Source organism: Telluria sp. AC161, assembly GCF_979258535.1.
In genome coordinates, this window is sequence record NZ_OZ409861.1 from 2,224,021 (window position 1) to 2,281,691 (window position 57,671).

Sequence of the window (57,671 nt, forward strand, 5' to 3'; positions counted from 1 at the left end):
CCCGGATCGACGAAGAACGTGAAGGCCACTTCGCGCTTTTCGCGGTTCAGTTCAGGGTTGGCCGTGACGTTGGCGAACGCGTAGCCGAAGGTGCCGAGGCGATCGGAGATCAGCTTGTTGGTGCCCTCTTGCAGGTCGCCCACGTAGGTCTTGCCCGGCTGGAGCAGGATCAGCTGCTTGAGCTCTTCTTCGCGGCCGAACATTTCGCCTTCGAGCTTGACGCTCGAGACGGTGTACTGCTCGCCTTCGGTGATGTTGAGCGTCAGGTAGATGTCGCGTTTATCGGGCGTGATCGACACTTGCGTCGATTCGACGTTGGCTTCGAGGTAGCCGTGATTCAGGTACCACGACTTGATCTTTTCCAGGTCGCCGGTCAGCTTCTGCTTGGAGTACTGGTCGGCCTTCGAGTACCAGGTGAACCAGCCCGACGGGCGCAGTTCGAGCAACTGGCGCAGCTCTTTGTCGCTGAACGCCTTGTTGCCGATGATGTTGATGCCCTTGATCTTGGCGACATCGCCTTCGTCCACGTTGAACATGATCGTCACGCGGTTGCGTTCGATCGGGGTCACCGTGGTGGTGATCTTGACGCCGTACAGGCCATGCGACAGGTACTGGCGCTTGAGTTCCTGCTCGGCGCGGTCGACTGACGCCTTGTCGAAGATCTTGGTCTGGGCCACGCCGATTTCGGACAGCGCCTTGACCAGCATGTCTTTTTCGAATTCCTTGGTACCCGTGAAGTCGACCGACGAAATCGCCGGACGCTCTTCGACCAGCACGACCAGCACGCCGTTTTCTTCTTCGAGGCGGATGTCCTTGAAGAAGCCGGTTGCGTACAACGCCTTGATCGCGCTCGAGGCCTTGACGTCGTCGAAGGTTTCGCCCACGCGCACCGGCAGGTAGCTGAACACGGTGCCTGCCTCGGTACGCTGGATGCCCTCGACCCGGATGTCCTTGACGACGAACGGGTTGACGGCCATGGCATTATTTGCGTACAGCGTGGCGCACAGCGCCACGACGGCGGAGCCGATCAGGCTGCGGCGAATGAACGGCAAGGCGAAACGATCTTGTTGTGATTTCATTGGCTGGATCAAAGGGTCACTCATTTGGACAACGATTGCTTGGTGATTTGACTGGGCTCCCGGGGAGCGAACCGCGGGCGGCTAGAGTAAGCGTCCCAGGTCGTTGAAGACGGCGAGCGCCATCAGCATGAACAGCAGGCCGACCCCGGCGCGCTGTGCGAACTCGACGACGCGCACAGAAACAGGACGCCCGGTCAAAACTTCCAGCGAATAATACAGTAAATGGCCACCATCCAGAACGGGAATTGGTAACAAATTCATGACGCCTAAGCTGATACTAATAAAGGCAATAAACTGTAAATAGCTGACGAGCCCAATGCGGGCGGTCTGTCCGGCGTAATCGGCGATCGTGATGGGACCGGTCACATTTTTCAATGACGCTTCGCCGGTAATCATCTTGCCGATCATTTTCAGCGTCATCGTGGACGTTTCCCAGGTGCGCTCGGCACCGCGCGCGATGGCGTCGAACGGGCCGGAGGATACAGTCACCATCTCGGGCGCCTGCGCCACCATCGCCTTGATCACGCCGCGGCCGTTGGCGTCCGCCTCGGGCGTGAGCGACAGCGTGACGGGCGCGCCGCCGCGCTGGACCTCGACCTGCAGCGCGCGGCCCGGCGCGGCGCGCACCGCCTCAATGAAGGCGATGCCATCCACCACCGGCGCACCGTTCAGGCGCTGCACGAGGTCACCGGCCTGCAGACCAGCGCGCTGCCCTGCCCCGTCGGCGATCACCTTGTCGATGCGCGGCTGCGGGCGCCATAAGTCCAGGCCCAGCGTGGCCATCACGTCGCTGTCGACATCGAGCTTGCCGATGACGGACGCGGGCAGCACCACGGTGTATGTGCTGCCACTCGTGCCGCTGCCCGTGCTGCGCAGATCCAGGCGCGCGTCGGTCTTGTCGACCGCCGCGTGCATGATCTGCCAGCGCAATTCGGACCACGAGCGCACGGCGCTGCCATTGACGGCAACCACGGTCTCGCCGCCGCGCACGCCGGCGCGGTAGGCGTCCGTCGTTTCGGCCACGGCGCGCAGGCGCGCCGACGGCTCGTCCACGCCATGCATGAAGAGTGCGGCCATCAGGACGATCGCCAGCGCGAAGTTCGACAGCGGGCCGGCGGCGACGATGGCAATGCGCTTCCAGACATTCTGGCGCGTGAATTCACGCGACAGCTCGCTCTTGTCGATCGGGCCGGCGTCGGGATCGCGGCTGTCGAGGAACTTGACGTAGCCGCCCAGCGGCAGCAGCGACACCGCCCACTCGGTCTGGTCGCGCCCGAAGCGGCGCGACCAGACGACGCGCCCCATGCCGATCGAAAAACGCAGCACCTTCACGCCGCAGGCACGCGCCACCAGGTAGTGACCCAGCTCGTGGATCACGATCAGGGGGCCAAGCGCCAGCGCGAACGCCAGCACGGTGTAAAGCAGGGTCATTGGGCGGTATCCGTCAATCAGTGCAGGCTGGCGACCGCATGCGCCGCGGCCTCGCGGGCACGCGCATCCTGGGCCAGCACGGCCTCGATCGACGGCGCCGGGCCGTGCTCGACGGCGTCGAGTGCATGGCGGATGACGCGGTCGATATCGCGAAAACCAATGCGGCGTTCGAGGAACGCGTCCACCGCTACTTCATTGGCAGCGTTGAGCAGTGCCGGGGCCGTGCCGCCGGCGCGCAGCGCGTCGAAGGCCAAAGCCAGGCACGGGAAGCGCGTGAAATCGGGCGGGAAGAACTGCAGCGCCGCCATCTGCGTCAGGTCGAGCTGGGACACGCCCGATGCGATCCGGTCCGGGTATGCCAGCGCGTGCGCGATCGGGGTGCGCATGTCCGGGTTGCCCAGTTGCGCCAGCACCGAACCGTCGACGTACGACACCATCGAGTGGATCACGCTTTGCGGGTGGATCACGACCTCGATCTGGTCGGCCGGCGCGCCGAACAGCCAGTGGGCTTCGATCACTTCGAGGCCCTTGTTCATCATGGTCGCCGAATCCACCGAGATCTTGCGGCCCATGACCCAGTTCGGGTGCTTGCAGGCTTCGTCCGGGGTCACGTCGCCGAGCGTCTCGACGGCGCGGTTCAGGAACGGCCCGCCCGATGCGGTGAGCAGAATCTTGGCCACGCCGGCCGCTGCCGGCACGCGGCCGAAAGCAGCAGGCAGCGACTGGAAGATGGCATTGTGTTCGCTGTCGATCGGCAGCAGCGTGGCGTTGTGCTCGCGCACGGCGTCCATGAACAGCTGGCCGGACATGACCAGCGCTTCCTTGTTCGCCAGCAGAACCTTCTTGCCGGCGCGGGCCGCAGCCAGCGTTGGAGCCAGGCCGGCGGCGCCGACGATGGCGGCCATCACGGTGTCGGTGTCGGCGCTTGACGCGATATCGCACAGCGCCTGCTCGCCGTATTCGACACTGGTGGGCAGGTCAGCGATCAGCACCGCCAGCCGTGCGGCTGCGTCGGCGCTACCGACCACAGCGCGCGCGGGGCGGCAGCTGCGGCAGGCAGCGGCCAGTTCTTCGACGCGGGTATGGGCGCTCAGCGCGTACACCTGGTATTGCTCCGGATGGCGCGCCAGCACGTCGAGGGTCGAGGCGCCGATCGAGCCGGTGGCGCCCAGGATGGTAATGCGTTGCATGTGAACTTCCTTCTAGAGCCAGGTGGCGATCAGCGCCGCCAGTGGCAGGACCGGCACGAGTGCGTCGATCCGGTCCAGCACGCCGCCGTGGCCCGGCAGCAGGTTGCTGCTGTCCTTGGCGCCGGCGCGGCGTTTGAGCTGGGATTCGAACAGGTCGCCAACGACGCTGGCAACCACGATGAGGGCAATCACGGCGAACATGCCGAGCCAGCCCAGGCCCGCCTGCACGCGCACGGCGAACGTGCCGGCGAAGGCTTCGCCGCCGAACAGGACGGTGCAGGCGGCCAGCACCAGCGTGACGAGTCCGCCACCGATGGCGCCCTCCCACGATTTGCCCGGCGAGATGCTCGGCGCCAGCTTGCGCTTGCCAAAGGTCTTGCCGCACACATAGGCAAAGATGTCGGCGGCCCAGACGATCGCCAGCACCGACAGCAGCAGCACGGCCGAATAATTAAACAGGTACACGATGGCCACGAAACAGGCCACCAGCGAGATCGCGTACAGCAAGCTCAGCAAGGTATTGGGCGTGCTCGACAGCGGCGGCAGGCCGAACTTGAGCGTGGGGGCAAAGCGCAGCGCCCACAGCAGCACGCCGATGCCGAACCAGAAGGTTGGATTGCCCTGCTCGCGCACGAAGAACGCATAGGCAAAGGCCAGCGTCCAGGCGCCTGCAATCAAAATCGCGCTACGGGCGCCGGGATTGAACAAGCGAAAACATTCCCAGATCGCGGCGCCGAAAAAGACGCAGGCCACCACCGCAAACGCCGTGTAATTGTTGGAGTACAGAACCGGCAGCAGGACTGCCAGCAGGACGAGTGCGGTGAGAATCCGGGTCTTGAGCATTTAGTTGGTCTTCTTCGCTACTTGGGCGCCGGTCTGGCCAAAGCGCCGTTCGCGCTCCTGGTAGGAGCCAATCGCCTCGTCCAGCGCCTTTGGCGTGAAGTCAGGCCAGAAGGTGTCGGTAAAGTGCAGCTCGGCATATGCCAGCTGCCACAACAGGAAATTCGAAATGCGTTCTTCGCCGCCGGTGCGGATGAACAGGTCGGGCTCAGGCGCATACGCCATCGCCAGGTGCGGCGCCAGCATCTCCTCACTGAACTCGGTGACGCCGGGGTTGGCTTTCACCATCTTGCCGGTTGCCTGCATGATATCCCAGCGCCCGCCATAGTTCGCGCACACGGTGACCGTCAGGCGCGTGTTGCCGGCCGTGCGGCGCTCGGCATTGGCGATCATGTCTTGCAGCTTGGCATCGAAGCGGCTCAGGTCACCCACCACTTTCAGGCGGATATTATTGGCGTGCATCTTGGCGACTTCGCGCTCGAGCGCCGTCACGAACAGGCGCATCAGCAGCGAGACTTCGTCGGCCGGCCGGCGCCAGTTCTCGGACGAGAACGCGAACAGCGTCAGGTACTCGACGCCGCGCTCGACGCAGGCTTCGACCACACCGCGCACGGCTTCGACGCCCTTGACGTGGCCGGCCACGCGCGGCAGCAAGCGTTTGGTTGCCCAGCGGCCATTACCGTCCATGATGATGGCGATATGACGTGGCACGGCGGACGTGACGGGGACGGCGGTGGTCGAGCTTTTGAACATCATATTTCCATAAAACTGCGCCATGAAACTGCGCCATAAAACTTCGCCAGAGAACTAGGCTGCAGAATTGCACCTGGCATTGCGCAATTGGCCAATCATAAGGCACGCGGACCGGCCGCGGCAAGTTGCCGGGGCCGGTCCGCAGGAAAGCCCGGAGGCTTGCCGATGAAATGCCTGCTTACACCGTCAGGATTTCTTTTTCTTTCTCGCTCAGCAGCTTGTCGATGTCGGCCACGGCCTTGTCGGTCAGCTTCTGGATTTCGTCGGACGAACGGCGCTCGTCGTCTTCCGATGCGGTCTTGTCTTTGACCATTTTCTTCAGCGCTTCGTTGGCGTCGCGACGGATATTGCGCACCGCAATTTTCGCGTCTTCACCTTCGGACTTGGTCAGCTTGACCATTTCCTTGCGGCGCTCTTCGGTCAGCGGCGGGGTCGGCACACGGATCATTTCGCCCTGCGACGACGGGTTCAGACCCAGGTCGGCATCGCGGATGGCTTTTTCGATGGCTGCCAGCATCTTCTTTTCGAATGGCTGGACGCCAATCGTGCGGGCATCGACCAGCGTCAGGTTGGCGACCATCGGCAGCGCCGTTGGCGAACCGTAGTAGTCGACCGTGACGTGATCCAGAATGCCGGTGTGGGCGCGGCCGGTACGGACCTTGGCCAGATCGGCGCGCAGGGTTTCGATGGACTTGACCATGCGGTCTTGTGCGTTTTTCTTGACGTCAGCTAAGGACATGCTGCTCTCCTGTTGTTCAGTTAATTTAGACGTGGACCAGTGTACCTTCGTCTTCACCCATGATCACGCGCGTGAGCGCGCCGGGCTTGACGATGGAAAACACCTTGATCGGCAGTTTCTGGTCGCGGCACAGTGCGAACGCGGTGGCGTCCATCACTTGCAGGTGTTTCGAGATCGCTTCGTCGAACGTGATGCTCTCGTAGCGGGTCGCGCTTGGATCCTTGTTAGGATCGGCGCTGTAGACGCCGTCGACCTTGGTGGCTTTCAGGACGATCTCGGCCGAGATTTCGGCGCCGCGCAGGGCGGCAGCCGTGTCGGTCGTGAAGAACGGGTTGCCGGTACCGGCGGCAAACACGACGACCTTGCCTTCTTCCAGATATTGCAGCGCTTTCGGGCGCACGTACGGCTCGACGACCTGCTCGATGGCGATGGCCGACATGACGCGGGCGGTGATACCGACGTGACGCATCGCGTCCGCCAGTGCCAGCGCATTCATGACGGTGGCCAGCATGCCCATGTAGTCGGCGGTCGCGCGGTCCATGCCCTGGGCGCCGGGGGCGACACCGCGGAAGATGTTGCCACCGCCAATGACGACCGCGATCTGCACGCCCAGCTTGGCCACTTCGGCCACGTCGGCCACCATGCGTTCGATGGTGGCGCGGTTGATGCCGAACTGATCGTCGCCCATCAGTGCTTCGCCAGACAGTTTCAGAAGGACACGTTGGTAAGCTGGTTTTGTCATGATGAAGCGGCTCCTTTAAGATGGTTCTGTGGTTCGAATTCGGGGCTGACCGGCGCCTCGTGGGCGGGTCTCATCCGTGCCGGGACGGATGGGATTGTAAAGCGGGTACGGCTTGGGGCGCGCTACGCATGGCGTTTGGCTGCGTAGGGTGGACGGCTTTGCCGTCCACGCGGTGATCGTTGGCCGTGCACTCATCCGGAATGATAACGGAGACGCAATATTCATCCTGCAAAACTTACGTTCGGATACCAAACCAAACCCGCTCCGACCGCCGCCCCATCATCGTGCTGCCAACCACCACCGCGCGGACGGCGTAGCCACCTGCGCGGCCCGATCCACCCTACAAAAACGGGCCTCACGGCCCGTTTGTTTGATTACTGCTTGTTGGCAGCCATCTGTGCTGCGACTTCAGCTGCGAAGTCGTCGACCTTCTTCTCGATGCCCTCGCCCACCACGTACATGGTGAAGCCCTTGACGGTGGTGTTTGCCGCCTTGATCATCTGTTCGATCGACTGCTTGTCGTTCTTGACGAACGCCTGGTTCAGCAGCGAGACTTCTTTCAGGTACTTCTGCACCGAACCGTCGACGCGCTTGGCGACGATGTCAGCCGATTGTGGCTGCTTGCCTTCGGCGACGGCCTTGTCGGCATCTTCCTTGGCTTTCAGTTCAGCGACCGAACGCTCTTTTTCGATCATTTCTGCTGGAACTTGCTCCGACGACAGAGCGACTGGCTTCATGGCAGCGATGTGCATGGCCAGGTCCTTGCCGACTTGCTCGTCCGCACCTTCGAAATCGACGATCACGCCGATACGGGTGCCGTGCAGGTACGACGCCAGCTTGCCAGTGGTTTCGAAACGCTGGAAACGACGCACGGTCATGTTCTCGCCGATCTTGCCGATCAGGGCAGTACGGACGTCGTCGAAAGTACCGCCTTCGTGCGGCAGGGCTGCCAGTGCAGCGACGTCAGCCGGGTTGTTTTCGGCGACCAGGCGTGCTGCCAGGTTGACCATGGCCAGGAAATCGTCGTTCTTCGCGACGAAGTCGGTTTCGCTGTTGACTTCGACGAGCGCGCCGACGTTGCCCGAAATATAGGTAGCCACGACGCCTTCGGCAGTCACGCGTGCCGATGCCTTCGATGCCTTGCCGCCCAGCTTGACGCGCAGGATTTCTTCAGCACGACCCATGTCGCCGTCGGCTTCGGTCAGTGCTTTTTTGCATTCCATCATTGGTGCATCGGTCTTGGCGCGCAGTTCGCCAACCATTGCTGCAGTAATAGCTGCCATAGTGTGTTCTCCTAAATGTGTATCCAGGGGCGCAGTCCGCTCAAATTGTGCGTCCTGCAAGTATTTAGCTTAAAAAAAGGGGGGCTCGACAGTCCGGCGCCCCCTTCTATGTGGCAGCAGGCACATGGCCTGCTATCACTTATGCCTGCTCGGAAACTTCGACGAAGTCGTCGCCGCCGGCTGCCTTGACCATGTCAGCCACTTCGTTGGTCGCGCTGGCGCGGCCTTCGATGATCGCATCGGCAACGCCGCGTGCGTACAGGCTGATGGCTTTCGACGAGTCGTCGTTACCCGGGATGATGTGGGTGACGCCTTCTGGCGAGTGGTTGGTATCGACGATGCCGATGACCGGGATGCCCAGCTTGCCGGCTTCGGTGATCGTACCTTTGTGGTAGCCGACGTCAACGACGAAGATCGCGTCTGGCACGCCGCCCAGATCCTTGATACCGCCGATCGACTTTTGCAGCTTGATCATTTCGCGCGAGAACATCAGCGCTTCTTTCTTCGACATCTTCTCGACCGAGCCGTCTTCGACCAGGACTTCCATTTCCTTCAGGCGCTTGATCGACGTCTTGATGGTCTTGAAGTTGGTCAGCATGCCGCCGAGCCAGCGCTGGTCGACGTATGGGACGCCGGCGCGTTGCGCTTCAGCTGCGATGATGTCGCGAGCCTGACGCTTGGTGCCGACCATCAGGATCGTGCCGCGGTTGGCGGAGATCTGCTTGATGGTTTTCATCGCATCCTGATACATCGCCATGGTTTTTTCCAGGTTGATGATGTGGATCTTGTTGCGATGACCGAAGATGAACGGTGCCATCTTTGGATTCCAGAAACGGGTCTGGTGGCCGAAGTGAATACCGGCTTCCAGCATTTCGCGCATAGTAACGGACATGTAATTCTCCAGGGTTGGGTCTTGAATGTGGCCAGTCACCAAGCAGGCACCCTTTTAGGGCCACATTCGCGATTTCTATCAATTAAAAAACTTTATTTTTACAACGTTGCACGATGCGAATCCGAGCAACCCGAGATTCTAGCGGAATTGTCAGCATTATTCAAGCGTGCAATCGCAGCCCGGCCAGGCAGGCGCCTCCCGCTGCCTTACAGCAGCGGCGCGACATCCCTTATAATGGCGGCCATACTGCCCCGACCATTGCCACCCCGGTCGCCGGGCGCTCACCCGATATCACGCAGGATACGACTCTCCTATGGCCACCATCATCAAGACCCTCGAAGAAATCGACGGCATGCGCGTCGCTTGCCGCCTCGGCTCGGAAGTGCTGGACTATATCACTCCGTTCGTCAAGCCCGGCGTCACCACCGGCGAGCTCGACCGCCTGGCGTACGAATACATGGTCAACGTGCAAGGCACGATCCCGGCCACGCTCAACTACGCCCCGCCCGGCTACCCGCCATTCCCGGGCTCGATCTGCGCCTCGCTCAACGACGTCATCTGCCACGGCATCCCGGGCGACCGCGTGCTCAAGAGCGGCGATGCGCTGAACATCGACATCACGCCGATCACCAAGGAAGGCTTCCACGGCGACAACAGCCGCATGTACCTGGTCGGCGAACCGTCGATCATGGCGCGCCGCCTGTCCGAAGTCACCTTCGAGTGCATGTGGCTGGGCATCGCCGCCGTCAAGCCGGGCAAGCACCTGGGCGACATCGGTTACGCGATCCAGCAGCACGCCGAAAAGAACGGCTACAGCGTCGTGCGCGAATTCTGCGGCCATGGCGTGGGGCGCTCGTTCCATGAAGAGCCGCAAGTGCTGCACTACGGCCGCCCGGGCACGCTCGAAGTCCTGCAACCCGGCATGATCTTCACGATCGAGCCGATGATCAATGCCGGCAAGCGCGACATCAAGGAAATGCCGGACGGCTGGACCATCAAGACGAAAGACCGCAGCCTGTCGGCGCAGTGGGAACACACGGTGCTGGTTACCGAGACCGGCGTCGAAGTCTTGACGCTGTCGGCCGGCAGCCCGCCGCCACCGGCGATCGCCCTGCCGCTGCTCGGGCCGGATTTCGCCGCGTTTGCCCCTGCCGCTGCGGCGGCATAAGGAGCCGGCCATGGGTCACGCCGAACGCCTGGACACTGTCCGCACCACGCTGCGCCAGCGCCTCAAGAATGAGCGCCAGCTCGTGTTCCAGGCGTTCCACGAAGACGGCATGCCCGAAAAACTGCTGCGCAACCTGCGCCAGGTCGTCGATGCGGTGCTGATCGACGCCTGGCAGGCGGCCGGCCTGCCTGCCGGCACCGCGCTGGTAGGCGTGGGCGGCTACGGGCGCGGCGAGCTGTTTCCGTACTCCGACGTCGACCTCCTGATCCTGCTCGCCGCCCCGCCGGACGCGATCACGCAGGCGCGCCTCGAAGGCCTGGTCCAGCTGCTGTGGGACCTGGGTCTGGAGATCGGCCACAGCATCCGCACGGTCGACGAATGCCTGATCGAATCCGCGGCCGACATCACGGTGCAAACGAGCCTGCTCGAAGCGCGCCTGGTCACCGGCAACGAGCCGCTGTTCGACACGCTGCAGCAGCGCTACCGCGAGGCGCTCGACCCGCAGGCGTTCTTCCGGGCCAAGACGGCCGAGATGCGCCTGCGTCACGCCAAGCACGAATACACGGCGTTCGCGCTCGAACCGAACGTCAAGGAAAGCCCTGGCGCGCTGCGCGACCTGCAGGTGATCATGTGGGTGGCCAAGGCCGCCGGCCTGGCCGACAGCTGGGGCCAGCTCGCCACGCGCGAGCTGATCACGCGCATGGAAGCGCGCCAGCTGATGGAAAAGGAAAGCGCCTTCAAGGACATCCGCATCCGCCTGCACCTGCATACCAAGCGCCGCGAAGACCGGCTGGTGTTCGACGTGCAGACGGCGATTGCCAACACGCTTGGCCTGGTCGAGACTGACGATGGCCCGAACGTGCGCCGCCCGAGCGAATTGCTGATGCAGCGCTACTACTGGGCCGCCAAGACCGTCACGCAGCTCAACACGATCCTGCTGCAGAATATCGAGGCCCAGCTATTCCCACAGCCGGCCGTCGCCTTCCCGATCAGCGCCCACTTTTTACAGATGGGGAACCTGATCGACATCGCGCAGGACGACACGTTCCAGCAGACGCCCACGGCGATCCTCGAACTGTTCGTCGTGATGACCGAGCGCCACGACATCAAGGGCATGACGGCGCGCGCCACCCGCGCACTGTGGCATGCCCGCACCCAGATCGACGACGCGTATCGCGCCGATCCGGTCAACAAGGCGCTGTTCCTGCGCGTGCTGCAGGCGCCGCGCGGCATGGTGCATGCGCTGCGCCGCATGAACGAATTCGGCATCCTGGGCCGCTACCTGCCGGCGTTTCGCAAGATCGTCGGGCAGATGCAGCACGACCTGTTCCACGCTTACACGGTCGACCAGCACATCATGATGGTGGTACGTAACCTGCGCCGCTTCACGATGCCTGAACACGCGCACGAATACCCGTTCTGCAGCCAGCTGATTGCCGACTTCCGCGACCGCTGGGTGCTGTACGTGGCCGCGCTGTTCCACGATATCGCCAAGGGGCGCGGGGGCGACCACTCCAAACTCGGCATGGACGACGCGCGCCAGTTCTGCAGCAGCCATGGCATGACCGAGGCCGATACCGAACTGGTGGTATTCCTCGTCGAGCAGCACCTGACGATGTCGCAGGTCGCGCAAAAGCAGGACCTGTCCGATCCCGACGTCATCGCGGCGTTTGCCGTGGTCGTCAAGGACGAACGGCACCTGACGGCGCTGTATCTGCTGACCGTGGCCGACATCCGAGGCACCAGCCCGAAGGTCTGGAACGCGTGGAAGGCCAAGCTGCTGGAAGACCTGTACAAGACGACGCTGCGCGTGCTGGGGGGCGAGCCGCATTCGGCCGACCGCGAGCTGCGCGCACGCCAGAAAGAGGCGCTGGCCACGCTGCGCCTGTTCGGCCTGCCAATCGATGCGCACGAAGCGTTGTGGAAGCAGCTGGACGTCGCGTACTTCTTGCGCCACGACGCCTCCGACATCGCCTGGCAGACGCGCGCCCTGCACGACAAGGTCGACAGCGACAAGCCCGTAGTGCGGGTACGCCTGGCGCCGATCGGCGAAGGCCTGCAGGTGGCCGTGTACATCAAGGATCAACCCGACCTGTTCGCGCGCATCTGCAGCTACTTCGACCGCAAGGATTTCTCGATCCTCGACGCCAAGATCCACACCACGCGCCACGGCTACGCGCTCGACAGCTTCATGGTGGCCGACGAACACTTCGCCGGCAGCTACCGCGACATCATCAACCTGATCGAGCACGAACTGAGCGCGCTGCTGGTGTCGCAGGAACCGCTGCCGCCGCCGTGCCGCGGACGCCTGTCGCGCATGTCGCGCACGTTCCCGATCACGCCAACGGTCGAAGTGCGGCCCGACGAACGGGGCCAGTTCCACGTGCTGTCGATCGCCGCCAACGATCGTATGGGCCTGCTGTATGCGGTATCGAGCGTGCTGACGCGCTACCGCATCAACCTGCACACCGCCAAGATCATGACACTGGGCGAGCGCGTCGAAGACGTATTCCTCGTCGACGGCCCTGCCCTGAACAACCCGCGCATCCAGGTCCAGCTCGAAACGGACCTGCTTGACGCGCTCAAGATCTGATTTACTCCTCCACCGAAAAGCTTTGACCATGACCGAACCGCTCCGCCTCTCCAAACGAATGTCCGAACTGGGCCTGTGCTCGCGCCGCGAGGCCGATGAATGGATCGCGCGCGGCTGGGTGCGGGTGGATGGCCAGGTGGTGTCGGAGCTAGGCAGCAAGGTGCTGCCGACGCAGCGCATCACGGTCGAGCGCCAGGCCGCTGCCGAGCAGTCCAAGCGCGTCACGGTGCTGATCCACAAACCGGTCGGCTACGTCAGCGGCCAGGCAGAAGACGGCTACACGCCGGCCGTGGCGCTGATCCGGCCCGAGAACCGCTGGGCCGACGACCCTTCGACAGAGCAGTTCCACCCGACCCAGCTGCGCAGCCTCGTGCCGTGCGGGCGCCTGGACATCGACTCAGTGGGCTTGCTGGTGCTGTCGCAGGACGGCCGCATCGCCAAGCAGCTCATTGGCGAGACGACGTCCATCGAAAAGGAATATCTGGTGCGCGTGGAGTACACGAAGCCGGGCACGCTGCCGGACAGTGAACTCAAGAAGCTCAAGCACGGCCTGTGGATGGATGGCAAACCGCTGCTGCCGGCCAAGGTGCGCTGGCAGAACGAAGACCAGCTGAGCTTCACGCTGAAGGAAGGCCGCAAACGCCAGATCCGGCGCATGTGCGACATGGTGGGCCTGAAGGTACTGGGCCTGAAGCGCGTGCGGATCGGCCGCGTCAAGCTGGGCGACCTGCCAGTTGGGCAGTGGCGGTATCTGACGCCGGAAGAAGGGTTTTAAGCCTTCAGACGCAATGTTGGCCGATCTTACGCAATCAGATCACAGCCGGGGTCAGGTCTGACATTCGGACACGAACTCAGCTTTAGTCACGTCCAATCACAGCCGGGGTCAGGTCTGACATTCGGACACGAACTCAGCCTTAGTCACGTCCGATAGTGGCATGACCAGCATTAGCATTGCAATGTGAAGCTACTTCCGACTAACCCGGCTCCCCGGCTGCCGAGGTCGTGTCCGAATGTCAGACCTGACCCCGGCTTTTTTTTGCTGCAGGCAGGTTATGGTAGCGGCGCATCCTCGGCCACCAGTCCCTCGGTGCGCAGCGCTTCCCAGAACGCCTTCGGAATCGCCATTTCCATCAACACCGCATTGCGCCGCAGGTGCTCCGGGCTGCTCGCGCCGGGAATGGTCGCGGCCACCACCGGGTGCGCCAGGCCGAACTGCAGCGCGGCGGCAGCCAGGTCGACGCCGTGGTCGACCGCTACTTTGCGCAAGCGGTCGCGCTGCGCCAGCTTGTCCGCATCGGCCGGGCCGTAATCGTAATTCGGCCCGCCCGCCAGGAAGCCGGAGTTGAACGGTCCGCCGATGACAACCTTCGCGCCGCGCTCGGCGCACAGTGGGAACAGCTCGGCCAGCGGCGTCGTTTCCATCAGCGTGTAGCGCCCGGCCAGCAGGAAGATATCGGGATCGGCGTCGCGCAGCGCGCGCAAGCATGGTTCGACCGTGTTGACGCCCAGGCCCCAGGCCTTGATGACGCCCTCTTCGCGCAGCTTCGTCAAACCTTCGAAGGCGCCGCCCGGACCGGACGCGATCCGGTAGTAGTGGTCGAACTGGTCGCCGAACATGTCGGGCGACAGGTCGTGCACGTAGACGATGTCGATGGACGCCAGGGCCATGCGCTGCAGGCTGTCTTCCACCGAGCGGCGCGCGCCGTCGGCCGTGTAGTCGATGACTCGCTTGAATGGCAAGGCGCCGACGAACGGCGCGGCGATTTCGCCCGGGCTGGATGGGGCCAGCAGGCGCCCGACCTTGGTGGAGAGCGTGTAGTCGGCGCGCGGGCGGCGGCGCAATGCGTGCCCGAAGCGGTGTTCGGACAGGCCGGCGCCGTAGTGCGGCGCAGTGTCGAAGTAGCGGATGCCGGCGTCCCATGCGGCGTCGGCGGTCGCCTGGGCTGCTTCGTCGCTGGTGGCGTGGTACATGTCGCCAAAGCCCGTGCCGCCCAGGCCCAGGCGGGTGATCGGTTGATATCGTTGCGTCATGGTGTGTCCTTTGTGCGTGAATCAGACACAAATTCTGCCTGACGCACTCGGACGCCGTCGCACAGCAGGCTAGCGCCGGCGCCGTTCGATCTGCACCAGCGCCGCGCCCAGCACCTCGAGGTCGACCGGTTTGGCGAACAGGTCGTGAAAGCCCGCGGCGCGTGCTTCGGCGCGGTCTTTCTCCTGCGCATAGCCGGTGACGGCGATCAGGATCGCATGGTCGGTCCCGGGCCTGGCGCGCAGCGCCCGCGCCAGCTCGAACCCATTCATCTCGGGCAGGCCGATATCGAGCAGGCACACGTCCGGCTCGAACGCCGGCAACGCTTCCAGCGCGGCGCGCGCCGAGTGGGCAACCGACACCGTGTGGCCCAGCGTCTCGAGCAGCAGCGCCAGCGTCACGGCGGCGTCTTCGTTGTCATCCACCACGCCGATGCGCAGCGCGGCCGGATTGCCCTGCGGCGCATCGGTCCCGATAGCCGGCGCGGCGGCGGCCGCGCGCGCCGACAGCGGCAGCGTGACCCGGAACGTGCTGCCGCAACCCGGGCCGTCGCTGGCGGCAGTCACTTCGCCGCCATGCAGCTTGAGCAGGCTGCGCACGAGCGCCAGGCCGATGCCCAGGCCACCCTGGCTGCGATCCAGCCCGCGCGTGCCCTGCGAGAACAGGTCGAATGCGCTGGCGATCAGTTCGGGCGACATGCCGATGCCGTCGTCGCGGATCGTCACATCGATCGACGCGCCGCGCGTGGCCAGGCGCACCTCGATGCGCCCGCCCTCAAGGGTGTACTTGGCCGCGTTACTGAGCAAATTGGTCATGACCTGTACCAGGCGCTTGCGGTCGCCAACGACCAGCGCTGGCGCCGGCATCGCCTCCAGCACCAGCCGGTGGCCGTGCTTCTCGATCAGCGGCCGCACCTGTTCGACCGCGTCGGCCAGGACATCCTTCAGGTCGAGTTCAACGAATTCGAGTTCCACCTTGCCGCGCGTGACGCGCGATACGTCGAGCAGGTCGTCGATCAGGGACGTCATGTGGCCCGCCTGGCGCGCGATGATGTCGGCAGCGCGCTGCACCATGCTTGGCTGCAGCTCGAAATTCGACAGCATCGTGGCCGCCGAGACGATCGGCGCCAGCGGGTTGCGCAGTTCGTGCGCAAGCATCGCCAGGAATTCGTCCTTGCGCTGGTCAGCGCGACGCAGCGCTTCGTTCAGCGCTTCCTGGTCCGTCAGCGCCCGACGGAGTTCGATCTGGCTCATGACCTGGTGCGCCATCGTCGTGAGCATGAACTGCTGCTGCTCGGTCAACCCTTCCGGCCGCGGTTTCTTGTCGAGCACGCACAGGGTGCCGAGCGGTACGCCGTCGCGCGTGCGCAGCACGGCGCCGGCGTAAAAGCGCAGGCCGCCATCGGCCGTGACGAGCGGATTGCAGCTGAAGCGGGGATCGTCCTGGGTGTCGGGCACGATCATCTGCTCTTGCTCCAGCAGCGCGTGGCGGCAGATCGAGTTATCGAGCGGCATTTCGCGCGTGCCCAGGCCGATCTCCGACTTGAACCACTGGCGTCCGCGCGCGATCAGGTTGACGGCAGCAATCGGCGCGTCGAGCAGCTGGCTGACCAGGCGCACCACGTCATCGAACGAGCGTTCCGGCGGCGTATCGAGGATGCCGAAGGAATCGAGGACGGCAAGGCGTGCATCTTCATCGAAGTTGGCAGAATTGGACGTCATCGCGGGAAAGCTTCAAGTGGCACGGTAAAAGGAAGCCGGCATCGGCATAGTGGAAAAGCATGATCGACAGGCACAGACGTGCCTGCCGGCCAGCCATTATAAGTACCAAACCGCTGTCCTGCATGTGCATGGCGTCCACGAAACTGTGCATGCCCGCCGTGGCGGGGCGCTAGTTGCGGTTGCGATCGGCGAGAAACTGGATGGCGCGGGGATGCTGCGGGTTGGCGAAGAAGTCGCCGGGCGCGCCCTTCTCGAGGATTTTACCTTCGGCCATGAACCAGATGCGGTCGGCCACGTCGCGCGCAAACCCCATCTCGTGGGTCACGCAGACCATCGTCATGCCTTGTTTTGCCAGCGAGCGCATCACCTGCAGCACCTCGCCCACCATCTCCGGATCGAGCGCGCTGGTGGGCTCGTCGAACAGCATGATCGACGGCCGCATGGCCAGCGCGCGGGCAATCGCCACGCGCTGCTGCTGGCCGCCCGACAGCGCGTCCGGATAGGCATCGGCCTTGTGGGCCAGACCCACCTGGTCGAGCAGCGCCATCGCCTGTTCCCTGGCTTCGGCCTTGCTGGCGCGCCCCAGCTGCACCGGCGCCAGCATGCAGTTCTCGAGCGCCGTCAGGTGCGGGAACAGGTTGAATTGCTGGAACACGAAGCCGATGCCGGCGCGCAGCGCGTTCACGTCGAAGCCTTTGGCGTGGATGTCGCGCCCGTCGATGGCGATACGGCCACCGTCGATGTCTTCAAGCCGGTTGAGCGTGCGGATCAGCGTCGACTTGCCCGAGCCCGATGGCCCGCACACGACCAGGACTTCGTTTTTTTCCACGCGCTCGGTGATCCCCACCAGCGCGTGGTAGTCACCGTAATACTTGTTGACGTTATCGAGAACGATCATCGTTCGCTTCTTTCAGAAATTCAGTGCGCCCCGACGGGCCGCCGCTGCAGGCGCCGTTCGAGCAGGAAGGCCAGGCGCGACAGGCCGAAGCACAGCAAAAAATAGGTCAGCGCCAGGATCAGGTACACCTCCACCGATCGGGTGAACACGAGTGTGTTGATCTGGGTGGCGATGAACGAGACTTCCGACAGGCCGATGATGTAGCCAAGCGAGGTCGCCTTGATCGTCGAGACCAGCTGGTTGACGATCGACGGCAGGCCGTGACGCAAGGTCTGCGGCAGCACGACATGGCGCAACGACTGGCCGTAGCCCAGGCCCAGCGAACGGGCGCTTTCGAGCTGCCCTTTCGGCAGCGCGCGGATGCCTGCCGCCACGATCTCGGCCAGGTACACGCTATCGAACACTACCAGCACGATCAGCATCGTCGCGGCCTGCGAGGTCTTCACGCCGGTCACCGCTGGCAGGAAGAAGTACACCCAGAACAGCACCAGCAGCAGCGGCACGGCGCGCACGAGCTGCACGAACGCGCCCACGGGCAGGCTGATGGCACGGCGGTGGCTGACGCGCGCGATGCCGAGCAGCAGGCCAAGCGGCATGGCCAGCACCAGCGCGGCGCCGGACAGCAGGATGGTCAGCACCAGACCGCCCAGCGGGCCGTCCGGGTATTGGCCGACCAGGAAGTACAGCCAGTAGGTATCGATCAGTTCCAGCATCGGGACGCTTTCATGGTCAGGCCGCCGTGCGCACCGGATAGCGGCGCTGGAACAGGTAGGCCGCCGCCGAAATGAGCAGCGAGACGGTCAGGTAAGCCAGCGTGGCGAAGGTGAACGCCTCGAGGCTGCGAAAGCTCGCCGTCTCGACGCGCGCGGCCTGGTACATCATCTCGGCTGCGCCGATCACGGTGGCCACGCTGGTGTCCTTCCACAGATTGACCGTTTGCGACAGCAGCGGCGGCACCGAAGCGCGCAGTGCCTGCGGCAGCAGCACGAGGCGCACCGCCGCGGCGCGCCCCAGGCCCAGCGAACGGGCTGCTTCGAGCTGGGTCGCGGGGACCGCGCGGATACCGCTGCGGATATCCTCGGCCATGTGCACGCCGCTGTAGAGCGTGAGCGCGATGACGGCGCACACCACTTCGGGATTGTTCGCGTACAGGATCTCGCGCAGTCCCTCGGGCAGCAGCTCGGGGAAGGCAAAATACCAGAACAGCAGGTGCGCCAGCAGCGGCACATTGCGGATCGATTCGACGAGTGTGGTGCCGACCGCGCGCAGCAGCCTGGTCGTCGAGGTGCGCATCACCGCCACCAGCGCGCCGAACGGCAGCGCGAAGGCGAAGCTGATCACGGTCAGCTGGATCGACAGGATGAAGCCCTGCACCAGCCAGTCGTGGTACTCACCGGATTGCAGGATGGTCGGATCGAACAGCGCCAAGGTCAGATCTTGTCAGTGCTGATCTTGAAGGTGCGCTTGGCGATATTGGCACGCGTGCCGGGGCCATACCACTTGACGAACAGGTCTTCGGCCGCGCCATTGGCTTCGAGCTCGCGCAGCGCCTGGTCGACGACCGTCTTGAGACCCGCCTCGCCCTTGCGCAGGCCAAGGGCAATCGGCTCGACGCCGATGGATTGCGGCAGGATCACGAAGTCCTTTGCAGCCGGACCCAGTTTGCCGTAGTCGGCCAGCAGCGACGACTCATCATTGACGTAGGCCGCGCCTTTGCCTTGGCGCAGTGCCTGGAACGCTTGCTGGGTATTTTCGAAGGTGACGATACTGGCCGTCGGCACGGCCTTTTTCATATTGGTTTCCTGGGTGCCGCCGCGAACGGTGACGACCTTCTTGCCCGCCAGTTGCGGCAGCGCCGTGATGCCACTGCTCTTGCGCACCATGACCTTGGAACCGGTGACGAAGTGCGTCAGCGCGAAATCGACCTGCGCTTCGCGCTCCTTGTTGTGCGTGAGCGTGGCGGCCAGGATGTCGACGTGGCCCTGCTGCAGCTCGGGGATGCGGGCCGACACGGCCAGCTGCTTGAACACCGGCTTGACGCCGATTTTCTTGGCCACGGCGGTGGCGACGTCGATCTCGTAGCCCACCAGCTGGCGCGTCTTCGGATCGATGAAGCTGTTCGGCTCGTCGGTGCCGAGCACCCCGAACACGATCTGGCCTTTTTTCTTGATGTCGGCCAGCTGGTCGGCGTGCGCCATACCCATGGTGAGCGAACTACCCAGCGCAACGGCGCACAGGATGAGGGAACGGCGGTTGATCATGCAAAATCTCCAGCAACAATATTCGATGATCGTAGTATAGAACAAACACTTATATGAGAAAACGAACAATTCGCCATAAGATAATACTGTTTTGCGTATATGTACCGACGCGCGTCCAATAAGGCGTGCGACTGATTTCACGCAATATTGTCATAATGACCCGTCACAAATGCGGAACACCCCATGCTGCTCGCCACCTACAACGTCAACAGTATCAACAGCAGGCTGGACGCCCTCTTGCACTATCTCGAGGAGCGCAAGCCGGACGTCGTGTGTCTGCAAGAACTCAAGGCGCCGCAGGAGAAATTTCCGATCGCGGCGATCGAAGCGGCCGGCTACCACGCGCTGTGGCAGGGGCAGAAAAGCTGGAATGGCGTCGCGATCGTCACGCGCGAACCGGCCCAGGAAGTGCAGCGCGGCTTGCCGGGCGACGACGCCGACGAGCAAAGCCGCTACCTCGAGGTGGCCTACCAGGGCATCCTGATCGCCTGCCTGTACCTGCCAAACGGGAATCCGGCACCTGGCCCCAAATACGATTACAAGCTGGCCTGGATGGAGCGCCTGCGCCTGCGCGGCCTGGAGCTGCTCGCGGCCGGCGTGCCGGCCGTGCTGGCCGGCGACTTCAATGTGATCCCGACCGAGCGCGATGTCTACAAGCCCGAACGCTGGGTCGACGACGCGCTGTTCCGGGACGAGACCCGCGCTGCCTTCGGGCGCCTGATGGAACAGGGCTGGCTCGATTCGCTGCGCGCGCTGCATCCGGACGAGACGATCTATACGTTCTGGGATTACTTCCGCAACGCGTTCGGCCGCGACGCTGGCCTGCGCATCGACCATCTGCTGCTCAGCCCTGCGCTGGCGCCGGCGCTCAAGGCGGCCGGCGTGGACAAATTCATGCGCGGGCGCGAGAAACCCAGCGACCACACGCCGACCTGGATTGAGCTCGACCTGACCAAAATTCCGAACAAATCCGCCTGACCCAATTCACGACGGCGCCCCCATCCATGCGCCGCGACCACCACCATAAGGAATCCTCATGAAAAAACTGCTCATTCTCGCCGCCGCCCTCGCCCTGCCGATCGGCGCGCAAGCTGTCTCGATGCCCGGCTTCTGCGCCAAGGGCATCGGCTCGGCCGAAGCCAAGGTCTGCGGCCATCCCGGCTCCGCCGAATCGGAAGGCCTGATCTACGCGATGTACCGCGCAGCGCTGGAAAAAATCGATGCCGGCGCCGGCAAGACCCTGCAGGAACAGCACACCAAGTGGTGGGACGGCGTCAAGCAGTGCGCCGATGCCAAGGACATGACCACCTGCATCAACAATGCCTATGGCACCCGCGCCATGCAGCTGCAGACGGCCTACAAGGTCACCAAGGCCAAGGGCCCGGTGAAGTACACCTGCAGCGACAAGAGCAAGATCACCGCGTTCTTCCTCGAAACCACGCCAGCGTCGATGGTCGCAGCGCGCAACAAGGAGCACGTGCTGCTGCGCGGCGAGCCAAGCGACAACGGCGTCGCCTACGGCAACCGCGGCGAACAGTTCAAGGAACAAAATGGCAAGGTCACCATCAAGTGGGGCGAGAACGCCAAGGAACTGAGCTGCAAGAAGGCGTAATGTCTGCTTGACCCCGCGCTGCGGGATGCTTGACGAAGGGCGAACATGCGCTATGCTGTTCGCCCTTTCTTCATCTTGCCGCCACCATGCTTTCGCCCGAACAGCTCTTCGGTTTTCTTGCCGCCGCCATCCTGATCACGCTCTCTCCCGGGCCCGACAATCTGATGGTGCTCAGCACCGGCATCGCCAAGGGGCGCCTGCGCGGCATGGCCTTCGGGCTTGGCTGCGCCTTCGGTTGCCTGAGTCACACGCTGCTGGCCGTCATCGGCGTGAGTGCGCTGATCGCGGCGTCGCCGACGGCGTTCACGGCGCTCAAGGTCGCCGGTGGTCTGTACCTGATCTGGATGGGCTGGGGCGCGATTCGCAGCCGTGGCGGTGCGCGCGTCTCTGCCGAAGGATTGTCGAACGAACCGGCACGGCGCCTGTTCGCCAAAGGCCTGGTGGCGGCGGCGATCAATCCGAAGGTGGTGCTGTTCTTCCTGTCGTTCCTGCCGCAATTCGTCGTTGCGGCGCGCGGCGACGCCAATCTGCAGATCGGCGTGCTGGGACTGGTCTTCACGCTGCAGGCGGCCGTGATCTTCGGCCTGCTCGGCTACTTTTCGGGCACGATCGGCGGGTGGCTCAATCGCACCCCCTCGGCCGGCATGTGGCTCGACCGGATCGCGGGGGCGGTGTTCATCGGACTGGGGCTGCGTTTGATCGTGGCCCGGTAGTCACAGCATCGTTATGCCGACGGCTCGTGGATCGGGCAGCGGTTGAACTCCGAGCGGAATTCGCGCGACGTGGCCATCACCTGGCGCCGCGCGCGGTTGACTGACCCGAGCGGGCGGTGCTCGACGAGGCAGTTCCACTGGTCGTAGGCGATTTCGTCTTCCAGCTTTTCCAGCGACGCGTCCCAGCTCGTTTGCGGGGCCAGGCGCACGCGCGCCACGGCGATGAACGGGCTCAGTTCCTGTGGCCATTCGACCGAGGCATCCTCGATCGGCATCTTCTCGACATCGACGTTCAACTGCACGCGCAGTTCCCACTCGCCGCCCTGCGATGCGAAGTGCGAGCCAATCGCGTGACGCTGCGCGTCGTCCTCGGTCTTGATCGATGCGCCATCGAGCGCCAGCAGTTCAGGCGCCACGGGCGCCAGCGACAGCTTGGCCATGTACTGGCCGTACAGGTACGGCGTCTGGCTGAAGTAGGTTTCGCCCAGCGGATGGTGCTGCGGCTCGCCGCCCAGCGCCTTGAGCATGCCGCTCTCGCCACCGACCGCTTCCAGCGCGTTTTCGGCGGTGCGCAGCACGGCCGAGATGATCTTTTTGCCGGTCTCGGACGCGTTGGTCGTCGCTGCCAGCATCTTCACGCTCTTGAGGAAACCCTGCGGATCGGGCGCCGAGAACACCGGCCCATTCACCATCAGGAAGTCCTGCGAGTTGCCGCTCTTGGCCGAGTCGAAGCGCTCGCCCGGCACGTTCAGCACTTTCATCGCCACCGCGCGGTGGGTCGAAACGCCATCTGGCAGCTGCTCGGCCGGTGGCGATGACCATCGCAGCAGCACGTCATAGGTGCCGGCCTTGCCGAACAGGCCCTGGGCCAGTTGCGGCGGCAGGTTGTCCAGCACGGTCAGCTTGCCGCGCACCAGGGCGTGGCCCTTGGCGTGGACGGCGCGGCTGGCGTGGCCTTCGGCATCCGCCACCTTCTTGGCCATATTGGCAAACACGGTTTGCAGCGCGTGGATGGTCTCGGATTCGTCGAGGCCGACGTGTTCGAACTCGCTGCGAAATACAAGGGGATTGGCTGGTGCGGTGGTCGTCATGGGGGGCTCCTGAAATGAAGCCTCCAATGTAGCGAACTTCGCCCATGCGCGATGTTCGCCAGAGCACCGTCCCGACCACGCGCCGTTACAACGTGACGATCACCTGCGCCGCCTGGGCGGCTTTGGCCGCGACAGGCACTTCCAGCAGGTGCTGCTGGGCGTTGAACACGAAGCGCACAGCGCGTCCGTCGACGGTCACCGCCCGCGGTTTAGCCGCCACGTTGTGCACCTTCAGCGAAAAGCCCCGTGGGACGGCGGTCATCGCCTTACCGGTTTCAGTGGCAAAGCCGATCTCGAGCTGCGCCTTGCCATCTGCTTCGCCCAGGCGGCTGGCAAAGCGCACGATCTCGTACTTGCCCGCGGCGAAGGCGCCGGCCGTCTCGCCATCGTCGTCATACAGCTTGCCGCTGGAGGACTTGACCGACGCATCGTGGTAGTAGTGCAGATCGATCTGACGGCCCGTGTAGTCGCGCGTGGTCTGGACCACCTTCGCCATCGGCACGAACGCGCCGGCACGCACATAGACGGGGATATTGGCGTCGACCGGGCGCACGGTTTCCAGGATGCCGCCCTTGTGCGCCTGGCCCGTATGGAAGTCGAACCACACGCTGCCCGTGGTCGGGAAGTACACCTCGGCGCGCGTGGCGCCCGGCTTGACGATCGGCGTGACGAGGAAATCCGGGCCCCACAGATAGGTCGACGAGCGCTCGATCGGCTGGGCCGGATCGGTCTCGACGAACATCAGGGGGCGCATCAACGGCATGCCGGTCTGCTGGTTGTCGAAGGCGATCGTGTAGTTATACGGCAGCATCGCGTAGCGCAGCCATACCGCTTCGCGCGCCAGCACCTTGGTGCGTTCCGAGCGCAGCACCGGTTCGGACGCCACCGCCTCTTGCGCATGCGGGCGGAAGATCGGCTGGAACACGCCGTACTGCAGCCAGCGCACGTACAGTTCGTCGTCGAGCACCGCACCGGCAAAGCCGCCCAGGTCCGAGTGCATGTAGGCCAGGCCCTGCATGCCCATCTGCAGCGAGATTTCCATCTGCGACTGCAGGCCGCCCCAGCTGCGGCTGACGTCACCCGACCACGGGATCATGCCGAAGCGCTGCGAGCCCGAGTAACCGGCGCGCATCAGGATGAACGGGCGCTCGGCCGGGAATTCACGCCCGTAGCCTTCCGCGATCAGGCGCGCCCAGTCGTGACCGTAGATATTGTGGACCTGGTCCGCCGTGCCCGTGCCGTGCACCAGGTTCGACGGATGCAGTTCCGGCTCGCCCAGGTCGCCCCACCAGCCCGTGACGCCGCCCTTTTTCAGGTCGCGGTAGATGTTCCACCACCAGTCGCGCCCTTCCTTTTTGTACAGGTCGATCAGGCCCGTGTTACCGAAGTAGAAGTCATACGTGGCCGGCTTGCCGGCGCTGTCCAGCGCCAGCACGTTCTTGTCGACCGCTTCCTGCCAGCGCTTGGACGTGGTCAGCACGAACGGTTCGGTGATGACGACCGTCTTGACGCCCCTGGCCTTGAAGTCGGCCATCATTTTTTCGGCGTGCGGGAACGTGTCGCGGTCCCAGTCCATATTGCCCATCGTGCCCTGCACCGTCTTGCCGAACCAGTACAGGTCGAGCACGACGGCGTCGAGCGGAATCTTCTCTTGCGCGAACTTGTCGACGATGGCGCGTGTCTCGGCCTCGGTCTTGTAGCCGAAGCGGCTGGCGAAGTTACCGAAGGCCCAGCGCGGTGGCAGTGGCTGGCGGCCCGTCAGGTCGGTGTAGCCGGTCATGACGGCGTCCCAGGTCTCGCCCGCGACGACCTGGTACGTTTTGCGCCCGCCGATGACTTCATAGCGCAGCGTGCCATCCTTGCGGCTGTCGAAATCGAGCCAGCCGACCTGCGGATTGTCGAAGTGGATCGCGTATTTTTTTGACGACAGCGCCACCGGAATCGTGAAGTTGAGCAGCTCGGAGCGTTCGGCGTAGCCATAGTCGGCCTTGTTGTACAGGCGCAGGCGGTTGCCGCGCCGGTTCATGCCGAGCGCACGCGCCCCGCCGCCGTACAGCGCCTCGCCGTCGTCAAGCCCGAATTCGATGGTGTCCATGCCGTCGACGCGGCCAAAGCCACGTTTCTCGGCCACCAGCGGCTTGCCCTTGTACGTATATGCGATGCGAAAAGGCTTGCGCTCGATCGTGACTGCGATGCCGTCAGTGGCGTAGGTGATGCGCGCGCCGTCGTCCTTGAAGGTCGCCGGGGCCTGGACCGGGGCCAGGATCACCGCATGCGAGGCCGGGTCCAGCTGTTCGCCGTTCGGGATGAAGGTGGTCTCGACGATCGCGCTCGAATACGGCTTGATCAGGTAGCGCCCGTCGGCCGTCGCGATCTCGAGCGTGTTGCCGTTCTGCGTGACGCTCTTGAACTGGCGCTCGGCGTTCTGCGCGAACGCGAACGTGCTGGTGGCCAGTGGGAGTGCGGTGATGCACAGGGCAAGGCGGGCGATCGTGGCTGTTGTCATGGCGTGGTTGTCGTTATGTCAGGTTGTGCGGCTGCAGCCGAAGCATGACAGAATTCGGCCGCCACCAACAGCCTCCCCCTACATGAAACCTGAAGACCATTCGCCCCTTAGCGGATGCCGAGCGTCAGCAGCATCAGGCGGCCCTGGCCATCGGCGCGCTCGTTGGTCACGACGATGATGCGGCCCTGCGGATCCTGGCTCAGCGCCGACACCGACGGCGTCGAGAATTCGTCGTCAGACTTCTTGTCGAAGCCCGGCACCAGCGCCGAGATGTCCTTCCACGAGTTGCCGCTGTCGTCCGACCAGGCGAGATACGGCCGGCCATGCAGTTTGTCGAAGCCGCCGATGACCAGCGTGCCCGGCTTGTCGCGCAGCGGCAGGAAGGCGCCGATGTACGGATAGCTTTTGGCACTGGTCAGCGGCTCGTGCAGTACGAACCGGAAGCTGCGGCCATTGTCCAGGCTGCGCAGCAGGCCGCCTTCGACACCGACGTAGACGATCTCGGTGCCCGGCACCGGTTCGATGAACTGGACATTGCGGTTTTCCAGCTCGGGCAAGGTCAATGGCAGCTTGGCGTCGCCCGCCAGCGCGCCGCCGTCTGCGGAGAGGCGATACGCTTCGACGAAGGCCATGTCGAGCGGGCACTCGCCGCCGACCAGCACACGCTCGCCCAGCACGTGGAACTTGGTCGCGTAGCACATCTGCGAATCCTTCGAGCCCCGGATCACTTGCCAGGTCGCGCCGCCATCGCTTGAGGTGAGCAGGTTGTTGCCGCCGCCCGCGTTGCTGTAGAGGCGGTTGCCGGCCAGTTTCAGGTCCTGCATCGACAGCGTCTCGCAGAAGTCGTCGTTGCAGGTGCGCAGATCCTGGTCGCGCGGCGCGAAGCTGGTGGCGGTTGGACCCAACGAGCAGGTCGAGTGCTCATTGCTGGTGGCGGGCGTATCGGCCCACGGCTGCATCAGCCACACGTCCTGCCCCACCAGCTTGATCTTCGGCGAACGCCCGATGAAGTCGCCGACCGGCGCCATCGCGCACCCGCCCAGATCCACCGGGCGCCAGGTCGAGGCGGCAGTCAGAGGCAGCGCCGTGCGCAGGACAGCCGAGCCTTCGGTCGCGCTGTTGGCCAGCGACAGGTAGGCGCTGTCGCCCCGGAACACGACGGTGTCCATCGCGCGCGCGGTGGACGACAGCAGGTCGAGCTTTGTGGCGACCGGCGTGACGGCCACCGGTGGCGGGACCGGCACTGCGGCGTTATCGGAGCCGCCGCAGGCGGTGACGAGGGCGCCGAGCAGCACTGCGCAGGCGATGCGAACGGCCATGGGGCTGGTGTGGTCAGTCATGCGAGTCTCCGGCTCTTGTAGATATTGTCAGTGCGCGATTCTAGGCAATCACCGGCGCTCGCTTGCGGGTTTATTGTCCGTCGACTGTCGTGAAACTGTAAGCACGGCGCAGTGCGCCGGACGATGCGTCTTTCATCCAAATGGCATAGAATCGTCGGATTTTGCGCGCCGGCCTGGCCGGGGCGCAGTCGCAGAGGATTTGTATGGACACGACACTCGGGCGCCCGGTCAGCCAGACCCGCTCATTCGCCACGATCGCGCTGATCGAGCTGTGGGAGCGCTTCGGCTACTACGGCATGCAGGCGCTGATCGTCTACTTCATGGTGCAGCGCCTGGGGTTTGACGACACCCGCGCCACGCTGGTGTGGGGCGCGGCCGCCGCCCTGATCTACGTCGCGCCGGCGATCGGCGGCTGGATCGGCGATAAGGTGCTCGGCACGCGCCGCTCGATGGTGATCGGCGCCATCATTCTGTCGCTCGGCTACGCGCTGATGGGCATCCCGACGACCAATACCTGGCTGACGTTTTCGGCGCTGGGCGTAATCGTCGTCGGCAATGGCCTGTTCAAGCCCAATACCGCCAACCTGGTGCGCAAGATTTACGAAGGCAACGACTCGAAGATCGACAGCGCCTTCACCATCTACTACATGGCCGTCAACGTCGGCTCCACGGTCTCGATGCTGGCCACGCCGGCCATCAAGGACTACGTCAACGCCAACTACGCCGGGGAACTGGGCTGGCACGTGGCGTTCGCATTCTGCAGCGTCGGCCTGTGGGTGGGCCTGATCACGGTGGGCCTGTTGCGCCGCACGATCGGGCATATCGGTTCGCCGCCGGATAACTTGCCGCTCAACTGGGGCAAGCTTGCGCTGGTGCTGGGCGGTGGCGTGCTGGCCGTGATCGCATCGGCCTTCATCCTCGAATACGGCTGGCTTGCGCGCCTGTTCGTGTACCTGGCGGGCCTCGTCGTGCTGGGCATCTTCATCCACCTGATCCGCACCAGCCAGGCCAGCGAACGCTCGGGCCTCGTCGCCGCGCTCGTGCTGACGCTGCAGACGGTCTTCTTCTTCATCTTCTACCAGCAGATGTCGACGTCGCTGTCGCTGTTCGCGCTGCGTAACGTCGACCTGGACTTCAGCCTGTTCGGCAACCACCTGTTCACCTGGTCGCCGGCGCAGTTCCAGGCGCTCAACGCCATCTGGATCATGCTGCTCAGTCCCGTGCTGGCCTGGGTCTACACGCGCGCCAGCAACGCGGGCCGCGACCTGTCGATCGCCGCCAAGTTTGCGCTGGGCTTTGCCGTCGTCGCGGCGGGCTTCTTCACGTACGGCTTCGCCGGCGCCTTCGCGGTCAATGGCCTGACCTCGTCGTGGATCATGATCGCGGGCTACGGCCTGTATTCGCTGGGCGAATTGCTGGTGAGCGGCCTCGGACTGGCCATGATCGCGCGCTACGTGCCGGCGCGGATGGGCGGCTTCATGATGGGCGCCTACTTCGTGGCGGTCGGCATTTCGCAATACCTGGGCGGCCTGGTGGCCACGATGGCCAGCGTGCCGCAAGGGATGACCGACCCGCTGCAGACGCTCCCGATCTACACGAGCCTGTTCAACAAGCTGGGCCTGGCCGCCATCGCCTGCACGCTGATCGCGCTGGCCGCACTGCCTTTGATGCGCCGCCTGACGGCCGAGCACCACACGCACCGCTAGGGTTCTTGTAAGATGGCCGGATTGCTTCTTTTTCGGTCCGGCCATCATGTCTTTTAATCCTCTCGACACCAACCTGCAGGTCGCACAGCGCGTGCACGCCATCGAACCGTTTCGCGTCATGGAGATGGTCAAGGCCGCCGCGCTGCTGCGGCGCGCGGGCCACGACATCATCAGCATGAGCGTCGGCGAGCCCGATTTCACGGCGCCCGACATCGTCGCCGACGCGGCCGTCGCCGCAATCCGCGGCGGCATCACCCAATACACCGAGTCGCTTGGCCTGCCCGAGCTGCGCGCCGCGATCTCAAGCCACTACGCCGCCACGCAGGGCCTGGACATCGACCCGCGCCGTATCGTCATCACCGCCGGCGCCTCGGCCGGCCTGCTGCTGGCCTGCGCCGCACTGGTCGGCCAGGGCGACGAGGTCCTGATGCCCGACCCGTCGTACCCGTGCAACCGCCATTTCGTGACCAGCTTCGGCGGCACACCGATCCTGGTGCCGGCCTCGTTCGAGGACCGCTACCAGCTCGGTGCGCACCATGTGCACGAACGCTGGACGGCGCGCACGCGCGGCGTGCTGGTGGCCTCGCCCTCCAACCCTACGGGCACGTCGATGACCCCGGCGCAGCTGCGCGACATGCTCGCCGCCGTGCGCGCGCGCGGCGGCTTCGCCATCGTCGACGAGATCTACCAGGGCCTGTCGTACGACCACGTGCCGGTCAGCGCGCTGGCGCTGGATCCGGATGTGATCACGGTGAACAGCTTCTCGAAATACTTCAACATGACGGGCTGGCGCCTGGGCTGGCTCGTGGTGCCCGACAGCCTGGTGCCCGTGTTCGAAAAGCTCGCCCAGAACCTGTTCATCTGCGCGCCGACGATCGCCCAGCATGCGGCGCTGGCCTGCTTCCAGCCCGAAGCGCTGGCGATCTTCGAAGCACGCCGCCAGGAATTCCAGCGCCGCCGCGACTATCTGGTGCCTGCCTTGCGTGAGCTCGGGTTCGGGGTGCCGGTGATGCCTGACGGCGCGTTCTACGTGTACGCCGACATTACCGCGCTCGATCATCCGCTGCGCAGCGACAGCGCGGCGCTCAGCATGGCGCTGCTCAATGACGCGCATGTGGCGATCGTGCCCGGTGATGATTTCGGCGTGGCTGCACCTGCGCGGCATGTCCGCTTTTCGTATGCGACGAAGTATGAGCGGATCGAGGAAGCGGTGGCGCGGCTGGCGCGTCAGCTGGGGCGCTGAAGGCCCGGCACCGTCAATCCTCGGCCACCGGCGATGCTGCGACCAGGTCGATGAAGGCACGCAGCGGCGCCGGCATGCGCCTGCTCGGGAAATACAGCTTGGGGCCGTCGAATCGTTGCCACCACGTTGGCAGGACAGGCTCGAGACTGCCGTTCTCGAAATATGGCTCGAGCCAGTTCCTGAAAGTGCAGATCAATCCATGCCCGGCGCGTGCCAGTTCGATACCGGCAGCGGCTGCATCGACGCCGATGATCAACCGGCTCGCCGGATCGACGGTGATTTTTTCGCCGTCGCGCTCGAAGTCCCAGGCAGTGAGCGCGCCGCTGGCAAAGCGCAGACGCACGCACTGATGCGCCATGACGTCGCGGGGATGCGCGGGGTAGCCGTGCGCGTGCAGATACGATGGCGCCGCGGCCAGCGCCAGCTCCTGGTAGCGCGGCCCGATGGGCACCGCGATCATGTCCTTTGCAAGATGTTCGGGATAGCGGATGCCGGCAGCACAACCCTGCGCAATCGTATCGGTCAGCCGGTCGTCCACGACCAGTTCGACACGTACGGCAGGGTGCGCGGCAAGAAAGCGATCGATCAGCGGCGGCAGGATGTCGACCATGACCGAACCGGCCACGTTCAGTTTCAGTAATCCGGTCACTGACGTCGACGCGGTGCTGATCTCTTGCAGGGCGGCGCGCGTCTGCGACAACAAGGGGCTCAGGCGGCCTTCCAGTTCGCGCCCTGCTTCGGTTGGCGTCACGCTGCGCGTGTTGCGGGTCAGGAGGGGCAAGCCAAGCTGCTTTTCCAGACGCGTGATGGTGTCGCTGACATTCGACGGCGCCAGTCCCAGGCGTTTGGCGGCGGCCCGGAATCCCTTCGCATCGCACACCGCAAGAAACACGGCAAGATCGTCCAGGGATGGCTCGCGATTGTTCTTCATGGCGATCAGTCTATTCTGAAACTGCCGTCTTATCAAACTGGCTGGCCGCTTCTACACTGGTTTGCGCCGGATACGACCACTCGACAGGCGGCGTATCCAGGCGCCCAGTGATCGCTGGAGAGAACGCATAAGTAGTGCCGTTCTTCTGGCCGATTTGCTTGCGACCTTTTGAAAGAACCCCATGCCAGCATACAACGACCTCGTGTCGCCTACCTCAACCAGCCCGTTCACCTCATGGCGAGGCGACCATGTCGGACTGCGCGTGCCGGACTTTGAAGCCGCTGCAGCCTGGTACACCGGCACGCTCGACTTCCGCCTGATCTGCACGATGGCACTGGGTGAAAAGACACTGGCTTTTCTTGCCCCTGCTGCTGACGACAGTTTTCGCATCGAGTTGATTGCCGGTCCCGGCTGCGCACCGCGTCCCGAGTACGACCAGCTGATCGACACCCATGCAGTCGCCGGATGGCACCATCTGTGCCTGCGCGTTGAGGATGTCGATGTCGCGATCGGTGAACTGAGACGTCGTGACGTGAGGATTGTCAGCGAACCGCGGGACGCGTCCGGACTGGCGCTGCGTTTCGCGTTTTTCAGCGATCCATGGGGTAACCTGATCGAACTGACGCAACCGCTTCTGAACATTACAGCTGCCAGTTAGCCTGAACAGCAAAATAGCCCGACGTGCACTGACGTCGCCGGCAGGTACACAATCGACTACATCAGCCGCTGGCGCGGCATTAGTCGCGGCCATCGTTGATAAAGCCAGCAGTCCGGTACGTGCATCCCGTATCATGCCATCTCCAAAAGGCGTCCCATTGGTGTCATTCCATGCCGCTTGTAATGCCAGCGGTTTCCACTCAGAGAGGTAAATGCACAATGCGCATGTCGATTTCACTCGCCCTGCTGGCCGCTTTCTCGGCCGGCACAGTCCATGCCGACGCCCTCGACGCTGCCATTGAACGCATGATGCTGGCCCGCCAGGTGCCGGGTCTGGCGGTGGTCGTCGTCAAGGATGGCAAGATCGTGCACGAACGGGGCTATGGCTTGGCCAACGTGGAGCACAGCGTGCCGGTCACGCCAAGCACCGTTTTCCAGTCCGCTTCGACCGGCAAAACGTTCACGGCTGCGCTGGTGCTGCTGCTCGAGAAAGACGGCAAGCTGACACTCGACGCCCCGATCTCGCGCTACCTTGACAACACGCCAGCTGCCTGGAAGGGCATCACGATTCGCCACCTGCTCACGCACACGTCGGGCCTCGGCGACCCCTACACAAGCATCGACCTGCGCAAGGATTACAGCGACGATGAACTGATCGCGCTGGAGGCGTCCCTGCCCCTGTTGTCGGCTCCCGGCGAGCGCTTCGCATATAGCAATGCCGGCTACCACCTGCTCGGCTTCATTTGCAACCGGGTTGGCGGTAAATATTTCGGCGACCAGCTCAAAGAACGCATCTTCATGCCGCTCGGCATGACGACTGCCGGCGTGATCAGCGAATCGGACATCGTTCCGGCTCGCGCCGCGGGTTACGAGCGGATCGACGGCAAGCTGCAAAACCAGCGCTGGGTGGCCCCCAGCCTGAACCGGACTGCGGATGGCACGATCCAGCTGAGCGCGCGCGACCTGGCGCGCTGGAGCATGGCGCTCGACGGCGATAGCATCCTCGACGCCCGTGCCAAGGCCGCCAGCTGGACCCCGGCACGCCTGAACGACGGCAGCAGTGCGCCTTACGGCCTCGGTTGGTACGTGGGCAGCCAGCAGGGCCACCGCGTTGTCCAGCATGGCGGCGCCTGGCAAGGCTTCAAGGCTGCGCTTGCGCGCTACCCCGATGACCGCCTTACCGTGGTGGTGCTGGCCAATTCGGCCGCAGCACGCCAGGGCAAGATCGCTGACCTGATTGCCGCACACTACGTGCCCGCACTGGCAACGCCGCGCCCGCCGGCCATCGCAGACCGCGCGCCTGCCGATACCGCCCGTGCGCGCAAGGTGATTGGCGAACTGGCCGCCGGGCAGATTCCCGCAGGGCTGTCAGAAAGCGAACGCGGCCGCTTCAACGGGCGATGGGTCGCGCAGATCGCCACCGAGTTCCGTGATTACGGCCCATTGCGCAACGTCGATGTGCTGGCACGCAGCAACGAAGGAAACGGCAAGCAAGCGCGCTACCGTTTCCTGTTCGAGAACGAGACCGTGCTGGTAGCGCTCGACCAGGACCGCGACGGGCTGATCAAGCAACTGGGAGTCTCGCTGGAATAGCCTCGCGGCGTGGACACAGCGCAGAATTGGCACACACCGGGTGTAGGAATGAACGTCAAGGCGCAACAAATGCCTTATCCGCAGAGTGCCGTGGACGAATACAACCCGACAGCAATGCCACCCCCGCAAACACCGCCAACGCAACACTCACGCCCCACCCGCTCAACAATGCGCCAAATAATGGCGATCCCGCGCTCTGGCCTGATGCCAGGATCAAAAATGGCATACCCAGTCCCAGGTCGGGCCTATCCGGAAGCAGCCGGATGCCCTGGATCAGAAACGCGCCTGATGACGTGATATACGAGGCGCCGAACAGCGCCACGCTGACAAAGGCGAATGCCACCGAGACCGACGTGAAGGACAGACCAACAATCCCCGCCGCCATCCCGGCCAGCGAAACCCAATGAACCCGCACGAGGCCGAACCGCTGCACGAAGACGCCCGTCATCGCGCCAGTCACGCCGGCCAGGCCAAGCGTCACCCAGATCCAGGCGATATCGGTTTGCGTGAAGTCGAATTCATCGCGCAGCAGGCTGCCGCCGAATGTCCAGATTGCAGTACTCGACAAGCCCATCAAAATGCTGCCCGTGCAGAGCGCCAGCATGCCGGGGCGCTTGAAGATGGCGAATGAGATGGCGAATGACATCGGCTCGCTCGCGGTGCGTTCGTGCGTCGCTGGCACGGCATACAACACCCACACCGCTACGGCGCAGCTGATGACAGAGAACAGGATATACAGTTCACGCCAGCCACCGAATGCGAGCAGGCTCGCGAGGCCTGAAAATACGATGCCCGCTGCGGTGCCCGCATTGATGATGGCATTGGCCTTCGGCCGGTGGGCATCGTCAAACTGCAATGACACCGCCGTCGCCAGTGGTGGCGAGGTCAGGCCGGTACTCAGGCCGGCCAGCGCGACGCCCAGTCCCAGGGCTATCCCGCTCGTGGACAACGTGATGATGACCATGCCGAGGGTCGACGCCAATCCGGCGGCAAAGGCAAGCGCCCGTGGCGGGCACGCACGGTTCAACGCGAAGGTGATGCACACGCCAATGCAATACGCGACGAACGCGCTGCTGCCAATCCAGCCCGTGGTGGCGATGTCGAGTGAGAGTTCAGTGCGTATCTCTGGCAGCAGCAACCCGAAGGCAAAGCGCGCGAGCCCATAAGAGACGGCAGTGAGCGCAAAAGCCGCTGCCAGCAGGTTGACGTTACGCTTCACTGTGCTTGCCTGCATGGGCCATCAGGGCGGCGGCGGCAGCCCTGGCAGCGTGAATTACCGCTGTATTGTCCAGACTGGCGATGGCCGTGGCGCCTTCGAACAGGATCCAGATCTGGGAAGACAGCAGCGGATCGTCATGCCCCAGCGCGTGACTGACGCGCCTGGCGACCTCCTGGAAGAACACCTCTTTCTGCCGGCGCACCAGGGCCACGATGTCGTCGTTCGCACCCCGGTATTCACTACCGGCACGCAGCAGCAGGCAGCCGGATGCGCCAAACTCGGTCGACCATTGTTCCAGCGTATCGAACAGCGATTCGACAGTGCCGACCTCGCCATCGTCACGGTGCAAGACAGCCATGAACGCCGCATGCCGCGATTCGAGCGCTGCCATGACCAGCCCGTCACGCGAACCGAAGTGCTTGTACAGCGTACGGGTGGAGGCGCCGACGCTGGCGCCAATGTGATCGACGCCAATGCCGCGCAAGCCTTCGCGTGCGAACAGCTGCGCTGCGGCTGCTGCCATATCAGTTTTCTTGTCCATGGCCCGAGTGTACAACGATCGTTGTACATGTCAAGCGTACAGGATCCCGACGTGACTTGTGGCGTGAGGCAAGGAGGGTTGAGGCGACCTACGCTGCGGCGGCCGTCGGGCCAGCCAGTGCTTCGACCAGCGCAGCCGACGCCACCGGCTTGACCAGATACCGATCGAACCCGGCGGCCAGTGCGCGTGCGCGGTCGCTCGGTTGGCCATAGCCGGACAGCGCCACGGTCAGCGGCCGCGGGACCGGTTGCGCGGCGCGCAGGCGCGTCATCAGCTCCAGGCCATCGATGCCGGGCAGGCCGATGTCGCAGACGATGGCGTCGAAACGTCCTTCGAGTGCGAGTGCCAGGCCGGCGTGCCCCTCGGCCGCGATCTCGACCTGATGGCCCTCGAGCTCGAGCAGCATGCGCAGCACGTCGGCGGCGTCGCCATTGTCTTCGATGACCAGGATGCGGCGCGTGGCGCTGGCCGTATGCACCGGTGCAGCGGTGGGGGCACACGGGGCATCGGCCGACGATTGCGGCAGACGCACGATGAACGTGCTGCCCTGCCCCGGGCCGTCGCTGCCGGCAGTCACGCCGCCGCCATGCATGCTCACCAGATTGCGCACGACGTTCAGGCCCACGCCCAGCCCGCCCTCGGAGCGGGCCAGCGTGCGCGGTCCCTGCGTGAACAGCTCGAATGCGCGCCCGATGGTCTCATCCGACATGCCGGCGCCGTTGTCGGCAATCGTGACCGCGATGCCGTCGTCGCAGCGCACACTGACCGTGACCTGGCCGCCATCCTGCGTGTACTTCGAGGCGTTGTTGAGCAGATTGGTGAAGACCTGCGTCAGGCGCACGCGGTCGCCGTCGACAACGGGATCGCGCTCGTCGTGGTTGATCGTCAGGCGCTGACTGCGCTCGCGCACGCGCGGCATGATCGTCTCGGCCGCGTGTTCGAGCACTTCGGCCAGGCGCAGCGGCTCGATCGCCAGCGTGATCTTGCCGCTGCTCAGGCGCGCGGCGTCGAGCAGGTCGTCGAGCAGGCGCGCCATATGGTCGACCTGGCGCTGGATGACGGCCGTGAGACGCCCCAGCGGTAACGACGCGACGGGGCCGCGCTCGAGCAAGCCCGCCGATACGCTGATCGGCACCAAAGGGTTGCGCAGTTCGTGCGCCAGCATGGCCAGGAATTCGTTCTGGCGCCGGTTGGTGTCTTCGGCGTCGTCGCGGGACGTCTGCGCGTCGACCGCCGCCAGCACCAGGTGTTCGTTGGCTTCGCGCAGGCTCAAGGCCAGCGTGGTGCTGGCATCGAGCTCGCGCCGCAGCCGCGCATTGTCGCGTTCAAGCTGCGCGAGGTGGCCGTCGGGCGTGGCTGGCCTAGTACCCGGATGCGCCGGCATGGACGTCATTCAGGTGGCGCCGCGCGTGGTCGGCAACCCGTGCAGGACGCCCTCGTGCGCGGTACTGATCGCATCGATGTGGATGCCGGCATCGTCGATATGGAATTCACGCAGGTCGTGACTATGGCTGCTGCCGCGCACCTTGACCACCGAAATGAACCGGCGCAGCTGGCCGGCGCTTTCGCCAAAGCGCATCAGGACGATCGCATCGGTCAGGTAGGCCACTTCGGCCTGGCTGAAGCGCAGGTGGGTGAAGTCATCGTCCATTCCCATCGTGACCAGCACGGTGACGTTGCGCTTGGCCAGCGACGTGAGCATCTGGAACACGGTGGCGCGTAACTGGTTGCGCCCTTCCGGCGCCAGGTACAGCGACAGCTCGGACAGCGAATCGACCACCACCCGGCGCGCGCCGGTACGATCGATCGCTTCATTGAGCGCCTCGAGCAGCTCGTCGACCGTCAGGTCGATCATCCGGCTTTCGAGCACCACCACGTCGCCCGCGTCCACCATCGCGGCCAGTTCGGCATTGCGCAGGCGCGATGTGCCTTTCTCGAACGAGAGGGCCACGCCCTTTTCGCCATGATGCACGCCCTCTTGCAGGAAGCGCGTGGCCAGGATGGTCTTGCCGCAGCCGCTGGGGCCGGTGACCATCAGCGAATGCCCCTGCGGCAGGCCGCCATGCAGCAGCACGTCGAGGTCGCGCGTACCGGTCGGAATGCGCCTGTGATGGCGATCGGTCGGCGCGCCGTCGTGATGGTCCTGCGCCAGTGGCGGCAGCATGCGTGGGTAGACGCGGATGCCGTCGCTGGTGATACGGAAGGTGTGCGAGCCGTTCATGTGGGCCTGGCCGCGCATCTTCACCACGCGCATCTTGCGCACCACCGAATTGTCGTCATGCACGGGTGTCAGCGAGATCATGCCATCGGCCACCGTCATGATCGGACTGGCTTCGACATCGCTGTTGGCATATTCGCCGATCAGGAACGTGGTCGCTTGCCAGCTCGTCATGCGCGTGCCGAGATCCTGGATAAAGTGCTGCAGGTCGGCCACGCCTTCGTTGCCGCTGCGCGCCGTCTGCGCGACCGAGCGGAACGAATCGACGAACACGAGGCTCGGCGCGAAGTCTTCGACTTCTTTCATCACGCGCGCCAGCACGGTGCTGAAGTCGCCTGCGCGCAAGTCTTCGGCCAGGTTCACGTAGCGCACCGCAGTGCCAACCTTCTGCATGTCGAAGAAACTGTACTGCTGCTGGTAACGCAGCATCTTCAGCGGCGGCTCGCCCAGCACGGTGAAGAACAGCGCGCGCCGCTCGGGCGTTGCGATCGAGAACATCATCTGGTGGGCGAGCGTGGTCTTGCCCGAACCTGGTGGCCCGGCGATCAGGTTGAACGAAAACTCGCTCAGCCCGCCTCCGAGCAGGACGTCGAGCCCTTGCACACCAGTGCTCAATTTCCCAAGTGATACTTTGTCGCTCATTACTTGTGCTCCTGTACTTTCTTCTCTTCTCCGTCAACCGTCGCGGCGTCGAGCACGCGCCGCGCAAGTGCGTGCCCGATCAGCGACGCCAGCAAGTCGGTAAACGTCTGGAGCAGGGCCGCGTGGGCCACTTGTGCGAGATCGGGTGCGACGCTGGCGAGCATGTCGTCCAGCGCGTCAATTTGGGCGGCGCGGGTCTTGCACGGCGCAGTCATGGCCAGCCATGTGTAATCGGGGCCGACAAGGCGCAGGGCCCGGCCGTACAGCGCGCAGAAACCGTTGTCGCCAATAAGCGGCCCCAACTGGTCGGCAAGGCGCCGCCAGGATTGGATGAGTAACAGGTGCTCGACAGAGCGGCCGGGATCACCCTTACTCGTCATCATGTCTGGATCGAAAAGCAATTGCGGCCGTTATCATCATGAAAGGTCCATGCACGCTGCGGTGTGGTGCGGAGTCGTCGTACGCTTGCGTCGTGCGCTTGCCCGGCATTAGGTTGGCAACATTATATCGTGGCTTTTCACAATTTCTCTTGAAAGTGTGAAGTAAATAAGGGGGAGAAAGCGACACGAACAGGCAGTCAATATCGCGTGTTTACGCAGTGGCGACGTCCCCGTCCGCAGTAGGCATGCGCGACAATCCCCGCTAAGATGGCATGCGCCGGGCGAACCTGCTCCCGAGCATCATGCACACTCATGGATTGGGATTCAATGGAAAAGAAGAAGCTCAGCGCCGTCATCTCGACGGCCTTCGTGGTAATGGGGTTGGCCATGGCGCCAGCAGCGTCGGTTGCGGCAGCGCCGGCAGCGGGCAAAACCGCGCAGGCCACGCCAGCCGATGCGCGCTTCAAGGACATCTACACGCGGGAATGGAAGTGGCGCGTCGCCGAAAAGCTCGAACGCGATGACGACGCGCCGGACGCCAGCCGCGGCTTCGCCCGGGTCGATGCGCCGGCGCAGGAAGCGCGCCGCGTCTACTGGGCCGGCATCCTGAAACAGCTCGATGCGATCAAGCCTGCCAGCCTGTCGCCCGCCGAGCGCATCAACTTCGCCGTCTACCGCGCGCAGATCGCGTCGCTGCACGACGCCCAGGTGTTTCGCGAGTTCGAGCAGCCGGTCAATGCCGACAGCGCATTCTGGACCGGCGTCACCTACGGCGCGCGCCGCCCGCTCAAGACCACGCAGGCCTATCGAAACTACCTCGATCAGCTTGAAGGCATCCCCGCCTACTTCGACGAAGAGATCGGCAATATGCGCGCGGGCCTCGCGCGCGGCTTCACGCCGCCCAAAGTCACGCTGGCCGGCCGTGAAAGCACATTGCTGTCGGTGACCGAGGCCAAGACGCCGCAGGACACCGTGTTCTACGGCCCGTTCAAGGAGATGCCGTCAACCATGCCTGCGGCCGAGCAGGAAGCGCTGCGCCGCCAGGCCGTCGCCATCATCGCCGACAAGGTGCAGCCGGCGCACGCAAAGACGCTTGCGTTCTTCCGCGACGAATACGTGCCGAAAGCACGCACCACGCTGGCCGCCCAGGACATGCCGGGCGGGAAGGATTACTACCAGTCGAAGATCGTCGAATTCACGACGACCAGCCTGACGGCTGACCAGATTCACGCAATCGGCCTGGCCGAGATGGCCAAGATCCGCGCCGAGATGCACGCCATCATGCAGCAGGTCGGGTTCAAGGGCGACCTGCAAGCCTTCCTGCAATTCCTGCGCACCGATCCGCAGTTCTACGCCAAGACGCCGGCCGAGCTGCTCAAGAGTGCGGCGTGGACCGCCAAGCGCTTCGATGCCAAGGCCGACCAGTATTTCGGCCACCTGCCGCGCCGGCGCTTTGCGATCGTGCCGGTGCCGGACGACCAGGCGCCGTTCTGGACGGCGGGCCGGGGCGGTCCAGGCATGTATTGGGTGAACACGTATAACCTGCCGGCGCGCCCGCTCTACAGCCTGCCGGCCTTGACGCTGCATGAATCGGCGCCCGGTCACGCGTTCCAGATTCCGCTGGCGCAGGAACAGAAAGGCGTGCCGCCGTTCCGCCGTGCGTACATCTCGGCCTATGGCGAAGGGTGGGCGCTGTACACCGAGCGCCTGGGCGCCGAAATGGGGATCTACGAGACGCCGTATGAAGTCTTCGGGATGCTCAGCTACCAGGCCTGGCGCGCATCACGCCTCGTCGTCGACACGGGCGTGCATGCCAAGGGCTGGACGCGCGAACAGGCGCAGGCCTACCTGATGGAGAACACGGCGCTGTCGAAGCACGAAGTCGAGACCGAGGTCGATCGCTACATCTCATGGCCGGGCCAGGCGCTGTCGTACTACCTGGGCCAGATGGCAATCCAGGAAGCACGCGCGCGGGCCGAAAAGGCGCTGGGGCCGAAGTTCGATATCCGCAACTTCCACGATACCGTGCTGCATATGGGATCGGTGCCGCTGCCGGTGCTGCAGCAGAGGATCGATGCGTTCATCGCTGATGGCGGACCGAGTCCGTATCCGAAGGAAAGCTGACCGCTCTGGCATTGAACGCGTGAATGGCACAGCCGGGGTCAGGTCTGACATTCAGACACGGCCTCGGCTTTAGCCACGTCGATTAGTGTCTTGCCTGGTGCTAGCATCACCCGGCGAGCTAGTTCCGGCTACCTAACTGTCGAGATCGTGTCCGAATGTCAGACCTGACCCCCGCTTTTGCATTTATCGCTGGAACAGCTTGAATTTGAGCTGAAACGAGATCCCGCCGTACAGGCGGTCTTTGTAGTTCGGGATGATCCCGACATTCACGCCCACGCGCTCGTACTCGTAGGTCAGCGTGGGAATCACGCCCGGGAACCAGCCGCCGTCGCGCGTCTTCGGGTAGCCGTCGAACGCCGCCAGTGCCAGACCCACGCGCACCGGTCCCACCGCGTACGGCTGCCAGATCACGCCGGCGTAGTTCGACCAGGCGCGGTCGCTGTTATAGAAGCGCCCGCCGGTGGCGGCCAGCGTGCCGCTGAAGCGGTACTCGAGCGCCAGGCCCTTGTTGTTATTGTTCAGGTCCTTGTCGCCGTCGAAGTGGGCCGTGTAAAAGCCCGTGTCGATCCACAACTCGCTTTTTGGTGCCGGGTCGATCTTCGTGAAGAAGTCGGCGCCATGCGCCAGCGGTGCTGCGCTCAGCAGCGCCAGCAAATAAAGGGTGCGCATCAAGTGGCCGCTTTCGTTTCAAGGTCGGGGAACATCACGTCGGTGAAACCGAAGCGGTTGAAGTCGCGGATACGCGATGGGTACAGGATGCCCAGAAGGTGATCCACTTCATGCTGCACGACGCGCGCATGGAATCCTTCGGCGTCGACGGCAATGCGCTTGCCGAACTGGTCGAAGCCTTCGTAATGCAGGCGCGTGTAGCGGGGTACGCTGCCGCGCAGGCCCGGTATTGACAGGCAGCCTTCAACGCCCTCTTCCATCGCCTCGCCGATCGGCGTGAGCACGGGATTGATCAACACGGTCTCGGGCACGGGCGGCGCGTCCGGATAGCGCTGGTTGCTGGCGAAGCCGAAGACCACCAGTTGCAGGTCGATGCCGATCTGCGGCGCGGCCAGGCCCACGCCTTTGGCCGCATGCATGGTCTCGAACATGTCCGCCACCAGCGTGTGCAACTCGGGCGTATCAAAGTGCGTGACCGGCGGGGCCACGCGCAGCAGGCGCGGATCGCCCATGCGCAGGATGGTTCGTACGGTCATTGCGCTCCCTCCCCGGCCAGCAGCGCGGTCAGGGACGCGCGAAAACCTTCGGCGGTCTCGGGGTGTTTCAGGCCCATGGCCGTCATCGCCTGCAGGTAGCCGAGTTTCGAGCCGCAGTCGTAGCGCTGGCCGGCGTAGCGGTAGGCCAGCACGCGCTCGGCCTGCATCAGCGCGGCGATGCCGTCGGTGAGCTGGATTTCGCCGCCGGCGCCCTTGCCGATCGTCTCGAGGTAGCTGAAGATCGATGCCGACAGCACGTAGCGGCCCACGACGGCCAACGTCGACGGCGCATCGGCGGGCTGCGGTTTTTCGACGATGCCGGACACCAGTTCGAGGTTTGGGCGGTATGGCGCGGCGCTGACCATCCCGTACTGGCGCGTCTGCTCGCGCGGCACGTCCTGCACCGCCAGGATGCTGCTGCGCTCATACGTGTAGAGGTCAGTCATCTGCGCCAGCACCGGCTTGTGGCCGTCGGCCGTGTCCATGAAGTCGTCGGCCAGCAGGACGGCGAAGGGATCGTTGCCCACCACCGGGCGCGCGCACAGCACCGCGTGGCCCAGGCCCAGGGGCGAGGACTGGCGGATGTAGATGCAGTTGACGTTCTTCGGAATGACATTGCGCACCGTCTCGAGCAGCTTCTGCTTGCCGGCCGCTTCGAGTTCGGCCTCTAATTCGTAGGCGGTGTCGAAATGGTCTTCGATCGCGCGCTTGTTGCGGCCCGTGATGAAGATCAGCTCCGTGATGCCGGCAGCGACCGCCTCTTCGACCGCGTACTGGATCAGCGGCTTGTCGACGATCGGCAGCATTTCCTTCGGCTGCGCCTTGGTCGCGGGCAGGAAGCGGCTGCCAAGACCGGCGACAGGAAATACGGCTTTGCGGATCAGGGTCATCGTAGTCAGTCAGGTTGGGATGATTGTTCGAGCAGCGCCAGCAGCGCCGCTTCGTCCAGGATCGCGACGCCCAGTTCTTCGGCCTTGGCCAGCTTGCTGCCCGCCTCGGCACCGGCCACCACGTACGAGGTCTTCTTCGACACCGAGCCGGCGATCTTGCCGCCGGCCGCTTCGATCAGGGCGCCGGCCGCGTCGCGGCTCATCGTCGGCAGCGTCCCGGTCAGCACGAACGTCTTGCCGGTCAATGGGCCTTCCTGCACCTGCGCAGCTTCGGGCACCGCGTCGAGCAGTTCGCGCCGCATGGCCGCCAGCGCCGTCAGCAGATCGCGGTTGGCCGCGTTGGCCAGCCATTCTTCGAGTGCGCTCGCCACCGTGGCCGGCAAGCCGAAGATGCCGAAGTCGGTACGCGCCGCGATGGCGTCGAGCGTCTGGCCTGCGGCGATGATCTGGCGCGCGCGCGGCTCGGTCAGTTTCGGGATGTCCAGCGCCGCCAGCAGCTTGATCTCGTCGAGCTTCTCGCGCAGCTGCGCCTTGGGCGGATGCTCGCCCTTGGGCGCCACACCGGCCGCCAGCAAGGCGTCCAGTGCAGTCTGGTTTTTTTCCTCGGCGAAGAAATCGGCGATCGACTGCGCTACCGTGCCGCCGATATCGGGCAGCACGCGCAGCAGCGCGGCCGGGGCGCGGCGCACCAGTGCGAGGCTGCCCAGATACTCGGCCAGCGTCTTGGCGGTGGACTCGCCCACGTGGCGGATGCCCAGTGCGAACAGCAGGCGTTCAAGAGGCGGGGCCTTGCTGGCGGCAATCGCCGCGAGCAGATTGTCGGCCCATTTGGTCGGCACCTTGCCCGGCCGGGCGGTTTCCGGCGTCGCGGCGTCGGCCTCGTCGGCCAGGCGCTTCATCTTGAGCAGGTCGTCCTGCGTCAGCTTGTACAGGTCGGCCACACCGGTGACCAGGTTCGCTTCGACCAGGCTGTCAATGTAGCGGTCGCCCAACCCTTCGATGTCCATCATGCGCCGGCCGGCGAAGTGGCGGATCGCCTCCTTGCGCTGCGCGGCGCAGGTCAGGCCGCCGGAGCAGCGCGCGACGATCTCGCCTTCTTCGCGCACGACGTGCGAGCCGCACACCGGGCAGGTCGCCGGCAAGGTGTACACCGCAGGTTCTGGCGTCGGGCGGCGTTCGAGCACCACGCCCAGCACCTCGGGAATCACGTCGCCGGCGCGGCGCACGATGACGGTGTCGCCCACCCGCACGTCCTTGCGCCGCACTTCGTCTTCGTTGTGCAGCGTGGCATTGGTGACGGTCACGCCGCCAACCGATACGGGCACCAGGCGCGCCACCGGCGTGATGGCGCCGGTGCGGCCGACCTGGACTTCGATCGCCTGGACCGTGGTCAAGGCTTCTTCGGCCGGGAATTTATGCGCCAGCGCGAACCGCGGCGCGCGTGAGACGAAGCCCAGCGTGCGCTGGTCCTCCAGCCGGTCGACCTTGTAGACGACGCCGTCGATTTCGTACGGAAGCGACGCGCGGCGCTCGCCGATGTCGCGGTAGAACGCCAGCAAGCCGTCGCGCCCCGTGACCACCTGGCGCTCCTTCGCCACCGGCAGGCCAAGCGCATCGAGCCAGTCGAGCATGGTCGAATGCGATGCAGGCAGCGCCGCTGGCGCGCCTTCGAGCTGGCCGACGCCATAGGCGAAAAAGCGCAGCCGGCGTGCACTGGTAATGCGCGCGTCTAACTGGCGCAGGCTGCCGGCGGCGGCGTTGCGCGGGTTGGCGAATTCCTTGTGGCCAGCGGCGCGCTGGCGTTCGTTCAGGCTTTCGAAATCGCGCTTGAACATCAGCACTTCACCACGCACCTCAAGCACGGCCGGCACGGCGTCGCCATGCAGCCGCATCGGGATCACGCGCACGGTACGGATATTGGCGGTGACGTCTTCGCCCGTGTAGCCATCGCCGCGCGTGGCGGCCTGCACGAAGCGGCCGTTCTCGTAGCGCAGGCTGATGGCCAGGCCGTCGAATTTGAGTTCGGCGTTGTAGGCGACTTCGCGCGTCTCGAGACCCTCGCGCACACGGCGGTCGAAGTTGTCGACATCCTCGTCGGCGAACCCGTTATTCAGCGACAGCATCGGCACCGCATGCGTGACCTGATTGAATTCGGAGATCGGGGCATCGCCCACGCGCTGGGTCGGCGAATCGGGCGCGATCGCTTGCGGATGCAGCGTCTCGAGCGCGGCCAGCTCGTGGTACAGGCGATCGTACTCGGCGTCCGGAATCGTCGGGGCGTCGAGCACGTGGTAGTTGTAGCTGGCGCGGTTCAGTTCCGCGACCAGCCAGGCCATCCGGGCCGGGGCATCGGGTTGCTCGGTCACGGGACGGTCCTCAGCTGAACAGGCGCAGTGCCCGGGTCGAACCGGCGGCGATGTCGGCCGCATCCATCTCGGCGTAGAACTCGACCACCTGGCCCTTGATTTCGTCGAGCGCTTCGGCTTCGAGCGGCTGGTTGCCGTCGTCGACGATGGTCGCGTCCAGACGCTGCGTCAGTGCGCGCGCGGTATCGACCATGCGGCCGAAAGGATCGCGCGCCGGCGACACGCACGGCACGTCCAGCAGCAGCGTCAGGCGCGACGTGGTGTCGGCGCCCAGCGTGACGTTGGTCGACAGCGTAAACAGCACGCTGTTGCCAGCGCCATCACGGTCCGGCATCGCAAAGCGGCCATCTGGACGCACGTCGAAGCCCGCATTCTCGAGCGCGCCGATCAGCGTGGACATCGCCCATGGCGCGCCGTTGGCGGCCAGGTTGACGCTTAGTTGCGCGTCGTGACCGGCGACGAAACGGTGAAGCGTGCGTGCTTCGCTCATCACTTCGATCATGTCCGGCACGTGGGGCTCGGCGCCGATGTCGTCGCCCACCGCGCGCAGGCGCGTGACGAGTTCGGAGTATTCGAGTTCGTTCAGCGCCGTGGTGCGCGTGGCCATCTGGACACCCGCCTGCAGCTTGGTGTACACGCCACTATGGACGATCGCTTCCCACTCGCCGCTGACGGCAAAGCCGATGTAGTGGATCGGCTTGTTGCCCACACGGCGCAGGCCGTGCAGCGTCGGCAGGATCTTGTCGCCACGGACCGGTGCTTCCAGCGCCAGCGGGATCATGCAGTCGATCAGCGGATCGACCAGGCATTCGGCCAGTTCGGCCGGCGGCATGCCAGGGCGCGTGCCCGGGAGCGATGCGGCCACGGCGTCCTGCGCGGCGGTGGCGCCGGCAGCGCGGTAGGACGGCGGCGCGACGGGTGCGGCTGGTGCGGTTGGGGCAACTGGTGCAGCCGGCGTTGGTACCGGTGCAGGTGCCGGCGTCTTTACAGGCACAGGCGTTTCTTCAGTTGCTGGCGCGGCAACCGGCGCCGGCGTGTCGCCCAGTACCGGCGCATCGAGCTGTGGCTCGGGCTTGGTGTCGGCGACCGTAAACGCGTCCGCATCGAGCGTCGGCTCGTTTACGCGCGTGTAGGTAAATTCGGTGTCCTTCACGGGCGCGGCGGCGCCGGTGACAGAGGCCGCTGGCGGGTTGGATGGCAGCGTCGCTGGCAGTGTCGCAGACGGCATGCCGAGGTCGAACATCGGCTCGCTGCGTTCGGCCGCCGGCGCGCCTTCGCCGGTGCGCATCAACACGTCGTCGTGGTCCGATGCAAACGCGCGCTCGACGCTTTTCCTGGCCTTGTACTCCTGCCATTTGTTGTAAGTGACGACACCGACGACGAACACGCCGCCGGCTGCGATCAGGCTCATTTGGAGATCAGTCATGCTGCTTGTGCCTCAATAGCGAAAGTCGCGCCGGACACACGGTCCTGGTCTTGCCGCGAACTGGGTGATTCAATCGAAATGCCACGTGTGCGGGCAGTCCCCACGCGAAGGCATGCAATGATACCAACTCCCCCGCGTGAATGTCATTTATTAGCATTCTGACACGGGCCGGGCCGCACGCGAAGTCCGCACGCTCACGCGGCGACGAGATCCGCGGCCGCTTCCATGTCCACCGCGACGATGCGCGAGACGCCCTGCTCCTGCATCGTCACGCCGATCAACTGGCTGGCCATCTCCATCGCGATCTTGTTATGCGAGATGAACAGGAACTGCGTGTGCTCCGACATGCGCTTGACCATGCGGCAGAACCGCTCGGTGTTGGCGTCGTCCAGCGGCGCATCGACTTCGTCGAGCAGGCAGAATGGCGCCGGGTTCAGGCGGAACATCGAAAACACGAGCGCCGTCGCGGTCAGGGCTTTCTCGCCGCCCGACAGCAGGTGGATCGTCGCGTTCTTCTTGCCCGGCGGCTGGGCCATCACCTGCACGCCGGCGTCGAGGATCTCGTCGCCCGTCATCACCAGGCGCGCATTGCCCCCGCCGAACAGGATTGGGAACAGTTCCGAGAAGTGGCCGTTCACGCGGTCGAACGTGTCCTGCAGCAGGTCGCGCGTTTCGCGGTCGATGCGCCCGATCGCGTCTTCCAGCGTGGCGATGGCTTCACTCAGGTCGGCATTCTGCGAATCGAGGAAGTGCTTGCGCTCGCTGGCCTGCGCCAGTTCGTCCACCGCCGCCAGGTTGACCGCGCCCAGGCCGGCGATGGCATTGGTCAGCCGCGTGACCTCGCCCTGCAGGTATTGCGGCTTGAGGTCGGGGACAAGCTTGGCCTGCAACTCGGCTTCGTCGGCGCCGGTGGCGGCCAGCGCTTCAGCAAACTGCTCCTGGTTCAGGCGCGCCGCCTGCTCCTTCAGTTGCAGCTCGGTGATGCGGTCGCGCTGCGGCTGCAGGCTGCGTTCGGTCTGCATGCGCGATTCTTCGGCCGTGCGCAGCTGCTGCGCAACCTGGTCGAGTTCATGGCGGGCGCTTGATAATGCCGCTTCCTGCGTCGTGCGCTGGTCCAGCAGCACTTGCAGACCTTCGTGGGCGCTGCCGCTTTCGAGCGCGGCCAGTTCCACGCGCGCCTGCGCCAGGCTCGCCCCAACCTGCTCGGCCTGCGTCGCAGCGGTGGCGATCGTGCGGCGCAATTCATCGATGCGGCTGCGCTGGGCGCGCTCGGCGAACTGCGCTTCCTGCGCGCCGCGCTCCAGGTCGCGCAGGTGTTCGCGCGCGCGGGCCAGCGCCTGCTCCTGGTCCTGGAACGCGGCCTGGTCGTCTTCGCTCGCTTCCTGCAGTTCGGCCAGTTGCATCTCGAGTTCTTCGAAGGTTTGCTCCGCTTCCGCCTGCGCCTGGCGCTGCTCGGCTTCCTGCGCCGCAATCTCGGTCAGGTCGGCCGCGATCTGGCCACTGCGCTGGTTGAAGCGGGCTTCGATCTCGCTTTGCTTGAGCACCTCGATCTGCAGCGCGTGTACTTCGCGCTGCAGGGTCGCGACGCGGGCGCGCGCATCCTGTACGCGCCGCGCCAGATCGAGAACGGCGGCGTCGGCGCGGGCGGCGTGCTCACGCGCCTCATTCGCCAGCAGCGCCTGCGCGCGCACCTGCTTGTCGGTGTTGTCGATCTCGTGCTGGCGCGCCAGCATGCCATCCTGCTCGGCGTCGGGCGCATGGAAGCGCACGCTCGAACGGGTAATCACGTGGCCCTGGCGCGTGACGAAGCTGGCGCCATGCGGCAGGCGGGCGCGCGCGTCAAACGCTTCCGACGCATCCTGCGCGATATACACGCCATGCAGCCAGTCATCGAGCACACCGCGCACGCCGGCGTCGTTGATGCGCAAGAGGCTCGCGAACGGCGTCAGGCCGGCCGGCGCCGGGTCACGCGCAGCGCCCGGTTGCGGCGCGTACAGCGCCAGGCGCGCCGGTGGCGGATCGTTGAAAAAGGCCTTGGTGGCGTCGAGGTCCGACACGTCGAGCGCGCCGGCGCGTTCGCGCAGCACGGCTTCGAGCGCCGTCTCCCAGCCCGCTTCGACGTCGAGCTGTTGCCACAGGCGCGGCAAGTCGGCCAGCGCGTGCTTCTGCAACCAGGGCTGGACCTTGCCTTTGGTTTGCACACGGTCCTGCATCTGGCGCAGCGCGGCCAGGCGCGCTTCGAGCTGCGTGTTGGCGGCGCTCTCGCGCTGGACGTCGCCGTTGGCCTGGCGGCGCTCGGCTTCGACGGTGTCCTGGCGCGCCGTGGCGTCGTCCAGCGCCTGCGTCTGTTCTTCGAGCGCCAGCTGCTTTTCTTCGAGCTGCAGGCGCAGGTTGTCGAGCGTGGCGCTGTCGGGCAGGTTCAGCGTGTTGCGCTCTTGCTGCAGGCGCTCGCGCCGCACGACCAGGTTGGCCAGGATGCCGCCGGCGTTGCGTCCGTGGGCGGAAGCCAGCTCGATGCGCTGCTGGACCGCCATGATGCGCGCGCGCGCCGCATTGGCCGCATCCTGGCCGGCGCGCCAGGCCGCCTCGAGTTCGGGAAGGCGCTCGCCATGCACTTCAACCGCGATCTGCGCGCCTTCGGCCCGGGCAGCCAGTTCTTCGAGCTGCATCTCGGCTTCTTCCTGGCCTTCGCGGTGTTCTTCGGCCTGGGTCGACCAGCCGTCGCGCTGGGCGCTCAGCGTGGCGATCTGGTTTTGCAGGCGCGTGCGCGATTCGACGACGAACTTGATCTGCGCTTCGAGACTGCCGATCTCCGCGTTCACGCTGTAGAGCGCACCCTGCGCCGTGTGCAGGCGGTCGCCCGCCGCGAAGTGCGCCTGGCGCAGGTGCTCGAGGTCGAGCTCCACGCCGCGCAGTTGCGCGGTCTGGGCTTCGAGTCCGGTCTGCGCGTCTTCGATCTCGCGGAAAAAACGGACCTGCTCGGCGTTGGCGTCGTTCTTGCGCAGCAGCCAGAGGAGCTTCTGCTTTTCCTCCTGGTCGGACTGCATCTGCTGGAAGCGCCGCGCGACGGCCGCCTGGGCTTCGAGTTTTTCCAGGTTGGCGTTCAGTTCGCGCAGGATGTCTTCGACCCGCAGCAGGTTCTCGCGCGTATCGGACAGGCGGTTTTCGGTTTCGCGGCGGCGCTCCTTGTACTTGGAGACGCCGGCGGCTTCTTCGAGGAACACGCGCAGTTCTTCGGGGCGCGACTCGATGATCCGCGAAATCATGCCCTGGCCGATGATGGCGTAGGCACGCGGGCCCAGGCCCGTGCCCAGGAAGATGTCCTGGATGTCGCGCCGGCGCACCGGCTGGCCGTTGATGTAATAGGTGGAGGTGCCATCGCGCGTAAGCGTGCGCTTGACCGCGATCTCGGCGTACTGGCCCCACTGGCCGGCTGCCTTGCCGGCGTTGTTGTCGAATACCAGCTCGACCGACGAGCGCCCGGCGGGCTTCCTGTGCGTGGAACCGTTGAAGATCACGTCCTGCATCGACTCGCCGCGCAGCTCGGAGGCCTTGGATTCGCCCAGCACCCAGCGCACGGCGTCGATGATGTTCGACTTGCCGCAGCCATTGGGGCCGACCACGCCGACCAGCTGGCCGGGCACCTGAAAATTGGTGGGATCGACGAACGATTTGAATCCCGACAATTTGATGGAAGAGAGGCGCACGTTGCGTGGGAGAGGAAGGTAGCAAAGAAGCGATCATCATACCATCGCCGGGATGGCGAAGGCCATGACCGGGAGGCCGACAAACACGCGCTTACTCGGCGGCGCGATGGTCCGCCGGCGGGCCTGCATCGTTGACTGCCGCGCTGCCGACGGCGGCGCCAAGAATCCGGCCGACGACCCCTTCGGCCAGAACGACCCGGATCGCGCCAGCGCGCAGCAGGTCGGCCAGGCGCCCGGCCGGCAACGAGAACGCTTCCTGGCGCGCGGCGCCGGAGAAGATATACAGCGTGCGCAGCGGACTGACCCAGGCCAGGCGCACCTTGCGGACGCGATCACCTTCCGCCAGCTCGAGGCGCATGCCGCGCTCGAGGCCCGCCAGGGTGTCGGATTCCGGCCCCTGACTGGCGTGCGCTTCGTCCTCGGCCTGCGCCTGCTCCTGCGCCACGCGGCGCAGTGCGTCCTGCTGCGCCGCCTCCACCGCCAGTTCGAGCTGGCGTTCGGGTGCGAGCTCGATCGGCGCGCGCACGATCGACGCGTGACACTCGGCCAGCTCGGCGAAGAACTGCAGCCGCTCGGCGTCCTGCCAGCGCGTGGCGTCGAGCCATTTGTTCAGGCTTGCCAGCAGCGCCGGCAGGCGCGCGATCAGGGCCTTGCGCTGCTCTTGCGTGGCCTTGGGCTTGACGCTCCAGATCAGGTCTTCCATCGTGCGCGTGGCATTCTCGATGGCGCCGGGGCGCGTATCTTCGATCGTGTAGGCCAGCGCCAGCGCGGCGCTCCAGCGCTGTTCGAGAAAACCCGCTACGGCCGGCACGAGCTGCTCGCCGGCGAGGCGCCGGGCTACCGCGCGCTGCGCCGAGCGCTCGGCGGTGACCCGCTTTTCCTGACGCGTGGCGTTGGCGATCGGACCGGCAATGGCCGCCTGCTCGGCGGCCTCGCGCGCGGCCAGGCCGGCTTCGAGTTCGGCCACGGCGGCCTCGAATTCGGGCTGCTCGGCATCGCGCACCCGCTCGACGCTGCGGCGCATGGCGCGGTAGACGGGATCGTCCTGGTCGGCCGGCTGCTCCCAGCCCGTCTGCGAGAGCAGGTCGAGCAGGCGCCGCGCGGGATGCGCTTCCTCGTAGAAGAAGCTGCGGTCGCGCAGGGCCGCCTTGAGCACCGGCACCTGCAGGAACGCCAGCAGCTCACGTGTTTCGGGTGCGACGCCATCGTCCTGCAGCACGCCTTCGAACACCCGCGCCAGCAGATCGAGCGTGGTGGCGTCGCCGCGCGAGAGTGCGCCCGGTGGCAGGCTGGCGCGCAGGCGCGGGAGATAGAAGGCGCCGTGCGGGACGCTGTTGGCACTGCCGTGACCCGTGCTGGTGGTCCCTGGGGCGCCAGCGTTGCCGGCAAACTGGGGCAGGTCCGGCATGCCGGGAATGGCCGCGCCCGTGCCGAGGCGGCCGAGCAGGTCGATCAGTGGCAGCGCGCCGGGCGCTGGTGATCCGCTGGCGGCGCCATAGGTGAATCCGTGGGCCGGCGTCGATATGGCGTGGCCTGGTGCGCCTGGGTGGAAGGCAGCCTGGGCACCGGCTGGCGCGCCGGCCTCGGCGCCAGCCTCGGGAGTTACTGGCATGCTCACTGCCGGCGGCGCAACCGCAAAACCCGAGGCAGTGCTGGGCCGCCAGCCACCGCTGCCCTGCGGCAGATTCGGAATCTCCGGCACGGCCAGCGCCGGGTCGAACAGCTGACGCAGCTGGTCCGACAGCGACGCTTCGCGCCGGGCACGTTCGGCGCGGCGCGCGGCGCGGTCGTCGGTCTTGGCAAAGCGCGTGTCATCGCCCCTGCCCTTGCGCGCGGCCTTGAGCGCCTCGGTCAACGCTTCGTAGAGCGGACCGAGATCGATCATCAGGCCCGGACGCAGCAGTGGCGCCAGCAGGCCGTGCGCTTCCGGGTCGGGCTCGAACTCGCACCACGCCGCGTGCAGCGCGCCCAGGAACACGGCAGGCCGAAACGGGTTATGGGCGGCGCGCACGAGATCACGCCCCAGCAGCAATCCGAGTCGCACGCCGAGGGTGGCCAGCTGCTCCGAGTACTGCAGGTCGAACGGGCGGCTGACAGCGTCCAGCGCCATCTGCTGGTCGATCTGCTCGAGTGGCACCAGGCTTAGCGCCACAGGGGCGGCCTGCGCAGCCGGGGCGCCCGGCGCCAGCAATGCGATCTCGGTCTCCAGCGCCGTTTCGAGCGCGCTGGTGGCCAGGTGGACAAAGGCGTAATCGTTGCTCTTGAGGAGATTGCCGGATTTGACCCGACGCATGACGGCGCGGGGATCCGGGCCGGCCGCGGTAAGGTCAAGCAGGACGGACACGATGCGCCGCACGACGTCGCCCAGGTCCGTCCCGGCCTGGCGGCAGGCGATGGCGACCAGCTCGGCAAGCGTTGCCTGCAGAGCGGCGGCATTGCGCGCGGCGTTGGTCTGGACGGATGGGGTGGCCATGACGATTCGGCGAAGTAAGGCGAGCCTCTATTTTGCCACACTCTTGCCAGTCAGCAATGAGCAAACACAGCGGGCCAGAGGCAGAGCGCCACTGCGCAGGCTGCGCCAGCGCGGCGCTTGCCTGGATCGATAGTAGCCTTCCAGGCAGGCACATGTCTACAGAGGCAGAGGCCGCCATCGGATTGGCGTCCGGCGCCGGGCTTCGACGGGTGGCGCTGCACGGAACCGAACAACGCCATGCCGGCGGCTGGAGTACGATCTGTCGACACTCTTGAAAGGAATCATCATGGTCGAGAAAAACAGCGCTGGTCCGGGTGCAGGCAATGGGGGTAGCGCGCAGGCGCAGCATAGCGACGCCGAACGCCAGCGTCGCGAGAGTAATCCAGCCGGGCAGTCCGATGCTTTGTCGAATCAGCAACCGGATCCGGCATCCGATGCAGCGGTGCAATCGGAGTGCCAGCCCACACCAGTCCAGCAACCGGATACCCGTCTGAATGATTCGCATGAGCCAGGCTCGCTCTCCGCTGCCGACGTCCAGGGCGGCTTGCCCGGGCAGCACGAGGGCGCAGCGCGTCAGAGCGACTAGAACGACGGAAACGCCACGCGGCGCTCAGTCACGCTGCGCGCCAGGAAGGCTCAAGCGACGGTCAGATATTGCGCAAGATGGCGCCCTTGGGCGGCGCAAAGTCCTTCACTTCATGAATCATCCTGGCCAGCTTGGCGTCGCGCGCCGTCATGTGCAGGTCGCCATATTGATGCACGCTCCACTGCTCGGGCGTGAGCTCGATCTCCTTGCGCAGGATTGCCTCGGTGCGCGCATCGTCGGCGCGCAGGCCCTCGACGATGATATTGAGCGCGTCCGGTCGCGAACCGGGCGAGGCCGTCGCATGCGACTTGTGAATCATGAACCGCGCCGTCTCGCTGGCGTAGCGACGCGCCCCGGCCAGATACACGACAACGGCAATCGAGGCCACCGCCCCGGCGTTGTACATGACAAATTTAATGGGCGAATTGGCCATGAAGTTATACAGGCACAGCCCGTCGCTGACATAACCACCGTTCGATTGCAGCAGCACGTGGGCAGTATCGATGCCATCTTCCGTCATATTGGCCACCGCCTCGAACATCCGGTGCACCATATCACTGTTGACATCGCCAGACAGCGTGAACCACCCCTCTTTCTCCTGCGGCACTTTGGCTTGATTCATAGTCTGTTCCGCCTACAAAGTAAGTGAACCAAGTGTAGCAAATCCCCTCGCACGCCCTCCACAACCGATCACCAATAGTGCAAAGCAATGTTTCAAGGCAATCCCACGCCAAATCACAATGAGGGTCAGAGTAGATTTAATGGGCAATTCCTCAAAGTTGTCAAACAATTCGACTCTGACCCTCATTATTATTTGCTAATTTAGCGCTATCAAAATTTGGTTTCGATTCTGTTCGTCATCTAGTTTTCTAAGTGCATCGTTTTTATTGCCGCGAAGGTCAAAAATAATGAGGGTCGGAGTCGACTTATTGGGCAATTATCGAAAGTTGTCAAACAATTCGACTCTGACCCTAATTATGGGTGGGGGTGGGCGGTTGACAGTCGGCAAAGGGTGACATATCCTCCGCAGTCTTGATCGGGAGAGCGCAGCATGCTGCCGCCGAAGGGGCACTCACCCATAAACTCTCAGGCAAAAGGACCGGTCAAGGGACGGCGGCGCGACGCGCGGCGGTTCAACTCTGGAGAGCGGCCGCGGTAGCGGTCCACCGAAGGGGCAAGCGGCGCACAGCCGCTATCTCTCAGGTACCAAGGACAGAGGGGTCGACAGCGCACGACGACCGTGCTGTACCCCTATTTCTGCCTGAGGATTCCATGACGCTCAAAGCGACACCGCTCAATTCCGCTCACCGCGCCGCCAACGCCAAAATGGTCGATTTCGGCGGCTGGGACATGCCCGTCAACTACGGTTCGCAAATCGAAGAGCACAACGCGGTGCGCAGCGACGCCGGCATGTTCGACGTGTCCCACATGTGCGTCGTTGACGTCAAAGGCGCCAATGCGCGCACGTTCCTGCGCGGCCTCCTGGCCAATAACGTCGACAAGCTGCAAGTGCCGGGCAAGGCCCTGTACTCGTGCATGCTCAATCCGGAAGGCGGCGTCATCGACGATTTGATCGTCTATTTCCTGTCCGAAGAATGGTTCCGCATCGTCGTCAACGCCGGCACCGCCGAAAAAGACGTCGCCTGGATGAATCAGCAGAACACCGCTACCAGCAGCGGCGTGACGATCACCCCGCGCCGCGACGGCAACGATCCGATCGCGCTGATCGCCGTGCAGGGCCCGAACGCGCGCGCCAAGGTGTGGCAGGTGCTGCCGACCACCCAGGCGCCATCGGAAAACCTCAAGCCGTTCAACGCCGTCATCGTTCCCGATACCGCGTTTGGCGAAGCGATGATTGCCCGCACCGGCTACACCGGCGAAGACGGCTTCGAGATCGGCGTGCCGGCATCGCAAGCCGAAGCGCTGTGGAATGCCTTTGTCGCCGTCGGCATCAAGCCGGCCGGTCTCGGTGCGCGCGATACGCTGCGCCTGGAAGCCGGCATGAACCTGTACGGCCAGGACATGGACGACGCGGTCAACCCGCTCGACGCCGGCCTCGCCTGGACCATCGACCTGGTCTCCGAGCGCGACTTCATCGGCAAGGCGGCGCTCCAGGCCAAGGGCCAGGGCGCGCAGTTCGTCGGCCTGATCCTGCGTGAAAAAGGCGGCATCCTGCGGGCGCACCAGAAAGTGGTCGCGGCGTCCGGCCTGGAAGGCGAGATCACCAGCGGCACCTTCAGCCCGAGCATGCAGCAGGCGATTGCCCTGGCACGCGTGCCGATGGACGTGGCCATCGGCGACACCGTCCACGTGATCATCCGCGACAAGCGCCTGGCCGCCAGCGTCGTCAAGCTGCCGTTCGTGCGCAACGGCAAAGTGCTGGCCGCCTGAGCGCTGCCTAGAATCCAGAACACCTATACTGCTATCCACCCAACTACCCGGAGTCCCCATGAACATCCCTACCGACCTGAAATACACCGAATCCCATGAGTGGGTTCGCCGCGAAGAAGACGGCACCCTGACCGTCGGCATCACCGAGTACGCGCAGGACGCGCTGGGCGACATCGTGTTCGTCGAACTGCCGCAGGTCGGCAAGGCCTTCACCGCCGGCAGCGACGCCGCCGTCGTGGAATCGGTGAAAGCCGCCAGCGACATCTACGCGCCAGTCGACGGCACCGTCACCGCCGTGAACCAGCCAGTGGCCGACGCGCCGGACTCGATCAACCAGGATGCCTACGGCAGCTGGCTGTTCAAGCTCGCGCCAAGCGACGCCGGCTCGTACGACAATCTGCTCGACGCTGACGCCTACGGCAAGACCACCGACCACTGATCCGCCTCCAGGTGCGCCGCCGGCCCTGCCGCGGCGCACCGCCCTGCACCACCCGCCATTCTCCTTCAACGTCGCCGCAGACTGTGTCCCCCAACATGACCCGACCAAGCCTCACCCAACTCGAAGCACGTGATTCATTCATCCCGCGCCACATCGGCCCGTCCGACGCCGACCAGGCAGCGATGCTGTCGGCCCTCGGCTACGAGACCCGCGCCGCGCTGATCGACGCCGTCGTGCCAGCCAATATCCGCCGCAAGGACAAGATCGACCTGGGCCAGTTCGCCGAGCCACGCACCGAAGAAGAAGCACTGGCCACCCTCAAGGGCCTGGCCTCGAAGAACAAGGTGCTCAAGTCGCTGATCGGCCAGGGCTATTACGGCACCTTCACGCCGAAGGTCATCCTGCGCAACATCTTCGAAAACCCGGCCTGGTACACCGCCTACACCCCGTACCAACCAGAGATTTCGCAGGGCCGCCTGGAAGCGATCCTGAACTTCCAGCAGGCCGTAACCGACCTGACCGGCATGGGCATCGCCAACTCGTCGATGCTCGACGAAGGCACCGCCGCTGCCGAAGCCATGACGCTGATCCAGCGCGTCGGCAAATCGGCATCGAAGGTGTTCTACGTCGCCGACGACGTGCTGCCGCAGACCCGCGAAATCATCGAAACGCGCGCGCTGCCGATCGGCGTTGAAGTACGCACCATCGCCGCGGCCGACGTCGAGTCGCTGGGCGAAACCTGCTTCGGCGTGCTGCTGCAATACCCGGGCGTGAATGGCGAAGTGCGCGACTACCGCGCCGCCGTCGAGAAACTGCACGCTGCCGGCAGCATGGTGATCGTGGCCGCCGACCTGCTGGCCCTGACCCTGCTGACGCCTCCGGGCGAATGGGGCGCGGACGTCGTCGTCGGTAACAGCCAGCGCTTCGGCGTGCCGCTCGGTTTCGGCGGTCCGCACGCCGGCTACCTGGCCACGCGCGACGAATTCAAGCGCAGCATGTCGGGCCGCCTGGTGGGCGTGACGATCGACGCGCAGGGCAACCAGGCCTACCGCCTGGCGCTGCAGACGCGCGAGCAGCACATCCGCCGCGAAAAAGCGACGTCGAACATCTGCACCGCGCAAGTGCTGCTGGCCGTCATGGCCGGCATGTACACGGTCTACCACGGCCCGCAGGGTCTCGAGCGCATTGCCCGCCGCGTGCACCGCCAGACCGCCATCCTGGCCGCCGGCCTGCAGCAGCTGGGCTTCGAGCTGGTCAACCAGACCTATTTCGACACGCTGACCGTGCGCGTCAAGGATGCCGGCGCGATCCACGCCGCAGCGACCGCGCACGGCATCAACCTGCGCCAGATCGACGCCACGCAAGTGGGCATCGCGCTGGACGAAACCGTCACCCGCGACGACCTGGCCACGTTGATGGCCATCTTCGGCGACGGCAAGCCGGTCGATCTGGACGCCCTGGACGCCGACGCCAGCGACGCGCTGCCAACGGCCCTGGCCCGTACCAGCGCCTACCTGACCCACCCGACCTTCAACCGCTACCACGCTGAGCACGAAATGCTGCGCTACCTGCGCGCACTGGCCGACAAGGACCTGGCGCTGGACCGCACGATGATCCCGCTCGGTTCGTGCACGATGAAGCTCAATGCGACGTCCGAGATGGTGCCGGTCACCTGGCCCGAGTTCTCGAACATCCACCCGCTGGCGCCGAATGACCAGACCGTCGGCTACCGTGAAATGATCACGCAGCTCGAGGCGATGCTGTGCGCCGCCACCGGTTACGCCGCGATCTCGCTGCAGCCGAACGCCGGTTCGCAGGGCGAGTACGCCGGTTTGCTGGTGATCCAGAAGTACCACCAGGCGCGTGGCGAAGGCCACCGCAACATCTGCCTGATCCCGTCGTCGGCCCACGGCACCAACCCGGCGTCGGCCAGCATGGTCGGCATGAAGGTCGTCGTCACCGCCTGCGATGAAAACGGTAACGTCGACCTGGCCGACCTGAAAGCCAAGGCCGAGCAGCACAGCGCGAATCTGGCCTGCGTGATGGTCACCTA

Annotated in this window: 46 protein-coding genes, 1 pseudogene and 2 riboswitches (2 of these 49 only partly in view); of the genes and pseudogenes, 15 read left to right on the forward strand and 32 right to left on the reverse strand. The window is 64.9% G+C overall.

Going from position 1 to position 57,671, the window contains the following annotated elements; all coding sequences use genetic code 11:
• The 9 genes from bamA to rpsB all read right to left on the reverse strand — a co-directional run.
• Positions 1-1,079, reverse strand: partial view of an outer membrane protein assembly factor BamA gene (bamA, locus tag ACZ0AJ_RS09955; RefSeq protein ID WP_499454240.1) — the 5' portion only. The gene continues 1,270 nt to the left of window position 1, outside the view; only the first 1,079 of its 2,349 coding nucleotides appear in the window; its start codon is at positions 1,077-1,079; its stop codon lies off the left edge, out of view.
• Positions 1,080-1,160: 81 nt separating this feature from the next.
• Entirely contained in the window at positions 1,161-2,510 is a 1,350-nt protein-coding gene (gene rseP, locus ACZ0AJ_RS09960; protein WP_499454688.1) for an RIP metalloprotease RseP, read from the reverse strand.
• Between the two features lie 17 nt (positions 2,511-2,527).
• Positions 2,528-3,700, reverse strand: a complete 1,173-nt coding sequence (ispC, locus tag ACZ0AJ_RS09965; RefSeq protein ID WP_499454241.1) for a 1-deoxy-D-xylulose-5-phosphate reductoisomerase — start codon at positions 3,698-3,700, stop codon at positions 2,528-2,530.
• A 12-nt stretch (positions 3,701-3,712) separates the two neighbouring features.
• A complete protein-coding gene (locus ACZ0AJ_RS09970) occupies positions 3,713-4,543 on the reverse strand; it encodes a phosphatidate cytidylyltransferase (protein WP_499454690.1) in 831 nt (276 codons plus the stop codon).
• Complete coding sequence (uppS, locus tag ACZ0AJ_RS09975) at positions 4,544-5,296, reverse strand: polyprenyl diphosphate synthase (RefSeq protein WP_332531600.1); 753 nt, start codon at positions 5,294-5,296, stop codon at positions 4,544-4,546.
• Between the two features lie 175 nt (positions 5,297-5,471).
• Positions 5,472-6,032: a ribosome recycling factor gene (gene frr, locus ACZ0AJ_RS09980; RefSeq protein ID WP_258834509.1), complete on the reverse strand. Its 561-nt coding sequence runs from the start codon at positions 6,030-6,032 to the stop codon at positions 5,472-5,474.
• A gap of 25 nt (positions 6,033-6,057) precedes the next feature.
• The gene (pyrH, locus tag ACZ0AJ_RS09985) at positions 6,058-6,774 is read right to left on the reverse strand and encodes a UMP kinase (protein ID WP_499454244.1); all 717 of its coding nucleotides are present in this window, start codon (positions 6,772-6,774) and stop codon (positions 6,058-6,060) included.
• Between the two features lie 374 nt (positions 6,775-7,148).
• Positions 7,149-8,057, reverse strand: a complete 909-nt coding sequence (tsf, locus tag ACZ0AJ_RS09990) for a translation elongation factor Ts (RefSeq protein WP_183552978.1) — start codon at positions 8,055-8,057, stop codon at positions 7,149-7,151.
• Positions 8,058-8,196: 139 nt separating this feature from the next.
• On the reverse strand, positions 8,197-8,949 hold the full coding sequence (gene rpsB / locus ACZ0AJ_RS09995) for a 30S ribosomal protein S2 (RefSeq protein ID WP_183552980.1): 753 nt from the start codon (positions 8,947-8,949) through the stop codon (positions 8,197-8,199).
• A gap of 283 nt (positions 8,950-9,232) precedes the next feature.
• On the opposite strand from rpsB, the pseudogene map reads away from it, so the two are divergent.
• From map to ACZ0AJ_RS10010, 3 genes and pseudogenes are all read left to right on the forward strand, one after another.
• Positions 9,233-10,117 (forward strand): annotated as a pseudogene (map, locus tag ACZ0AJ_RS10000) (type I methionyl aminopeptidase); the annotation flags it as partial.
• 10 nt (positions 10,118-10,127) lie between these two features.
• On the forward strand, positions 10,128-12,710 hold the full coding sequence (locus ACZ0AJ_RS10005) for a [protein-PII] uridylyltransferase (RefSeq protein ID WP_499454246.1): 2,583 nt from the start codon (positions 10,128-10,130) through the stop codon (positions 12,708-12,710).
• 28 nt (positions 12,711-12,738) lie between these two features.
• Positions 12,739-13,485 (forward strand): pseudouridine synthase, encoded by a 747-nt coding sequence (locus tag ACZ0AJ_RS10010; RefSeq protein ID WP_258834513.1) that lies wholly within the window; start codon positions 12,739-12,741, stop codon positions 13,483-13,485.
• Between the two features lie 275 nt (positions 13,486-13,760).
• Here the strand turns inward: ACZ0AJ_RS10010 and ACZ0AJ_RS10015 are convergent, their stop codons facing one another.
• From ACZ0AJ_RS10015 to ACZ0AJ_RS10040, 6 genes are all read right to left on the reverse strand, one after another.
• Entirely contained in the window at positions 13,761-14,741 is a 981-nt protein-coding gene (locus ACZ0AJ_RS10015) for an aldo/keto reductase (protein ID WP_499454248.1), read from the reverse strand.
• 69 nt (positions 14,742-14,810) lie between these two features.
• Entirely contained in the window at positions 14,811-16,460 is a 1,650-nt protein-coding gene (locus ACZ0AJ_RS10020; protein ID WP_499454250.1) for a hybrid sensor histidine kinase/response regulator, read from the reverse strand.
• 169 nt (positions 16,461-16,629) lie between these two features.
• The gene (locus tag ACZ0AJ_RS10025) at positions 16,630-17,358 is read right to left on the reverse strand and encodes an amino acid ABC transporter ATP-binding protein (RefSeq protein WP_499454251.1); all 729 of its coding nucleotides are present in this window, start codon (positions 17,356-17,358) and stop codon (positions 16,630-16,632) included.
• A gap of 20 nt (positions 17,359-17,378) precedes the next feature.
• Complete coding sequence (locus ACZ0AJ_RS10030; RefSeq protein ID WP_499454253.1) at positions 17,379-18,071, reverse strand: amino acid ABC transporter permease; 693 nt, start codon at positions 18,069-18,071, stop codon at positions 17,379-17,381.
• 16 nt (positions 18,072-18,087) lie between these two features.
• Positions 18,088-18,786 (reverse strand): amino acid ABC transporter permease, encoded by a 699-nt coding sequence (locus ACZ0AJ_RS10035; protein ID WP_499454254.1) that lies wholly within the window; start codon positions 18,784-18,786, stop codon positions 18,088-18,090.
• 2 nt (positions 18,787-18,788) lie between these two features.
• Entirely contained in the window at positions 18,789-19,619 is an 831-nt protein-coding gene (locus tag ACZ0AJ_RS10040) for a transporter substrate-binding domain-containing protein (RefSeq protein ID WP_499454255.1), read from the reverse strand.
• 183 nt (positions 19,620-19,802) lie between these two features.
• On the opposite strand from ACZ0AJ_RS10040, the gene xth reads away from it, so the two are divergent.
• The 3 genes from xth to ACZ0AJ_RS10055 all read left to right on the forward strand — a co-directional run bounded on the left by xth (position 19,803) and on the right by ACZ0AJ_RS10055 (position 21,944).
• On the forward strand, positions 19,803-20,597 hold the full coding sequence (gene xth, locus ACZ0AJ_RS10045; RefSeq protein WP_499454256.1) for an exodeoxyribonuclease III: 795 nt from the start codon (positions 19,803-19,805) through the stop codon (positions 20,595-20,597).
• Positions 20,598-20,655: 58 nt separating this feature from the next.
• On the forward strand, positions 20,656-21,231 hold the full coding sequence (locus tag ACZ0AJ_RS10050; RefSeq protein ID WP_258834521.1) for an MliC family protein: 576 nt from the start codon (positions 20,656-20,658) through the stop codon (positions 21,229-21,231).
• An 86-nt stretch (positions 21,232-21,317) separates the two neighbouring features.
• Positions 21,318-21,944 carry a LysE family translocator gene (locus tag ACZ0AJ_RS10055; protein WP_499454257.1) on the forward strand — a complete coding sequence of 209 codons (627 nt, stop codon included), beginning with the start codon at positions 21,318-21,320 and terminating at the stop codon, positions 21,942-21,944.
• An 11-nt stretch (positions 21,945-21,955) separates the two neighbouring features.
• Here the strand turns inward: ACZ0AJ_RS10055 and ACZ0AJ_RS10060 are convergent, their stop codons facing one another.
• From ACZ0AJ_RS10060 to ACZ0AJ_RS10070, 3 genes are all read right to left on the reverse strand, one after another.
• Positions 21,956-23,035 (reverse strand): catalase family protein, encoded by a 1,080-nt coding sequence (locus ACZ0AJ_RS10060; RefSeq protein ID WP_499454259.1) that lies wholly within the window; start codon positions 23,033-23,035, stop codon positions 21,956-21,958.
• An 85-nt stretch (positions 23,036-23,120) separates the two neighbouring features.
• Entirely contained in the window at positions 23,121-25,541 is a 2,421-nt protein-coding gene (locus ACZ0AJ_RS10065) for a glycoside hydrolase family 31 protein (RefSeq protein WP_499454260.1), read from the reverse strand.
• A 107-nt stretch (positions 25,542-25,648) separates the two neighbouring features.
• Positions 25,649-26,881 carry a beta propeller repeat protein gene (locus ACZ0AJ_RS10070; protein ID WP_499454261.1) on the reverse strand — a complete coding sequence of 411 codons (1,233 nt, stop codon included), beginning with the start codon at positions 26,879-26,881 and terminating at the stop codon, positions 25,649-25,651.
• 203 nt (positions 26,882-27,084) lie between these two features.
• Here ACZ0AJ_RS10070 and ACZ0AJ_RS10075 point away from each other — a divergent pair, with 203 nt between their 5' ends.
• Entirely contained in the window at positions 27,085-28,587 is a 1,503-nt protein-coding gene (locus ACZ0AJ_RS10075) for a peptide MFS transporter (protein ID WP_499454263.1), read from the forward strand.
• A gap of 46 nt (positions 28,588-28,633) precedes the next feature.
• Entirely contained in the window at positions 28,634-29,830 is a 1,197-nt protein-coding gene (locus tag ACZ0AJ_RS10080; protein ID WP_499454265.1) for a pyridoxal phosphate-dependent aminotransferase, read from the forward strand.
• 13 nt (positions 29,831-29,843) lie between these two features.
• On the opposite strand, the gene ACZ0AJ_RS10085 is transcribed toward ACZ0AJ_RS10080, so the two are convergent.
• The gene (locus tag ACZ0AJ_RS10085; protein ID WP_499454266.1) at positions 29,844-30,761 is read right to left on the reverse strand and encodes a LysR family transcriptional regulator; all 918 of its coding nucleotides are present in this window, start codon (positions 30,759-30,761) and stop codon (positions 29,844-29,846) included.
• 181 nt (positions 30,762-30,942) lie between these two features.
• Between ACZ0AJ_RS10085 and ACZ0AJ_RS10090 the strand changes: the two genes are divergently transcribed.
• Both ACZ0AJ_RS10090 and ACZ0AJ_RS10095 read left to right on the forward strand, forming a co-directional pair.
• Positions 30,943-31,419 (forward strand): VOC family protein, encoded by a 477-nt coding sequence (locus ACZ0AJ_RS10090; protein ID WP_499454267.1) that lies wholly within the window; start codon positions 30,943-30,945, stop codon positions 31,417-31,419.
• A 224-nt stretch (positions 31,420-31,643) separates the two neighbouring features.
• Complete coding sequence (locus ACZ0AJ_RS10095; protein ID WP_499454269.1) at positions 31,644-33,011, forward strand: serine hydrolase domain-containing protein; 1,368 nt, start codon at positions 31,644-31,646, stop codon at positions 33,009-33,011.
• A 55-nt stretch (positions 33,012-33,066) separates the two neighbouring features.
• Here ACZ0AJ_RS10095 and ACZ0AJ_RS10100 read toward each other — a convergent pair whose 3' ends face one another.
• From ACZ0AJ_RS10100 to ACZ0AJ_RS10120, 5 genes are all read right to left on the reverse strand, one after another.
• Positions 33,067-34,230 (reverse strand): MFS transporter, encoded by a 1,164-nt coding sequence (locus ACZ0AJ_RS10100; protein WP_499454270.1) that lies wholly within the window; start codon positions 34,228-34,230, stop codon positions 33,067-33,069.
• Complete coding sequence (locus ACZ0AJ_RS10105; protein WP_499454699.1) at positions 34,220-34,753, reverse strand: TetR/AcrR family transcriptional regulator; 534 nt, start codon at positions 34,751-34,753, stop codon at positions 34,220-34,222. The genes ACZ0AJ_RS10100 and ACZ0AJ_RS10105 overlap by 11 nt, the downstream gene beginning before the upstream one ends.
• Positions 34,754-34,859: 106 nt before the next feature.
• Positions 34,860-36,164, reverse strand: coding sequence for a hybrid sensor histidine kinase/response regulator (locus tag ACZ0AJ_RS10110; protein ID WP_499454274.1), 1,305 nt, complete (start codon positions 36,162-36,164; stop codon positions 34,860-34,862).
• On the reverse strand, positions 36,165-37,631 hold the full coding sequence (locus tag ACZ0AJ_RS10115; RefSeq protein ID WP_499454275.1) for an ATPase domain-containing protein: 1,467 nt from the start codon (positions 37,629-37,631) through the stop codon (positions 36,165-36,167). It lies immediately after the preceding gene.
• On the reverse strand, positions 37,631-38,014 hold the full coding sequence (locus ACZ0AJ_RS10120) for a hypothetical protein (protein ID WP_499454702.1): 384 nt from the start codon (positions 38,012-38,014) through the stop codon (positions 37,631-37,633). The genes ACZ0AJ_RS10115 and ACZ0AJ_RS10120 overlap by 1 nt, the downstream gene beginning before the upstream one ends.
• Before the next feature lie 324 nt (positions 38,015-38,338).
• Between ACZ0AJ_RS10120 and ACZ0AJ_RS10125 the strand changes: the two genes are divergently transcribed.
• Positions 38,339-40,135, forward strand: a complete 1,797-nt coding sequence (locus ACZ0AJ_RS10125) for a DUF885 domain-containing protein (protein WP_499454704.1) — start codon at positions 38,339-38,341, stop codon at positions 40,133-40,135.
• Between the two features lie 183 nt (positions 40,136-40,318).
• On the opposite strand, the gene ACZ0AJ_RS10130 is transcribed toward ACZ0AJ_RS10125, so the two are convergent.
• The 7 genes from ACZ0AJ_RS10130 to ACZ0AJ_RS10160 all read right to left on the reverse strand — a co-directional run bounded on the left by ACZ0AJ_RS10130 (position 40,319) and on the right by ACZ0AJ_RS10160 (position 52,202).
• On the reverse strand, positions 40,319-40,804 hold the full coding sequence (locus ACZ0AJ_RS10130; RefSeq protein WP_499454282.1) for a hypothetical protein: 486 nt from the start codon (positions 40,802-40,804) through the stop codon (positions 40,319-40,321).
• Entirely contained in the window at positions 40,804-41,340 is a 537-nt protein-coding gene (def, locus tag ACZ0AJ_RS10135) for a peptide deformylase (RefSeq protein WP_499454284.1), read from the reverse strand. Before def ends, ACZ0AJ_RS10130 begins: the two co-directional genes overlap by 1 nt.
• Positions 41,337-42,230 carry a UTP--glucose-1-phosphate uridylyltransferase GalU gene (galU, locus tag ACZ0AJ_RS10140; RefSeq protein ID WP_499454285.1) on the reverse strand — a complete coding sequence of 298 codons (894 nt, stop codon included), beginning with the start codon at positions 42,228-42,230 and terminating at the stop codon, positions 41,337-41,339. Before galU ends, def begins: the two co-directional genes overlap by 4 nt.
• A 5-nt stretch (positions 42,231-42,235) precedes the next feature.
• Positions 42,236-44,659, reverse strand: coding sequence for an NAD-dependent DNA ligase LigA (gene ligA / locus ACZ0AJ_RS10145; RefSeq protein ID WP_499454707.1), 2,424 nt, complete (start codon positions 44,657-44,659; stop codon positions 42,236-42,238).
• Positions 44,607-46,022 (reverse strand): cell division protein ZipA C-terminal FtsZ-binding domain-containing protein, encoded by a 1,416-nt coding sequence (locus ACZ0AJ_RS10150; protein WP_499454709.1) that lies wholly within the window; start codon positions 46,020-46,022, stop codon positions 44,607-44,609. The genes ligA and ACZ0AJ_RS10150 overlap by 53 nt, the downstream gene beginning before the upstream one ends.
• 194 nt (positions 46,023-46,216) lie before the next feature.
• Complete coding sequence (smc, locus tag ACZ0AJ_RS10155) at positions 46,217-49,729, reverse strand: chromosome segregation protein SMC (protein ID WP_499454289.1); 3,513 nt, start codon at positions 49,727-49,729, stop codon at positions 46,217-46,219.
• Between the two features lie 91 nt (positions 49,730-49,820).
• Entirely contained in the window at positions 49,821-52,202 is a 2,382-nt protein-coding gene (locus ACZ0AJ_RS10160) for a DUF1631 family protein (RefSeq protein ID WP_499454290.1), read from the reverse strand.
• 286 nt (positions 52,203-52,488) lie between these two features.
• On the opposite strand from ACZ0AJ_RS10160, the gene ACZ0AJ_RS10165 reads away from it, so the two are divergent.
• Positions 52,489-52,788 (forward strand): hypothetical protein, encoded by a 300-nt coding sequence (locus ACZ0AJ_RS10165; protein ID WP_499454291.1) that lies wholly within the window; start codon positions 52,489-52,491, stop codon positions 52,786-52,788.
• Between the two features lie 61 nt (positions 52,789-52,849).
• Here the strand turns inward: ACZ0AJ_RS10165 and ACZ0AJ_RS10170 are convergent, their stop codons facing one another.
• On the reverse strand, positions 52,850-53,410 hold the full coding sequence (locus ACZ0AJ_RS10170) for an ATP-dependent Clp protease proteolytic subunit (protein ID WP_499454293.1): 561 nt from the start codon (positions 53,408-53,410) through the stop codon (positions 52,850-52,852).
• Positions 53,411-53,815: 405 nt separating this feature from the next.
• Positions 53,816-53,900, forward strand: a riboswitch (glycine riboswitch).
• A 17-nt stretch (positions 53,901-53,917) separates the two neighbouring features.
• Positions 53,918-54,014, forward strand: a riboswitch (glycine riboswitch).
• A 46-nt stretch (positions 54,015-54,060) separates the two neighbouring features.
• Between ACZ0AJ_RS10170 and gcvT the strand changes: the two genes are divergently transcribed.
• The 3 genes from gcvT to gcvP all read left to right on the forward strand — a co-directional run.
• A complete protein-coding gene (gcvT, locus tag ACZ0AJ_RS10175) occupies positions 54,061-55,179 on the forward strand; it encodes a glycine cleavage system aminomethyltransferase GcvT (protein ID WP_499454294.1) in 1,119 nt (372 codons plus the stop codon).
• 58 nt (positions 55,180-55,237) lie between these two features.
• Positions 55,238-55,618 carry a glycine cleavage system protein GcvH gene (gcvH, locus tag ACZ0AJ_RS10180; RefSeq protein WP_332533355.1) on the forward strand — a complete coding sequence of 127 codons (381 nt, stop codon included), beginning with the start codon at positions 55,238-55,240 and terminating at the stop codon, positions 55,616-55,618.
• A gap of 95 nt (positions 55,619-55,713) precedes the next feature.
• Positions 55,714-57,671: the 5' portion of an aminomethyl-transferring glycine dehydrogenase gene (gcvP, locus tag ACZ0AJ_RS10185; RefSeq protein ID WP_499454296.1), read on the forward strand. It continues 925 nt past the right edge of the window; 1,958 of the gene's 2,883 nt are visible here — the first part of the coding sequence; the start codon lies at positions 55,714-55,716; the stop codon falls past the right edge of the window.

What these genes read in the sequence shown, in the direction of transcription:
- rseP (WP_499454688.1), bottom strand. Translation starts at nt 2,510, where the DNA reads ATGACCCTGCTTTACACCGTGCTGGCGTTCGCGCTGGCGCTTGGCCCC.
- ispC (WP_499454241.1), bottom strand. Translation starts at nt 3,700, where the DNA reads ATGCAACGCATTACCATCCTGGGCGCCACCGGCTCGATCGGCGCCTCG.
- ACZ0AJ_RS09970 (WP_499454690.1), bottom strand. Translation starts at nt 4,543, where the DNA reads ATGCTCAAGACCCGGATTCTCACCGCACTCGTCCTGCTGGCAGTCCTG.
- uppS (WP_332531600.1), bottom strand. Translation starts at nt 5,296, where the DNA reads ATGATGTTCAAAAGCTCGACCACCGCCGTCCCCGTCACGTCCGCCGTG.
- frr (WP_258834509.1), bottom strand. Translation starts at nt 6,032, where the DNA reads ATGTCCTTAGCTGACGTCAAGAAAAACGCACAAGACCGCATGGTCAAG.
- pyrH (WP_499454244.1), bottom strand. Translation starts at nt 6,774, where the DNA reads ATGACAAAACCAGCTTACCAACGTGTCCTTCTGAAACTGTCTGGCGAA.
- tsf (WP_183552978.1), bottom strand. Translation starts at nt 8,057, where the DNA reads ATGGCAGCTATTACTGCAGCAATGGTTGGCGAACTGCGCGCCAAGACC.
- rpsB (WP_183552980.1), bottom strand. Translation starts at nt 8,949, where the DNA reads ATGTCCGTTACTATGCGCGAAATGCTGGAAGCCGGTATTCACTTCGGC.
- ACZ0AJ_RS10005 (WP_499454246.1), top strand. Translation starts at nt 10,128, where the DNA reads ATGGGTCACGCCGAACGCCTGGACACTGTCCGCACCACGCTGCGCCAG.
- ACZ0AJ_RS10010 (WP_258834513.1), top strand. Translation starts at nt 12,739, where the DNA reads ATGACCGAACCGCTCCGCCTCTCCAAACGAATGTCCGAACTGGGCCTG.
- ACZ0AJ_RS10015 (WP_499454248.1), bottom strand. Translation starts at nt 14,741, where the DNA reads ATGACGCAACGATATCAACCGATCACCCGCCTGGGCCTGGGCGGCACG.
- ACZ0AJ_RS10020 (WP_499454250.1), bottom strand. Translation starts at nt 16,460, where the DNA reads ATGACGTCCAATTCTGCCAACTTCGATGAAGATGCACGCCTTGCCGTC.
- ACZ0AJ_RS10025 (WP_499454251.1), bottom strand. Translation starts at nt 17,358, where the DNA reads ATGATCGTTCTCGATAACGTCAACAAGTATTACGGTGACTACCACGCG.
- ACZ0AJ_RS10030 (WP_499454253.1), bottom strand. Translation starts at nt 18,071, where the DNA reads ATGCTGGAACTGATCGATACCTACTGGCTGTACTTCCTGGTCGGCCAA.
- ACZ0AJ_RS10040 (WP_499454255.1), bottom strand. Translation starts at nt 19,619, where the DNA reads ATGATCAACCGCCGTTCCCTCATCCTGTGCGCCGTTGCGCTGGGTAGT.
- xth (WP_499454256.1), top strand. Translation starts at nt 19,803, where the DNA reads ATGCTGCTCGCCACCTACAACGTCAACAGTATCAACAGCAGGCTGGAC.
- ACZ0AJ_RS10050 (WP_258834521.1), top strand. Translation starts at nt 20,656, where the DNA reads ATGAAAAAACTGCTCATTCTCGCCGCCGCCCTCGCCCTGCCGATCGGC.
- ACZ0AJ_RS10055 (WP_499454257.1), top strand. Translation starts at nt 21,318, where the DNA reads ATGCTTTCGCCCGAACAGCTCTTCGGTTTTCTTGCCGCCGCCATCCTG.
- ACZ0AJ_RS10060 (WP_499454259.1), bottom strand. Translation starts at nt 23,035, where the DNA reads ATGACGACCACCGCACCAGCCAATCCCCTTGTATTTCGCAGCGAGTTC.
- ACZ0AJ_RS10065 (WP_499454260.1), bottom strand. Translation starts at nt 25,541, where the DNA reads ATGACAACAGCCACGATCGCCCGCCTTGCCCTGTGCATCACCGCACTC.
- ACZ0AJ_RS10070 (WP_499454261.1), bottom strand. Translation starts at nt 26,881, where the DNA reads ATGACTGACCACACCAGCCCCATGGCCGTTCGCATCGCCTGCGCAGTG.
- ACZ0AJ_RS10075 (WP_499454263.1), top strand. Translation starts at nt 27,085, where the DNA reads ATGGACACGACACTCGGGCGCCCGGTCAGCCAGACCCGCTCATTCGCC.
- ACZ0AJ_RS10080 (WP_499454265.1), top strand. Translation starts at nt 28,634, where the DNA reads ATGTCTTTTAATCCTCTCGACACCAACCTGCAGGTCGCACAGCGCGTG.
- ACZ0AJ_RS10085 (WP_499454266.1), bottom strand. Translation starts at nt 30,761, where the DNA reads ATGAAGAACAATCGCGAGCCATCCCTGGACGATCTTGCCGTGTTTCTT.
- ACZ0AJ_RS10090 (WP_499454267.1), top strand. Translation starts at nt 30,943, where the DNA reads ATGCCAGCATACAACGACCTCGTGTCGCCTACCTCAACCAGCCCGTTC.
- ACZ0AJ_RS10095 (WP_499454269.1), top strand. Translation starts at nt 31,644, where the DNA reads ATGTCGATTTCACTCGCCCTGCTGGCCGCTTTCTCGGCCGGCACAGTC.
- ACZ0AJ_RS10105 (WP_499454699.1), bottom strand. Translation starts at nt 34,753, where the DNA reads ATGGCAGCAGCCGCAGCGCAGCTGTTCGCACGCGAAGGCTTGCGCGGC.
- ACZ0AJ_RS10110 (WP_499454274.1), bottom strand. Translation starts at nt 36,164, where the DNA reads ATGACGTCCATGCCGGCGCATCCGGGTACTAGGCCAGCCACGCCCGAC.
- ACZ0AJ_RS10115 (WP_499454275.1), bottom strand. Translation starts at nt 37,631, where the DNA reads ATGAGCGACAAAGTATCACTTGGGAAATTGAGCACTGGTGTGCAAGGG.
- ACZ0AJ_RS10120 (WP_499454702.1), bottom strand. Translation starts at nt 38,014, where the DNA reads ATGATGACGAGTAAGGGTGATCCCGGCCGCTCTGTCGAGCACCTGTTA.
- ACZ0AJ_RS10125 (WP_499454704.1), top strand. Translation starts at nt 38,339, where the DNA reads ATGGAAAAGAAGAAGCTCAGCGCCGTCATCTCGACGGCCTTCGTGGTA.
- ACZ0AJ_RS10130 (WP_499454282.1), bottom strand. Translation starts at nt 40,804, where the DNA reads ATGCGCACCCTTTATTTGCTGGCGCTGCTGAGCGCAGCACCGCTGGCG.
- def (WP_499454284.1), bottom strand. Translation starts at nt 41,340, where the DNA reads ATGACCGTACGAACCATCCTGCGCATGGGCGATCCGCGCCTGCTGCGC.
- galU (WP_499454285.1), bottom strand. Translation starts at nt 42,230, where the DNA reads ATGACCCTGATCCGCAAAGCCGTATTTCCTGTCGCCGGTCTTGGCAGC.
- ligA (WP_499454707.1), bottom strand. Translation starts at nt 44,659, where the DNA reads ATGCGGCCGACATCGCCGCCGGTTCGACCCGGGCACTGCGCCTGTTCA.
- ACZ0AJ_RS10150 (WP_499454709.1), bottom strand. Translation starts at nt 46,022, where the DNA reads ATGACTGATCTCCAAATGAGCCTGATCGCAGCCGGCGGCGTGTTCGTC.
- ACZ0AJ_RS10160 (WP_499454290.1), bottom strand. Translation starts at nt 52,202, where the DNA reads ATGGCCACCCCATCCGTCCAGACCAACGCCGCGCGCAATGCCGCCGCT.
- ACZ0AJ_RS10165 (WP_499454291.1), top strand. Translation starts at nt 52,489, where the DNA reads ATGGTCGAGAAAAACAGCGCTGGTCCGGGTGCAGGCAATGGGGGTAGC.
- ACZ0AJ_RS10170 (WP_499454293.1), bottom strand. Translation starts at nt 53,410, where the DNA reads ATGAATCAAGCCAAAGTGCCGCAGGAGAAAGAGGGGTGGTTCACGCTG.
- gcvT (WP_499454294.1), top strand. Translation starts at nt 54,061, where the DNA reads ATGACGCTCAAAGCGACACCGCTCAATTCCGCTCACCGCGCCGCCAAC.
- gcvH (WP_332533355.1), top strand. Translation starts at nt 55,238, where the DNA reads ATGAACATCCCTACCGACCTGAAATACACCGAATCCCATGAGTGGGTT.